The following is a 57,671-nucleotide window of genomic DNA, read 5'->3' on the forward strand; positions in this document are numbered from 1 at the left end:
GACGCCCCGATTACCGGGAACACTTTCCCTGTGCATACCGCGGGGGAAAATCCACAGATTAGTCCCGGCGGGTTTTGACCAGTCCATTGACCGTGCGGTCATATGCAGATCATTTTCACCGTGATACACAAACCGGGTACAGGCATCAGCGGTGTGCGGCGCGATCAGGGCAGCGGCCATGACTGCCGGGATAAAAACGGATTTCACAGATCTTTTCATCATTATTTCTCCATGCGGGGAGCTCTGAGCCTGACCGGAAGTGGTTACTGAATAAATATCAATTTTTAGCCCGGGAGATTAAAAACACAGAAGGGGCGCAGGACGTTTATTTCCGGTATAATTCGCAGATTCGTTACTTAACAGGACAATCATGATGTCTGATACTTTTTCCTGTGCCGATAAAACACTCGACACACTCGGGCTGCGCTGCCCGGAGCCGGTGATGCTGGTGCGTAAAACCATCCGCGGGATGAATACCGGTGACGTTTTGCTGGTGGTGGCGGATGATCCGGCGACCACGCGGGACATTCCCGGGTTCTGCCGTTTTATGGAGCATGAGCTGGTGGCTCAGGACGCTGAAACCGCGCCGTACCGCTATCTGATCCGCAAAAAAGAGAGTGCGCTGTAATCCATCCTTCAGGGACTGAACCATGCTTGACCGCTTTGATACCTTTCTGCTGGCACAGAAACACTCGTCTCTGACCGGCTGGCGCCGGTTTATCCTTGAATTCTGGTTTTTCGGTCTGAAAGAGGCACGGGCGTGTCTGTTTGCCGCCTTCTTTTTTCTCGCCCTGTTTCTGGTGCCTGCCGCCGGTGTTGCCGGGATCCCCCGTTATGATTTTCTGCTGATCCTGGCGGTACTGTTTCAGGCCGCGATGGTGTGGAAAAAGCTGGAAACCACGGATGAACTGAAAGCCATCTGTATTTTCCTCGTGGTCGGTTTTGTCATGGAGCTGTTTAAAACCTCATCCGCCATCGGCTCGTGGAACTACCCTGATGCAGCGTATACCAAATTATGGAATGTACCGTTATTCACCGGGTTTATGTATGCGGCGGTCGGCAGTTATGTGATTCAGGCGTGGCGTTTCCTGAATGTCAGAATTGAAAACTTCCCGCCGTACTGGCTGGCAACCCTGATTGCGCTGGCGATTTATGTGAATTTCTTTGCCCATCATTTTATCGGCGATTACCGCTGGTATCTCACCGCTTTTATTCTCGGGTTGTATGCGCGGACCATGGTTTACTACACGCCGTATGATAAAGAGCGCAAAATGCCGTTATTACTGAGTTTTGTGCTGATCGGCTTTTTTATCTGGCTGGCAGAAAACTTCGGCACCTTTTTCGGCGTCTGGCAGTATCCGAACCAGATAGGGGCGTGGGCGACTGTGCATGCCGGAAAATGGGCGTCCTGGTCGCTGCTGGTGATTGTCACCTTCACGATTGTGGCCTATCTCAAACACATTAAAGCCACGATCCTGGTGGTGAGATAAAAAAAGGGATGCTTCAGCATCCCTTTTCAGTCAGTAACCCGTGGTTATTTTTTCATGACCCGCAGCAGGCGGACAGCGTTGGCGGTCACCAGCGCGGTCGCACCGGAGTCAGCCAGAACCGCAACCCACAGGCCGGTCAGCCCCATCAGGGTGGTGACCAGAAACACCGCTTTCAGACCCAGCGCGATAGTAATGTTCTCGCGGATGATCTTACGGGTGGCCCGTGACAGCGTGATCACTTCGGCAATACCGCTCAGGCGGTTGTGAGTCAGTGCAGCATCGGCAGTTTCCAGTGCCACATCGGTCCCGCTGCCCATGGCAACCCCGATACTGGCAGCTTTCATTGCCGGGGCATCATTGATACCGTCGCCGACCATCATGGTGTGATGCTCATTATTCAGCGCCATCACCGCTTTGACTTTATCTTCCGGCATCAGTCCGGCACGGAAATCCATGCCGATGGTGCCGGCGATAGCAGCGGCTGCACGCGGGTTATCCCCGGTCAGCATCACGGCGCTGACACCCATCGCTTTCAGCTGGCCGATGGCTTCAATGGCATCACTGCGCAGCGTATCCTGCATGGCGATAAGTCCGGTCAGCTGGTTGCCTGCAACCACAGCAACGACAGTTTTCCCTTCATTTTCCAGTCGTGTGACATCTGCCGCAGCGGCATCGGTCAGCAGGCCGTCAGCCAGTTTACCCGGTGCGCTGACCAGGATGGTCACACCGTTAAGATCCCCGTCAACCCCTTTACCGGCATGGGCTTTGCGATTTTCCGCTTCGGTGATGGTCAGTCCCTGAGCTTCAGTACGCTCCAGAATCGCTTTGGCCAACGGGTGATGTGACCCGCTTTCCACGGCAGAGGCAAAGGTCAGCACATCCGCATCACTGTGGTTATTCAGGGCAACAATATCAGTCACCTGTGGTTTACCCTCTGTCAGCGTACCGGTTTTATCCAGCGCGACAGTGGTCACGGTACCCAGCTGCTCCAGTGCGGCACCGCCTTTGATCAGCGCACCACGGCGGGTGGCGGCGGCCAGCGCGGAGGTGATAGCCGCCGGGGTGGAGATAACCAGCGCACACGGACAACCAATCAGCAGCAGTGTCAGACCACGGTAGATCCACGGATACCATTCCTGGCCCATAAACAGCGGCGGAATGACAATCACCAGAGCAGAGAACAGCATAATCATCGGCGTATAGTAACGGCTGAAGCGGTCGATAAAGCGCTCGATTGGCGCACGGCGCTCTTCCGCTTCCTCAATCAGTGTCAGAATACGGTCGATGGCGTTCTGACCCTGTTCGGAGACCACTTTCATCTGTACTGCGCGATCCACTGACAGCGAACCGGCAGCGACTTTTTCACCCTGTGCCCGCTCAACCGGTACGGATTCTCCGGTCAGAGCGCTTTCGTCAAAGCTCGCAAACTCACTGAGCAGCTCAGCATCTGTCGGCAGGCGTCCGCCCGGTGCGATTTCAATAATGTCGCCGGGACGCAGTTGTGCAACCGGTACGGACACTTTCTGTCCGTCCTTAATCACCACAGCATCTTCCGGTACCAGTGCCATCAGCGCGCTGACACCCCGCCGTGCGCGGCCTGCCGCATAGGATTCCAGCATTTCGCCCAGCAGGAACAGCAGGATAACCATGGCTGCTTCTTCAGTGGCACCGATAATAATCGCGCCGACAGCCGCGACCGTCATCAGTGTTTCAATCGCAAACGGAGTACCGGAGCGGATAAGACGCAGCGAGCTTTTGGCGATCGGGAACAGCCCGATCAGCGTTGAAGCGATAAAGGCGTATTTACCCAGCACCGGATTTACAAACTCCAGCGCATAGCTGAGGGCAATCAGCACCGCCAGAATCAGCATCGGCGTTGCCTGTTTCAGCAGGCCCTGCTCTTCTTTTTTCTTCGGTGCGGCACTGCCGCCGTTCAGATCCCAGAGGACAAATCCGGCCTGCTGCACGGCACTGGTCACATCCGCGCGGACATCTCCGGCAGCATCCACCACCAGTTTTTCGGTGGCAAACATCACTTTTGCCTGGGTGACCGCCGCAATTTTCAGAACGGCAGTTTCAATCTTGCGCGCACAGCTCGGGCAGTCCATCCCTTCCACCTGCCAGTTGTAACGCTGGCTGCCGCTTAATTCAGGCGGCGCGGTATCATCGGTGGCGGCGTGATCGTCTGAACAGCAACTGCCGCGTGCGTGTTCATGGTCGTGTTCAGAATGCGCATGATCGTGCGGGGCATGACCATGCGCACGGGACTCATCGTCGTCGTGTTCCGGATGTTCATGCTCACTGTGATCGTGTGCGGTATGGTCGTGTGGCTGATGAGCCTGTGACTCACTTTTTCCGCCGGTGGTGCAGGCAGATTTGCTGCCGCAGCAGCTGCTGTTGTGAGTATGCTCATGAAGTTCTTTGTCCGGGTGCATAAACACCTCCCTGTTCAACGGTGAGTTGATGTTAATTTTTCTCATTAACAGGAAGTGTACACATTGGAGTCTACTCCAGAGTCAACAACAGGGGCGCATAATTATTGGCAAATTGTGCGCTCCTGTTGTCAGAAGCAGAATTACATCAGCGTGATAGCGCGGACAATCAGGAAATGCCCGAGGAAATAGAAGGTGGAATAGACCGCTTTGGCCAGTTTAAAGGTAAACAGGAAGCGGTTGATCAGCCAGAGGATCAGGTTCAGCACCAGACAGAATGCCCCGATCATCAGGGAGAAGTTATAATCGGTCCCCAGCCCGAAGAACTGCTCTCCGGCAAGCCAGCCCATCACCAGCGCACTGAGCAGCGCGGTCAGCACCGGTACTTTATGATCGCCGAGTTTGTACCAGAGCAGCGCAAGTACCGCGATGGCAATCACCGGCACGGCAATCATCAGCGGAATATAGAAGGTGAAATTATTGAGCAGGGCGAAGCTCAGGGCATAGAGCAGATAAAACACGGCACTGGTATACAGCGACAGGTCTATTTTATTATCAGCAACCAGGCGGATGGTATCGGAGACAATGGCCACTAACAGCCCGACACACACCAGATATCCGGAGATATCCAGCCCGTAATCCCCGCTCCACGCCCACAGCAGCAACAGCAGCAGGGTGACGGGACGGAAAACCCAGCGCTGCCAGTTTGGTCCCCGGTAGGCGGCGTCGATATAGAGCCAGCCGGAAAAAAGTACAGCAATAAATGGCCAATTCATAGGGTGTCCTTGAGGTATGTTGATGGCGATTAACACCTGAATATTTGATAATATCCCGTATTTACAGAACACGATCAACCAGATTGCAGGAAAACAACCATACTCATGAACAAATTCGGTTTGTTAGGTTTTATTGTCGCCGCGTTGATTATTATCCTGGCGACCCGCCGCTTCTTTGAACAGCGCAAACAAAATGAGATAAATGACCACTCTGCGGTGGCAACATATCAGGTCACAGTGACGGAGAAAAAGGATTATCCGTATCCGAATATGCGCTCCCGTGAGCGGGATGTGGTTTTCCCGGAAACCTTCCGTTATGAGGTGCATTTCACGCCGCTGTCGGGGAAAACCATTGTGGTGTACATCAAAGAGGATGAGTATAAGGAGATTGCCCTGCATTCACGGGGAACGCTGTCAATGCAGGGGACGCGGTTTATCCGTTATGAGCCGCTGCGCTGATCAGGGTTTATCCTGATCTTTCAGTTCTGCCTGCTGGCGGCGCAGCAGGGCGAGCAGTTCAAACACACCGAATAAAAAGACACGCACTTTACCGGCGGCTGACAGTTTCTTATCCTGCGGCTGACCGGCATTGAACAGCGACATCAGCAGCCCGTGCATCACCACCATAAAAAAGGTGGCGATATGCATAAAGATATTCAGCGGTTTCGGGAACGGATGCACCAGGCTGAAAATCAGAAAACCCCAGACGGCCAGCATCAGTATGCGGCCAATATTAATCAGGAACATACGGACTCCTGTTCAGTCGTCTGCGTCTGACGCAGATAAAGACGATACGCAACCTGGCCGGCCACCTTCTCCCGGTGGCACACCCAGTTACCCGGAACAACCAGTGTGTCTGATTCCGCCTCGGCTTCAATGTAGATCATTGCCTCCGGGCTGAGCCAGTTATTCTGCTCCAGTAAATCAACGGTTTCCTGAAGCAGCCCTTTACGGAACGGCGGGTCGAGAAACACCACATCAAACGGCGTTCCCGGCTGCGCCAGAAACTGCAGGGCGCTCTGATTAACGACAGTGGCCTGTTCACATTTGAGCAGACGGGCATTGGCGCTGATCTGAGCCGCTACGGCGCGGTTGAGTTCTGTAAATGTCACGGCGGAGGCATAGCGGGAAAGTGCCTCAAAACCGAGTGCGCCGCTGCCTGCGAACGCATCAAGACAGCGCGCGCCGTTAATCACCGGCATCAGCCAGTTAAACAGGGTTTCGCGCACGCGATCAGTGGTCGGGCGCAGGCCGTCATGTGTCAGAACCGGCAGTTTACGTCCGCGCCAGAGACCGGCGATAATGCGGATCTGCCCTTGTGGTGCGGTTTGAGCTTTTTTAACCATAACCTTCGTAACTTATTAATTCTGAAATTATTAATTCAGAAATATGAATAACAGACAGGAAAACAGCGGAATATTATACGCAGGTTTTGTAAAAATTCGTTTAAATTTAATATGAAATTACGGAAAGCCGATGCGCAACCATCCTGTGAAATGATAGACTGCGTCTGATTTGCAATTAATAATGATAAAGACGCCATATCTGCTCAGGATTTTCCGGACATACCGTGCCGGAAGGTGACGGGTGGCAGTATGCAAGGAGTATAGTGGCTGTGGCAAAAGAGAAGAAAAAAGGTTTTTTTTCCTGGCTGGGTTTTGGCCGTAAAGAAGATGAACAGGCGCAGCAGGAACAGGCGGCTCAGGAAGAACAGGCGCGTTTAGCCGAAGAACAGGCTCGTCGTGATGAAGAAGCGGCTGAGCAGGCACGTCTGGCAGAAGAACAGGCCCGTCGTGATGAAGAAGCGGCTGAGCAGGCACGTCTGGCAGAAGAGCAGGCCCGCCGTGATGCGGAAGCGGCTGAACAGGCACGTCTGGCAGAAGAGCAGGCCCGCCGTGATGCAGAGGCGGCTGAACAGGCACGTTTAGCCGAAGAACAGGCCCGTCGTGATGCGGAAGCTGCGGAACAGCAGCGCTTTGCACAGGAGCAGGCGCGTCGCAATGCTGAAATCACCGAACAGCAGCGTCTGGCAGAAGAAAAACGTCTGGCGGAAGAACAGGCGGCTGAGCAGCAGCGTGCGGAAGAAGAACAGCGCCGTCTGAAAGAGCAGGCACTGCGTGATGCGGAAGCAGCTAAACAGCAGCGTCTGGCAGAAGAAAAACGTCAGGCGGAAGCGCAGGCTGCAGAGCAGCAGCGCGCAGAAGAAGAACTGCGTCAGCAGAAAGAGCAGGCACTGCGCGATGCGGAGACCGCGAAACAGCAGCGTATCGCGGAAGAAAAACGTCTGGCCGAAGAACAGGCCGCAGAGCAGCAGCGCGCGGAAGAAGAACAGCGCCGCGCGCAGGAGCAGGCACTGCGTGATGCGGAAGCGGCAAAACAGCAGCGTATCGCCGAAGATAAACGCCGTGCGGAAGAACAGGCTGCAGAGCAACAGCGTTTAGCGGAAGAACAGAAACAGCGTGACGCCGAAGCGGCTGAACAGGCGCGTCTGGCGGAAGAGCAGCGCCTTGCGCAAGAGGAAGAAGCCCGCCGTCTCGCGGAAGCCGAAGCGGAAGCACAGGACGCGGCACTGGTTGAAAATAAATCGCCTGCCCCGGCGGACACGCAGGAAAGACCGGCAAAAGAAGGGTTCTTTGCCCGGCTGAAACGCAGCCTGGTACGCACCCGTGAGAATATCGGTTCCGGTTTCTTCGGGATCTTCCGTGGTAAAAAGATCGATGACGATCTGTTTGAAGAACTGGAAGAACAATTGCTGGTGGCGGATGTCGGTGTGGAAACCACCCGCAAAATCATCACCAGTCTGACTCAGCATGCCAGCCGCCGTGATCTGAAAGATGCGGAAGCCTTATTCGTTAAACTGCGCGAAGAAATGGGCGAAATCCTGGCAACAGTCGATAAGCCGCTGGAAATTGAAGATAAAAAGCCGTATGTGATCCTGATGGTCGGCGTCAACGGCGTCGGTAAAACCACCACTATCGGTAAAATGGCGCGTCAGTATCAGGCTCAGGGTAAATCTGTCATGCTGGCCGCCGGAGATACCTTCCGTGCAGCTGCGGTGGAACAGCTTCAGGTCTGGGGCGAGCGCAACAATATCCCGGTCGTGGCACAGCACACCGGCGCGGATCCGGCTTCGGTGATTTTTGATGCCATCCAGTCCGCCAAAGCCAAAGGAGTGGATGTGCTGATTGCGGACACCGCAGGGCGTCTGCAGAATAAAGCGCACCTGATGGAAGAACTCAAGAAAATCGTGCGGGTGATGAAGAAACTTGATGAAGATGCCCCGCATGAGATTATGCTGACCTTAGATGCCAGCACCGGACAGAACGCTGTCAGCCAGGCGCGTCTCTTTAATGAAGCGGTCGGTCTGACCGGGCTGACTCTGACCAAACTTGACGGAACGGCGAAAGGCGGTGTGATCTTTGCCATCGCAGACCAGTTCGGTATTCCTATCCGGTATATCGGGGTGGGTGAAGGTATTGAAGATCTGCGTCCTTTCAAAGCCGGTGATTTTATTGAGGCACTTTTTGCCCGGGAGGATTAATCATCCATGATTCGCTTTGAACACGTCAGTAAAGCCTATTTAGGCGGTCGTCAGGCACTCCAGGGGGTGGATTTTCATATCCGCCCGGCGGAGATGGTCTTCCTGACCGGCCATTCCGGCGCAGGGAAGAGTACCCTGCTGAAACTGATTTGTGGGATTGAGCGACCCAGTGACGGCACCATTTTATTTGACGGCCACAACATCAGCCGTCTGAAAAATCGTGAAGTGCCTTTCCTGCGCCGCCAAATCGGCATGATTTTTCAGGATCACCATCTGCTGCTGGATCGCACGGTATATGACAATGTGGCGATGCCGCTGATCATTGCCGGTGCCAGCCCGGAAGATATCCGCCGCCGCGTCAGTGCCGCGCTGGATAAAGTCGGCCTGCTGGATAAGGCCCGTAACTTCCCGGTACAGCTCTCCGGCGGTGAACAGCAGCGTGTGGGCATTGCCCGTGCGGTGGTGAACAAACCGATGGTGCTGCTGGCGGATGAACCGACCGGTAACCTTGACAGTGAGCTGTCTGAAGGCATTTTACGGCTGTTTGAAGAGTTTAACCGTGTGGGTGTCACCGTTCTGATGGCAACACACGATATCATGCTGATTGAACGGCGCAATTACCGCGTGCTGACGCTGAGTCAGGGACGCATGGCGGGAGGTCATCATGGCTAAACAACCGCGTAAACCGGTAAAAAAAATGCCGTCCAAAGCCAAAGCCCTGAAAGGCGGCTGGCGGGAACAGTGGCGGCATGCGTGGGTAAACACGCTGGGCGATATGCTGCGCCAGCCGCTGTCAACACTGCTGACAGTGATGGTGATTGCGATTTCCCTGACGCTGCCGAGTGTCTTTTATATCGTCTGGAAAAACGTCAGCCATGCGGCGGAACAGTGGTATCCGACCCCGCAGCTGACGGTTTATCTGGATAAAGGTCTGGATGAACAGGGCGGGCAGAAACTGGCGGACGAGCTGAAAGCGCTCGACGGCGTGGAGAGTGTCAATTATCTCTCCCGCGACCAGGCGATAACGGAGTTCCGTGCCTGGTCCGGCTTCAGTACCGCGCTGGATATGCTGGAAGAAAACCCGCTTCCGGCGGTGGCTATCGTCACCCCGAAAGTGGATATGCAGAGCAGCGACACCCTCTCCACCCTGCGTGATCGCGTTACGGCACTGTCCGGGATTGATGAGGTGCGGATGGATGACAGCTGGTTTGCCCGGCTGGCGGCACTGACCGGCCTGGTGGGGCAGATTGCCTCGCTGATTGGTGTGCTGATGGTTGTGGCGCTGTTCCTGGTGATCGGCAACAGTGTGCGGCTCAATATTTTCAGCCGCCGCGAAACCATCAATGTGATGAAACTGATCGGCGCGACAGACGGTTTTATTCTGCGTCCGTTCCTCAACGGCGGTATGCTGCTCGGGGCATTCGGCGCAATACTGTCACTGGTGTTATCCTCTCTTCTGGTCTGGAAACTGGGTGATGTTGTGACCGATGTGTCCAAAATTTTCGGCACCACATTTGCACTGACCGGCCTGGACTGGGACGAAGCACTGCTGATTGTGCTGGTGTCCGGTATGATTGGCTGGGTTGCCGCCTGGCTGGCAACGGTCCGCCATTTACGGAATTTTATGCCGCAGTAACTGTCTCATTACCCGGCGGGCATTATCCCGCCGGGTATCCCGCATCACCGGTTTACATTCAACCAAATGACAACGCCGGCACTAAGTGATAGGCGTAACTCTGTCCTGTGTTGTACACTATTCATCATTACCGTCTGCCGACGTCATTTTTATTTGTACTGAGGACTGAATGACTAAAGATACGCAATTCCCTGTTTTAGTTCCGCAAGGGAGCATTGAGGCCTATATCCGGGCAGCTAACCAGTATCCGATGCTGACAGCCGAAGAAGAAAAAGAGCTGGCTGAGCGTCTGTATTATGACGGCGACCTTGAGGCCGCGAAAAAACTTATCATGTCGCATCTGCGGTTTGTTATCCATGTCGCCCGCAGTTATTCAGGTTATGGCCTGCCTCAGGCGGATCTTATCCAGGAAGGCAACATCGGGCTGATGAAAGCCGTGCGCCGCTTTAACCCGGAAATGGGTGTGCGCCTGGTGTCGTTTGCGGTTCACTGGATCAAAGCTGAAATTCATGAGTATGTGCTGCGTAACTGGCGCATCGTTAAAATCGCCACCACTAAAGCACAGCGCAAACTGTTCTTTAATCTGCGCAAATCCAAAAAACGCCTCGGCTGGTTTAACCAGGACGAAGTGGAAATGGTGGCGAAAGAGCTGGGGGTGACCAGCAAAGATGTGCTGGAGATGGAATCCCGTATGGCGGCGCAGGACATGGCATTTGATATGTCCGATGACGACGACGGTGATCACCCTGTGGTGGCACCGGCACTGTTCCTGGAAGATAAATCCTCTGATTTTGCTGATGAAATTGAGGAAGATAACTGGGACAACCACGCCACGGACAAACTCACCCTGGCGATTGATTCACTGGATGAGCGCAGCCGTGACATTATCCGTGCCCGCTGGCTGGATGATGACAGCAAAACTACCCTCCAGGAACTGGCGGATAAATACGGCGTTTCCGCAGAGCGCGTTCGTCAGCTGGAAAAAAATGCCATGAAAAAACTGCGCGAGGCGATTGAGGGCTGATAACAATGCTCCCGTTTCCGCCGCAATCTGTTATGGTAGCCATAGTATTTTCTGATAATCACTGACGGGGATATTATGGCTTTTTCGTCTGAAGACAAGGCAGTGTTACTGGCGGTAAAGGGCGTGGGTGCGAAAGTTATCGAACGCCTTGAGCAGATGGGTTTTTCTGACCTTAACCAGCTTGCCGCGGCAGATGCCCAATCTCTGCTGGGTGCCGGTGCGGCACTTACCGGCTCTACCTGCTGGCGCAACAGTCCGCTGGCCAGAAAAGCCATTGAGTCTGCCATTGCGGCAGCACGCCAGGCACAGAATCTGTCCTGATATGACACCGGTTCAGCTCGATCAGCGTACCGCCCGGCTGATTGTTCAGCGGGCGATGCAAATCCTCAGTTACTCCGTGAATGTGATGAATGCACAGGGAGTGATTATTGCGTCCGGTGACCCGCAGCGGGTCAATCAGCGTCATGAAGGCGCGGTGCTGGCGCTGACGGAAAACCGGATTGTGGAAATTGATGAAGCCACCGCGGCCACGCTGAAAGGGGTGAAACCGGGCATTAATCTGCCGGTGATTTTCCGCGACACCATGGTGGGTGTGGTCGGGATTTCCGGCAGACCGGATGAAGTGCGCAACTACGCCGAGCTGGTGCGCATGGCAGCGGAACTGGTGCTGGAACAGGCCGATTTGCTGGAGAAATCCCAGTGGGATCGCCGTTACCGCGATGAGCTGGTCAGCCAGCTGATAAGCCCGGAGCAGCAGCCGCAGTCGGTAAAGTCGATCGCTGCCTATCTCGGGATCTCCCCCGATAAACCCCGCATAGCCCTGATCCTCGCACTGCCTGCGCCGGATCATGAGCGGTTTCACCGTCTGGTGGACTATATTGATAATCTTAAAATGGATCTGCTGGTCAGTATCCGGGGAATAAATTCTCTCGTGGTGCTGAAACCGGTGGCCTGTGATGCGGATTTTCAGCCTGTCTCTCCGGTGCAGAAGCAGTTACAGGCACTGCGCCGGCAGCTGCCGGATCTGCTGATGTATGTCGGTGGTTTCTTTTACGGACACAATGGTCTGCACCGCTCCTGGCAGAGTGCCTGCGCTGTGCAGCAACTGGGGCAGACCCCGGCGTACAGCCGCCAGAAAACCATTTTTTATGATGAAGTCAAATTACCCGCGCTGTTACAGGGATTTCAGGAGAGCTGGCAGGCCGCTGAACTGGCCTCCGCCTGGCAGAAACTGAAAGCGGCGGACAGCCGCCGTGTGTTGTGTCATACCCTGAAGACCTATTTTGATCAGAATTGTGATCTGTCTCAAACCACAAAAACGCTGCATATTCACACAAATACCCTCCGTTACCGCCTTCAGCGTGTTGAATCGATTACTGGCTTAAATATCAATAGATTGGAATCAATGATTCAGCTTTATTTTGGTATGCTGACCGATCTGTAATTTGTGCATTTGTACAAAATACGCGGTTTCAGCCCGTTCTTTTTTGTCGGAACCTCTCAAGCTTAACCTGATAGCTGTCGCCATAATGCATCCTGTTCTGTCCGAATAATCATAACTACAGCAGGAGTCTGCACATGGTGACTGTTTCAGCTTTGGGCGCAATGGTTGCGCTGGTCGTGGCGATAGGGTTAATACTGAAAAAAGTACCGCCGGTATACGGGATGATGGCGGGGGCGCTGGCCGGAGGATTGGTCGGCGGTGCGGATCTGGTGCAGACGGTGACACTGATGGTCACCGGTGCTCAGGGGATCACCAACGCGGTACTGCGTATTCTGGCAGCGGGTGTGCTGGCCGGGGTACTGATTGAATCCGGTGCGGCGAATACCATTGCGGAAACCATTGTCCGCAAAGTGGGTGAAAAGCGGGCGCTGCTGGCGCTGGCGGTGGCAACCCTGTTACTGACAGCGGTCGGTGTGTTTATCGACGTGGCAGTTATTACAGTTTCACCGATTGCGCTGGCGATTGCGCACCGCGCGGACTTGTCCAAAATGGCAATTCTGCTGGCGATGATCGGTGGCGGTAAAGCGGGTAACGTGATGTCTCCGAACCCGAATACTATTGCGGCGGCGGATAACTTTAACGTGCCGCTGACCTCACTGATGGCGGCGGGGATTATCCCGGGCATTTTCGGGCTGATCGTGGCGTATTTTCTGGCGAAGCGTCTGGTTCACCGTGGTTCAAAAGTCACGCAGGAAGAGCTGATTGCGGCGCATCATGATGGTAAGTTACCGGGATTCTGGGCGGCAATGAGTGCCCCGCTGGTAGCGATTTTCCTGCTGTCACTGCGTCCGGTGGCCGGTATCAGCATTGACCCGCTGATCGCGCTGCCGGTCGGCGGCCTGGCCGGTGCGCTGATTATGGGGCGTATCCGTCAGTCCAATCACTTTATTACCTCCGGACTGAGCCGGATGGCACCGGTGGCGATTATGCTGCTGGGAACCGGAACCCTGGCGGGAATTATCGCCAACTCCGGTCTGAAAGATGTGTTAATTAACGGCCTGACGGCGTCCGGCCTGCCATCCTATCTGCTGGCACCGATTTCCGGGGCACTGATGTCCATGGCAACCGCGTCCACCACAGCGGGTACGGCGGTGGCATCTGCGGTATTCAGCTCAACGCTGCTTGATCTGGGCGTGAGTGCGCTGGCCGGGGCGGCAATGATCCACGCCGGTGCGGTGGTGCTCGATCAGATGCCGCACGGCAGCTTCTTCCATGCAACCGGCGGCAGTGTCAATATGCAGGTTCATGAGCGTCTGAAATTACTGCCTTACGAAACGATGGTGGGTCTGGTGATTGCGATTGTATCCACTCTGATTTTTGGTGTCTTCGGGTTTGGCGGGTAAAAGGAATTAAGTATGAAAATAGTGATTGCTCCGGATTCATTTAAAGAGAGTCTGACCGCCCTTCAGGTCGCCGATGCGGTGGAAGCGGGATTCAGAACCATTTTCCCTGATGCGCAGTACATCAAACTGCCGATGGCGGATGGCGGCGAGGGCACAGTTGTCTCTATTATTGAAGCCACACAGGGAACACTGAAAGAAACCGAAGTCACGGCTCCGCTGGGGAATAAAGTGACCGGGTTTTACGGGCTGTCCGGAGACGGTAAAACCGCCATTATTGAGATGGCCGCAGCTTCCGGGTTACATCTGGTGCCGCCTGCACAGCGCGATCCGCGTGTGACCACGACGTTCGGTACCGGGGAGCTTATCCTCGCGGCGCTGGATGACGGCGCGGAAAAAATTATCCTCGGGATCGGCGGCAGTGCCACTAATGACGGTGGTGCCGGTATGATGCAGGCACTGGGGGTGGTATTCCGTGATGAACAGGGGAATTCACTGCCGTTCGGCGGCAGTGCGCTGGCAGAACTGGCTTCCGTGGATTTATCCGGACTGGATCTGCGTCTGGCGAAGACAGAGTTTGTGGTGGCCTGTGATGTGAATAATCCGCTGTGCGGACCGAAAGGGGCATCTGCCACCTTCGGGCCGCAGAAAGGTGCAACACCGGCGATAGTCAGCGAGCTGGATGCGGCGCTGCGTCACTACGGGGAGGTTATTGAATCCCTGACCGGTAAGTCACTGAGTGATGTCGCCGGTGCCGGAGCGGCAGGCGGTATGGGCGTTCCGCTGATGGCATGGCTTGATGCCCGGATGCAGCCGGGAATTGAGATGGTGATCGAAACACTGGATCTGAACTCGGTGGTCAAAGATGCTGATCTGGTGATCACCGGGGAAGGACGGATGGACAGCCAGACGATTCAGGGAAAAACCCCGGCGGGTGTGGCGAAAGCTGCAAAAGCGCGGGGAATCCCGGTGATTGCGCTGGCAGGCGGGATGAGTGACGACTATGCCGTCGTGCATGAGCACGGCATTGATGCCGTGTTCTCCGTGATCCCGCGGATTTGCTCTCTGGATGAGGCATTGGCACAGGCGGCGGTTAATATTGAAGTAGCCGCCCGCAATATCGCTGCGGTACTGGCGATGAAAATAGTATAAAAAAGAAAACGACTGAGAAATAACAGCCGGGGCACCGCCCCGGCTTTTTTATCAGTAATATTCGTAACGGGATTCCAGCGTGATCCCGCTGCTCTGAATGGCGGCGGATCCTTCTAACTGAATAGCCTTGATCATGGTCTGTAATTCACAGTTTCCGTACGGATCCCATTTATAGCAGGTGTAGGCATAGGCGCTTTTTCCCCAGAATGTCGGCAGTTTTTGTGTGACGCTGACGACCTGATTCTGTTCGTTATAGGTATATTCCTGCGTCATCACATTCGGCTGTTCAATATCAGTCAGCAGCCCGTCAGCGTCATAATGATAAACCGTCACCCGTGTTTCACCGTTCTCTGTCTCTTTCTCCGAAACCAGGCGGTTATTCTGATAGCGGTAGCGGGTTTCTGACTGCCAGGATTGGTTGTCCGGTATTGTTTTATAGGATTCTGTCAGGCTGACGATCCGGTTTTCCGCATTGCGGGTGTATTGCTGATCAATCTGTGTGCTCAGTACAGTGTCACCCGGGAGCACGTTACTGACAGTTATAGATGCCTGATCCGGTTTTTCCGGCACGATCTGCGTGGTTTGCGTAATCGGCACCTGACCTTCTTCTATCGCCATTTCCCGGTATTCATAATCATATTGTGTCAGATCGCTGCACGGACCGAAGTGCAGTTTTTCTTTCACCCACAGGATAAGCCCCATCGAGCGGTAAGACGTGATAGTGATTGATTTTACCGGCCCGTAATATTTCGCGCCGGTAATAATAAATGTATTTTGCCGGTTAATATCCTGTGCCGCATCATCACAGCTGCCGGGGGGGGCGGCCACAGCGGTCAGCGGCAGCGCAAAAGTGAGCAGGAGCATGCCCGTTAGTTTATTCATGTCGCGGACCATTCCATCAGTCATAGTGAACAGAAAACCCGGATCCGGATAAATCAATCAGTAAACTGAATCAGATCCCGGGTTATTACGTCGCCGGATGAATCTAATAACAAAGAGAGATAATTGCTATCGGAATAGTGGGGAAAACTATTTTTCCGGTGATGAATTTCCGCATTAAGTTATCCTTAACGAATCATTAACCAGTTTATAACACTGTTTTTTGCCGAAAAAACACCCGATCTTAACCGGATATTATCCTGTTAATGATGCAATAATCTCCTTTTCTGATTTGCTTTTCAGAATAAAAATCCTGTTTAATGAACTGAAAATAAAGCATTAATTAATGTAATGCGACTCATTATAACGGAACTTAAAAAAATACCGCACATGCTGACCGTCCGGTCACTGCAAAGCTAACCGATGGGGATGTTCTGATGAAAAAAACAATGAAAATGGCAATCATTGCCGGGGCTGTATCCTGTGCATTAAGTGCAGCGGCGTATGCTGAAGATATTAAAGTCGCGGTGGTGGGCGCAATGTCCGGACCGGTCGCACAATACGGTGATATGGAGTTTACCGGTGCCCGCCAGGCGATTGAGGACATCAATGCCAAAGGCGGGATTAACGGCAATAAACTGGTGATCACCGAATACGATGACGCCTGTGACCCGAAACAGGCGGTGGCGGTTGCCAACAAAGTGATTAATGACGGCATGCGTTATGTGATCGGGCACCTCTGCTCCTCCTCCACACAACCTGCGTCAGATATTTATGAGGACGAAGGGATCCTGATGATCACCCCGGCTGCAACCAATGCGGATTTAACCACGCGCGGTTACAGCCTGATCATGCGCACCACCGGCCTGGATTCTGACCAGGGCCCGACCGCCGCAAAATATATTCTCGAAAAAGTGAAACCGCAGCGCATTGCCGTGGTGCATGACAAACAGCAGTACGGTGAAGGCCTGGCGCGTTCCGTGAAAGACAATCTGAACAAAGCCGGGGTGAAAGAAGTGCTGTTTGAAGGGGTCACGGCGGGTGATAAGGATTTCTCCGCGCTGGTCGCGCGTCTGAAGAAAGAGAATGTGGATTTTGTCTATTTCGGCGGTTACTACCCGGAAATGGGACAGATTTTACGCCAGGCAAAACAGGCGGGGCTGAATATCCGCTTTATGGGACCGGAAGGCGTGGGTAACTCCTCACTCTCCAACATTGCCGGTGACGCATCTGAAGGCATGCTGGTGACGCTGCCGAAACGCTATGACCAGGTTCCGGCCAACAAACCGGTGGTGGATGCGCTGGCAGCGAAAAAACTGGATGCGACCGGGCCGTTCGTCTGGACAACCTATGCGGCATTACAGTCTCTGACCACCGCTATGCAGCGCAGTGGCAGCATGGAGCCGGCGGATCTGGCGGCTGACCTGAAAGGTAAGCCGGTTGACACCGTGATGGGCGAACTGAGCTGGACACCAAACGGGGATCTGAAAGGTTTCGAGTTCGGCGTATTTGAATGGCACAAAGACGGAACCTCATCACCGCTGAACTGATCCGCAGCGGTGACTGATGCGGGCAGTGTGTTTCAGGGGAGTGCGCTATGTCAGAACAATTATTATATTTTACGCAGCAATTGCTGAACGGATTAACGCTGGGAAGCACCTATGCCCTGATCGCCATCGGTTACACCATGGTGTACGGCATTATCGGTATGATTAACTTTGCCCACGGCGAAGTATATATGATCGGCAGTTACGTCTCGTTTATTGTGATTGCCGGGCTGATGATGTTGGGGATTGATGTCGGCTGGCTGTTAATTACCGCTGCATTTATTACAGCGATAATTATTGCCAGTGCCTATGGCTGGAGTATCGAACGGGTCGCCTACCGGCCCGTCCGTCATTCAAAACGGCTGATTGCCCTGATTTCGGCGATCGGGATGTCCATTTTTCTGCAAAACTTTGTCAGTCTTTCTCAGGGCTCCCGCGATCTTGCACTGCCCGGGCTGATTAACGGCCGCTGGACCTTCGGGGAGAGCGGCGGTTTCTCAGCCACGGTTTCCGCTATGCAGATCACCATCTGGGTGGTGACGGTACTGGCGATGCTGGCGCTGACCCTTTTTATCCGTTACTCGCGGATGGGCCGCGCCTGCCGGGCCTGTGCGGAAGATCTGAAAATGGCCGGTTTACTCGGGATCAACACCGATCGTGTGATTGCACTGACCTTTGTGATCGGTGCGGCGATGGCGGCGGTAGCCGGGGTGCTGCTGGGGCAGTTTTACGGCGTGATCAACCCGTATATCGGCTTTATGGCCGGGATGAAAGCCTTTACCGCCGCGGTTCTCGGCGGGATCGGCAGTATTCCGGGGGCGATGATCGGCGGGGTGATCCTCGGCGTATCAGAAGCCATGACCTCCGCCTATTTCAGTACGGAATATAAAGACGTGGTTTCATTCGGCTTGCTTATCCTTGTGTTACTGGTGATGCCGACCGGGATCCTCGGGCGTCCGGAGGTTGAAAAGGTATGACAAAATCTCACTGGATCAACGCCATTGTCGCCACTGCAACGCTGTTTGTGCTGGCCTCCGTGATGATGGGGCTGCAATTGTCCCTCGACGGTACACGTCTGATAGTCCGTAACGCCGATGCCGTCCGCTGGGAGTGGATCGGCACCGGCTGTGTGATTGTCTTTATCTTTCAGCTGGTGCGCCCGTCACTGAAAAAACTGACGGCGCGCCTGCCGAAAAGCAGCTGTTCCCTGCCGGGTTTTGACGGCTCCACCAACACGCAGAAAATTATTGCCGGGCTGATTATTATCGCAGCCATTATCTGGCCGTTTATGGTGTCGCGCGGCAGTGTGGATATCGCCACCTTAACCCTTATCTATGTGATGCTCGGCCTCGGGTTGAATGTGGTGGTCGGGTTATCCGGCCTGCTGGTGCTGGGCTACGCCGGGTTCTACGCCATCGGTGCATACACTTACGGGCTGATGAACCACTATTTCGGCTGGGGATTCTGGCAGAGCCTGCCGCTGGCCGGTATTGCCGCGGCGCTGTCCGGGCTGCTGCTCGGCTTCCCGGTGCTGCGGCTGCGGGGGGATTATCTGGCGATTGTGACGCTCGGCTTCGGGGAAATTGTCCGTATTCTGCTGCTGAATAATACGGAGTTTACCGGCGGGCCAAACGGTATCAGTCAGATCCCGAAACCGACTTTATTCGGGCTGGAATTCAGCCGGACCGCCAAAGAGGGCGGCTGGGATACCTTCCATAATTTCTTCGGCCTGGCGTATGACCCGGGCGATCGTATTATCTTCCTGTATCTGGTCGCGCTGCTGCTGGTACTGGCAACACTGTTTATTATCAGCCGGTTACTGAGAATGCCGTTGGGCCGGGCGTGGGAAGCACTGCGTGAGGATGAAATCGCCTGCCGCTCGCTGGGGCTCAGTCCGACACGTATCAAACTGACGGCATTTACCATCAGTGCGGCCTTTGCCGGGGTGGCGGGTACGTTATTTGCCGCCCGTCAGGGTTTTATCAGCCCGGAATCCTTTACCTTCACAGAATCGGCTTTTGTGCTGGCAGTGGTGGTGCTGGGCGGTATGGGCTCACAAACCTCGGTGATTCTGGCAGCCGTTATCCTGGTGGTTTCCCGTGAAATGATGCGTGATCTGAACGCTTACAGCATGCTGTTGCTCGGGGCGCTGATGGTGCTGATGATGGTCTGGCGGCCGCAGGGATTACTGCCGGTGTCGCGTCCGCACCTGAAGGTCAGCACAACGGATACGGAAAAAACCGGAGGTGCGCAATGACTGATACCTTATTGCAGGTCTCCGGCCTGACCATGCGTTTCGGTGGCTTGCTGGCGGTAAACAATGTGTCGCTGGAGCTGAACCGGGGCGAGATAGTCTCTCTGATCGGTCCCAACGGCGCGGGAAAAACCACGATCTTCAACTGCCTGACCGGCTTCTACAAACCGGCAGACGGGCAGATCCTGCTGCGCGGAAAACCGGTGCAGGGATTATCCGGACAGGCAATCGCCCGGCTCGGCATGATCCGCACCTTCCAGCATGTGCGTTTATTCCGGGAAATGACGGTGATTGAAAACCTGCTGGTGGCGCAGCATCAGCATCATAAAAGCGGATTACTCGCCGGGCTGCTGACACTGCCCTCATTCCGCCGTGATCAGCGTGAAGCCACGGAACGTGCAGTGATGTGGCTGGACAGAATCGGGCTGACGGCACTGGCAAACCGGCAGGCAGGTAACCTGGCGTATGGTCAGCAGCGGCGGCTGGAAATCGCCCGCTGTATGGTGACCCGGCCGGATATTCTGATGCTGGATGAACCGGCGGCCGGGCTGAACCCGAAAGAAACGGACGATCTGGATGCACTGATCGCGGAACTGCGGACGGAGCACGGCGTGTCTGTCCTGCTGATCGAACATGATATGAAACTGGTGATGGGAATTTCAGACCGGATCTATGTGGTGAACCAGGGAACGCCGCTGGCAAGCGGCACCCCGGCGGCGATCCGCAACCATCCGGACGTGATCCGCGCGTATTTGGGGGAGGCATACTGATGCTGGAATTTAATAATGTCTCCGCGCAGTACGGCAAAATTCAGGCACTGCATGAAGTCAGCCTGTCGGTGCACAAAGGGGAAATTGTCACTCTGATCGGCGCGAACGGTGCGGGGAAAACCACACTGCTCAGCACACTGTGCGGGGAACCGCGGGCGACGACCGGGGAGATCCGTTACCTCGGGGAGAACATCACGGCACTGCCGACGGCGCAGATCATGCGTAAAGACATTGCTCTGGTACCGGAGGGGCGGCGGGTATTCGGGCGGATGACGGTGGAAGAGAATCTGGCCATGGGCGGATTTTTTGCATCCAAAACGCAGTATCAGGCACGGATTGCTCAGGTATATGAGCTTTTCCCGAGGCTTCAGGAGCGCCGCCATCAGCGGGCGGGAACAATGTCCGGTGGTGAGCAGCAGATGCTGGCTATCGGCCGTGCGCTGATGAGCAGCCCTCAGTTGTTACTGCTGGACGAACCGTCCCTCGGGCTGGCGCCGATTATCATCATGCAGATTTTCGATACCATCCGTGAACTGCGCGATGCGGGTATGACTATCTTCCTGGTCGAACAGAATGCCAATCAGGCGCTGAAATTGGCGGACAGAGGTTATGTGCTTGAAAACGGGCGGGTCGTGCTGGAGGATACCGGTCAGGCGCTGCTGGTGAATGAAGCGGTCAGAAGTGCCTATCTGGGCGGCTGATCAGATGACGGTTTTCCGGAAAAAATCTGACGGAATTTGTCCTCATTTTCTGTCAGATTTCTGACCCACGGGCAGGCTTCCGGCTCACCGTTATCACAGGAGGTTTTCATCAGTGCCACACCTTTTTCGTAATCCTGCGCCACGCCGTGTCCCTGGAGATACATCATCGCGAGGTAAAACAGAGCGGAGCCGTGTGAATGTACCGCCGCTCTCTCATAAAAATTCCGGGCAATAACGCAATCACCGCGTTCACAGCCTTTGCCGCGATAATACATCACACCCAGCTGATAAAGCGCGTCCGGCTGACCCTGTGATGCGGCTTTCTCGAACCAGGTTCTGGCTTTGCTGATATCCTGCTCCGCACCTTCGGCATATAAAAACATCATCCCCAGCTGATACTGGGCAACCGCCATATTCTGCCTGGCGGCCTGTTCAAACCAGTAATGTGCCAGCACCATCTCTTTGCTGTCACGGTTATTTAAATCGGCCAGATGAAGATACACATTGGCCAGATTCACCTGTCCCGGCGCGTATTTCTGCACCGCCGCTTTTTCAAACCAGACTTTGGCTTCCTGTAATGATGTCACGGACTGATCGCTGAGCAGGATCAGTTTTCCCAGCTCATTCTGGGCATAAGGATTGTTCTGTTCCGCCGCTTTCCGGTACCAGTATTTGGCCTGCACAATATCCTGCTTTGCGCGGAAGGTATCGGCCAGTGTTATCTGCGCGGTAATATTGCCGCTCAGTGCTCTGGCTTCGGTCTGTTGTATTGCTGCCTGTTTTGCCTGAAGCGGGGCGGCGGTAAACAGTACGGCAAACAGGAGTCCTGTAGTGATGACGGTTTTCATTACACATCCTGTTATTGATTTTCCGGCGGATATCACGCTCTGAACATGACCAGTGTAAAAGGCGGATAAGTCCGGGTAAATCAGCCGGGGACTACGTATTTATGGGCGGATGCCCTCTGATGGTGCACTGCAATGGTGCAAAACGGTATTTTTTGCAGCGGAAACCAGCGGATCCGGCGGGCTGCAAAAGCGGAATGATTATTGCAGCGATGATAACCGACAGCCGGGGCTTTCCCGTTTGCAGCGATAAGAGGCTCTGATGACTGAATATGATTTTGTAATAAAAGCGGATGATTTATCTTCACCGCAAACCGGTGCACTGATTGCCCTGCATTTACAGGGAATGGCACAGAATACGCCGCAGGAACATGTTTATGCTCTCGGTAAAAGCGGTCTGCGGGCGGATAACATCCGCGTCTGGAGTGTCTGGGCCGGTGACCGTATCGCGGCTGCCGGGGCGCTGAAACAGATTTCTGCCGCACAGGGCGAGATAAAATCGATGCGGGCTCACCCGGATTTTCGCGGCAAAGGGGCGGGTAAATTACTGCTGCTGCATATTATTGCGCAGGCAAAGCAGTGCGGCATGATCCGCCTGAGCCTGGAGACCGGCTGCCATCCGGATTTTGAACCGGCACTGGCGCTGTACCGCCGCTGCGGTTTTCAGCCCGGAGCGGCGTTTGGTGATTATCAGGCCGGTGAACATAATCAGTTTTTCCATCTGGATTTGTGATAACAGGGCGGGTTTACGGAAACCCGCATTTTTATACTTTTTTTATACCTTTCCCGCTGAATTTTGCGACATCTTTGCACCCGCTTTTCTAGACTCAATGATGAATACCTCACACATGTAAGGACAAGTTATGAGTCTGGCTCTTATTGCAGGCATCGCCGGTACATTACTGCTGCTGGCATACCTCCTTTATGCCCTGATTAATGCGGAGAAATTCTGATGGCCGCGAATGCCTTTTTACTTATCGCCGGGTTTCTGATTGTTTTGCTGATTGCGGCAAAACTGCTCAGTAACCTGCTGGTCTGCTTTATTGACGGTACACCGCTGCCGGTTTTGCGCCGTGTGGAAGGTGTGCTGTGGCGCTTTGCGGGGATTGGCCGCGATGAGATGCGCTGGCAGGGATATCTGACGGCGCTGCTGCTGTTTAATGCGCTGGGACTGATATTCCTGACGGCGATCCTGATGCTGCAGGCAGATTTACCGCTCAACCCGCGTCACTTCCCGGGGATGTCATGGGATCTGGCACTGAACACAGCGGTCAGTTTTGTCACCAATACCAACTGGCAGTCTTACAGCGGGGAATCCACTGTCAGCTATTTCAGCCAGATGGCCGGGCTGACCGTACAGAACTTCCTGTCCGCCGCCACCGGCATTGCCGTGGCGTTTGCTCTGATCCGCGCCCTGTGCCGCCGCTCTGTGCAGACACTCGGTAATGCGTGGGCGGATCTGACCCGCATCACGCTGTGGCTGCTGCTGCCGCTCTCCGTAATTATTGCGCTGTTCTTTATTTCGCAGGGCGTGATCCAGAACTTCCATGACTACCAGACCATCATCACGCCGGAAGGCGCGCAGCAGGTGCTGCCGATGGGGCCGGTGGCTTCCCAGGAAGCGATTAAACTGCTCGGTACCAACGGCGGCGGCTTCTTCGGTGCCAACTCGGCGCACCCGTTTGAAAACCCGACGGCGCTGACCAACTTTGTGCAGATGCTGGCGATTTTCCTGATCCCGGCGGCACTCTGTTTTGCGTTCGGGCGCTGCGCCGGTAATCCGGGCCAGGGTCGTGCACTGCTGGCTGCAATGACGATTGTGTTTGTTGCTGCGGCTGCTGCTGTGATGTGGAGCGAAACCCACGGTAACCCGGCCTTTGCGGGTATGGGAATCGACAGCGCGATCAATATGGAAGGGAAGGAGAGCCGCTTTGGTATTCTTGCCACCGGGCTGTTTGTGGCCGTGACCACAGCCGCCTCCTGCGGCGCGGTGAACAGCATGCATGACTCCCTGACACCGCTGGGTGGCCTGGTACCGCTGTGGCTGATGCAGATCGGTGAAGTGATCTTCGGCGGCGTGGGCGCCGGTTTCTACGGCATGATGCTGTTTGTTTTCCTCGCCGTTTTTATCGCCGGACTGATGATTGGCCGCACGCCGGAATACCTCAGCAAAAAAATTGAGGTACGGGAGATGAAATTGACCGCGCTGGCGATTCTGGTCACCCCGGCACTGGTTCTCGGCGGCACGGCACTGGCGATGATGACAGAGGCCGGACGCGGCGCGATGCTCAATCCGGGCGCTCACGGCTTCAGTGAAGTGCTGTATGCCCTCTCATCCGCTTCAAACAATAACGGCAGTGCCTTTGCCGGGCTGAGCACCAACACCCCGTTCTGGAACCTGCTGCTGGCATTCTGCATGCTCGCGGGCCGCTTCGTGGTGATTGCGCTGGTGATGATGCTGGCAGGTTCGCTGGTCAGCAAAACTATCCGGACAGCCGGCGCAGGCACCTTGCCGACAACCGGGCCGCTGTTTACCGGGCTGCTGATCGCCGCAATATTACTGATCGGCGCACTGACCTTTGTTCCTGCACTGGCACTGGGGCCGGTGGCGGAATTTCTTGATTTACTTAAGTGATTGACGGGAGAACACCATGAGTCGTCAGACACAGCGATTATTTGAACCCGCACTGGTGCGCCGCGCACTGCCGGATGCATTCCGTAAGCTCTCGCCGGTGGTGCAGTGGCAGAATCCGGTGATGTTTATTGTCTGGTGCGGCAGCCTGCTGACCACACTGCTGGCCACCGGGATGTTAAGCGGATTTATCAGCGGTAACGGCGGATTTACCCTCACCATCGCCCTGTGGCTGTGGTTTACCGTGCTGTTTGCCAACTTCGCCGAAGCGCTGGCGGAAGGGCGCAGCAAAGCGCAGGCCGACAGCCTGAAAGGGATGAAAAAAACCAGCCGCGCTCGTCGTCTGCATGCGGCACAGCGCGACAGCGGTTTCGATATGGTTTCTGCTGATACCCTGCGCAAAGGGGATTTGGTACTGGTGGAAGCGGGGGATCTGATCCCGTGTGACGGTACCGTACTGGAAGGCGGCGCATCTGTGGATGAGAGCGCCATTACCGGTGAATCCGCCCCGGTGATCCGCGAATCCGGCGGCGATTTTGCTTCCGTTACCGGCGGTACCCGGATTCTGTCTGACTGGCTGATTATTGAGTGCAGTGCAAACCCGGGTGACAGCTTCCTTGACCGCATGATCAGCATGGTCGAAGGCGCGAAACGCAGCAAAACGCCGAACGAGATTGCTCTGACCATCCTGCTGGCCGCGCTGAGTATTGTGTTCCTGCTGGCAGTGGCCACACTCTGGCCGTTTACCGCCTATACCGGCAATCCGGTCACTCTGACGGTAATGGTCGCACTGCTGGTCTGCCTGATCCCGACCACCATCAGCGGCCTGCTTTCCGCCATTGGTGTGGCAGGGATGAGCCGCATGCTGGCGGCCAACGTGATCGCCACCAGCGGCCGTGCGGTGGAAGCTGCCGGGGATGTGGACGTGCTGCTGCTGGACAAAACCGGCACCATCACGCTGGGTAACCGCCAGGCCTCTGCATTCCTGGCCGCACCCGGCGTGGATGAAAGAACGCTGGCGGATGCGGCACAGCTGTCATCCCTGGCGGATGAAACCCCGGAAGGGCGCAGTATCGTGGTGCTGGCAAAACAACGCTTCAGCCTGCGGGCTCGGGAGCTGGAAAGCCTGAATGCGACCTTTATTCCGTTTACCGCCCAGACCCGTATGAGCGGCATCAATGTGGACGGACGTACTATCCGTAAAGGCTCGGTGGATGCTATCCGCCGCTATATTGAGGCCAACCACGGTCACTTCCCGGCACAGGTCGACAAACTGGTGGAAGAGGTAGCACGCAGCGGCGGAACCCCGCTGGTAGTGGCCGAAGAGCATCGTGTGCTCGGGGTGATCGCCCTGAAAGATATCGTGAAAGGCGGGATCCGCGAACGCTTTGCGCAACTGCGTCAGATGGGGATCAAAACCGTGATGATCACGGGGGATAACCGGCTGACCGCTGCGGCGATTGCTGCCGAAGCCGGGGTGGATGATTTCCTGGCGGAAGCGACCCCGGAAGCCAAACTGGCGCTGATCCGTCAGTATCAGAAAGAAGGGCGGCTGGTGGCAATGACCGGCGACGGTACCAATGATGCCCCGGCGCTGGCACAGGCGGATGTTGCGGTGGCGATGAACTCGGGCACCCAGGCGGCGAAAGAGGCGGGGAATATGGTCGATCTGGACTCCAACCCGACCAAACTGATTGAGGTGGTGCATATCGGTAAACAGATGCTGATGACACGCGGTTCGCTGACCACATTCAGTATCTCCAATGATATCGCCAAATATTTCGCGATTATCCCGGCGGCGTTTGCCGTGACCTATCCGCAGCTGGATGCGCTTAATATCATGCGCCTGCACTCACCGGATTCGGCCATGTTAAGTGCGGTTATCTTCAACGCCCTGATTATTGTCTTTCTGATCCCGCTGGCGCTGAAAGGGGTACCGTATCACGCCCTGAGTGCCGCGCAGATGTTACGCCGTAATCTGTGGATCTACGGACTGGGTGGCCTGGTTGTGCCGTTTATCGGTATAAAATTGATAGATATGTTACTGACCCTGACAGGGTTAGTATAAGGATAAACAATGAGTCAGATACGTCCCGCAATCATAATATTTCTGGTTCTGGCACTGGTAACAGGGGTATTTTATCCTCTGCTGACCACCTCACTCGGGGAGTGGTGGTTTGCCCGTCAGGCCAACGGCTCACTGATTGAAGTGAATAACGAAGTCAAAGGCTCGGCGCTGATCGGCCAGCAGTTCACACAGCCCGGTTATTTTCACGGACGTCCGTCAGAAACGGCGGAGCATCCGTATAATGCACTGAGCTCCGGCGGCAGCAACCTGAGCACCGGCAACCCGGAACTGTTACAGCGGGTGGCGCAGCGGGCAGAGGCATTAAGGGCGGAAAACCCGGACGCGTCCCGTCCGGTGCCGGTTGACCTGGTGACCGCCTCTGCCAGCGGGCTGGATCCGGATATCTCCCCGGAGGCCGCTTACTGGCAGGCACCACGTGTTGCCAAAGCGCGTAATATGACACCGGCGGAGGTGGAGAAACTGATCCGCGAACATATCACTACCCCGGTGCCTGCGTTTACCGGTATGCCGGTCGTGAATGTGCTGGCACTGAACCTGGCGCTGGATGCACATGCGGCGGACAAAACCAGCCTGAACTAACGGAAGGACAGCATTATGTATGATGAGCCACTGCGTCCCGATCCTGACCAGTTACTGGCACAGGTCACAGAGCGCCCGCGCGGGAAACTGAAGATCTTCTTCGGTGCCTGTGCGGGGGTCGGGAAAACCTACGCCATGCTGAAAGAGGCGCAGCGGCTGCGTGAGCAGGGCATTGATGTGCTGGCCGGGGTGGTGGAAACCCATGGCCGCAGTGAAACCGCTGCCTTGCTGGAAGGGCTGCGTATCCTGCCGCTGAAAAAGCACAACTACCGGGGACGGCAGGTGGCAGGGTTTGATCTCGACCGCGCGCTGGCGATCCATCCGGCGGTGATCCTGATGGACGAACTGGCGCACACCAACATCCCCGGCGCCCGCCACCCGAAACGCTGGCAGGATGTGGAAGAGCTGCTCAATGCCGGGATCGATGTCCTCACCACCATCAATGTGCAGCACCTGGAAAGCCTGAATGATATTGTCGGTGGCGTGACCGGTGTTCGTGTGCGGGAAACCGTGCCGGACCCGGTGTTTGATGCCGCAGATGAAATCGTGCTGGTGGATTTAACCCCGGATGACCTGCTCGACAGGCTGCGCGAGGGTAAAGTGTATCTCCCGGCTCAGGCAGAGCGGGCGATCGAGCACTTTTTCCGCAAAGGCAATCTGCTGGCACTGCGTGAACTGGCGCTGCGGCGGACCACCGACCGTGTCGATGAACAAATGCGCGCCTGGCGGGAACGGAAAGGTCAGGAGAAAGTCTGGCACACCCGGGATGCGATTCTGGTCTGTCTGCGTCCGGACGGCGGTAATGAAAAACTGGTGCGTGCCGCAGCCCGGCTGGCGGCACGGCTCGGCAGTGACTGGCATGCGATTTTTGTCGAAACTCCCGCACGGCATAAGCTGCCGTCACCGCAGCGGCGTACTATCCTCACCACCCTGTCGCTGGCGCAGCAACTGGGGGCCACCACGGCAACGCTGGCAGAGCCGGAAGAGAGCAGAGCGGTGATCCGCTATGCGCGGGAAAATAACCTCGGCAAAATTATGATTGTCCGCCATGAGCGGACATCCTGGTGGCGTCGCGACAAATTACAGGAACAACTCAGCCGCAGTGCCGCTGATCTGGATGTGGTGATGATCGCCCCGCAGGACAGACAGCCGGAAAACCGCGAAAAATTCAGCGATAACCGGCCGTTTCTGGATAAACACAAAACCGATTTGCAGGGCTGTGTGGTTGCGGCACTGATTTGTGCCGTCACCACCCTGATGGCGCACCACTGGCTGATGGCCTTTGATAATGCCAACCTGGTGATGCTCTATATCCTGGGTGTGGTAGTGGTGGCGCGGTTTTACGGGCGCTGGCCCTCTGTGTTTGCCACCATTATTAACGTTATCAGCTTTGATATCTTTCTTATCAACCCGAAAGGCACGCTGGCTGTCTCGGATATGCAGTATCTGCTCACCTTCGCCGTGATGATGACGGTCGGGCTGGTGATCGGAAGCCTGACCGCCGGTGTCCGTTATCAGGCGCGGGTGGCGCGTTACCGCGAACAGCGTACCTGGCATTTGTATGAAATGTCGAAAGCCCTGGCGGTGGCGCGGGAATCTGATGATATTGCCTCGGTCAGTTGCCACTTTATCAGCCACAGCCTGCATGCCCGCTGTGAAATGCTGTTGCCGGATGAACAGGGTAACCTGATCCCGGCCGGCGGCGGCACAGGCGATAACGGCCGTGACGATGCCATCATCCGCTGGAGTTACGACAAAGGCCAGCCCGCCGGGTTCGGTACCGGCACACTGCCCGGTGTGCCGTATCAGATCCTGCCGGTCTGCACGACAGAAAAAGTCTACGGCGTGGTGATTGTGGAGCCGTATAACCGCCGTCAGCTGCTGATCCCCGAACAGCAGCGGCTGCTGGAAACCCTGATCCTGCTGGCAGCGGGGGCACTGGAGCGCCGCACCCTGACAGAACGCGAGGCGCAATCACGGCTGGTCAGTGAACGTGAGCAGGTGCGCAACTCGCTGCTGGCGGCGCTGTCTCATGATCTGCGCACACCGCTGACTGTGCTGTTTGGTCAGGCAGAAATTCTGACACTGGATCTGACCAGCGAAGGCTCGCCGTATGCCGCGCAGGCCAATGAGATCCGCCAGCACATCCTCAGCACCACGCGGCTGGTCAATAACCTGCTGGATATGGCGCGGATCCAGTCCGGCGGCTTTAATCTCAATAAAGAGTGGCTGCCGCTGGAAGAGGTGATCGGCAGTGCCCTGCAAATGCTGAAACCGCGCTTTGACACAGATTCGGTGCAGATTGACCTCAATGACCCGATGCAGCTGATTTGTGCTGACGGCCCGCTGTTTGAACGGGTGTTGATCAATCTGCTGGAAAACGCGATAAAATACGCCGGGCCGCAGGCGCAGATTGGCATCCGCTCGCGGTTGTCGGACAATATGATTGATATTGAAGTGTGGGACAACGGCCCGGGTATCCCGGCCGGACAGGAAGCACAGATATTTGAGAAATTTTCGCGCGGCCAGAAAGAATCCGCCATTCCGGGGATCGGCCTCGGGCTGGCTATCTGCCGGGCGATTGCCGAAGTGCACGGTGGCACTATTTTAGCCGGAAACCGTGACGGGGGTGGCGCAAGCTTCCATATCCGTCTACCCTGTGAAGATCCGCCCGTAATTGATGAAGATGATAACCCGCTGTGACCACTGTACTGATTGTTGAAGATGAAAAAGGGATCCGCCGCCTTCTGCGCACTGCGCTGGAAGGGGATTCCGTGCGTGTGTTTGAAGCGGAGGACCTGGCGCGCGGTCTGGTGGAAGCGGCGACCCGCAAACCGGATCTGGTGATCCTCGACCTCGGTCTGCCGGACGGTGACGGCATCACCTTTGTGCAGGAGTTCCGTCAGTGGAGTTCCGTGCCGGTGCTGGTGCTTTCCGCCCGTGACAGTGAGCATGACAAAATTGCCGCCCTGGATGCCGGGGCGGATGACTACATGACCAAACCCTTTGGTGTCGGGGAGTTACAGGCGCGGCTGCGGGTGCTGATGCGCCGCTATCCCGGCAGTGAAAAGAACGATCCCGTCTATGCGTTCGGGGATATCTGTGTGGATATTGCCGCGCGCCAGGTCAGTAAAGGCGGGGAGGAAGTGCATCTCACGCCGATTGAATTCCGCCTGCTGACTATTCTTATCGGCCACAGCGGCAAAGTGCTGACCCAGCGGCAGCTGCTCAATGAAGTGTGGGGGCCGAACGCCGTCGAACACGCCCACTACCTGCGTATTTACATGGGACATCTGCGCCAGAAGCTGGAAACGGATCCGGCCCGTCCTCAGCATTTCATCACCGAAACCGGCATCGGTTACCGGTTTGTCTCCGTTCCCTGAATACCCCTCCGGTTGTTTTTTTTACCTCCGTCACTGTTATAGAAAAACTGTTATGTTTTCCGGCCGTTTTTATTGTTTACATCAAAAAATTGTTATTTTGTGCGCTTTATAGTGAAACCAGGTGATACAGACCCACGGATTTTTAAGTACCTAAAAGGAGTTAGTTATGGATTTTGCTATCCAGCTTGTCGTGGTATTGATCTGTCTGTTTTACGGGGCGCGTAAAGGCGGGATTGCCCTGGGGTTGCTGGGCGGGATAGGCCTGGTGCTGCTGGTTTTTGTCTTCCACTTAAAGCCCGGAAAGCCGCCGGTGGATGTGATGCTGGTGATTATTGCGGTTGTGGCGGCATCGGCTACTCTGCAGGCTTCCGGGGGACTGGATGTGATGCTGCAGATAGCAGAGCGTCTGCTGCGGCGTAATCCGAAATATGTCTCGATTGTGGCACCATTTGTGACCTGTCTGCTGACTATTCTGTGCGGCACCGGTCATGTCGTCTACACTATCTTACCTATCATCTATGATGTCGCGATTAAAAATAATATCCGCCCGGAAAGGCCGATGGCAGCCAGTACTATAGGCTCCCAGATGGGGATAATCGCCAGCCCGGTGTCGGTTGCGGTGGTCTCCCTGGTCGCCATGCTGGGAGATGTGACCATCAACGGCAAACATCTGGGCTTTGTTGACCTGCTGGCGATCACCATTCCGTCCACCCTGATCGGGATACTGTGTATCGGTATCTTCAGCTGGTATCGCGGCAAAGATCTGGATAAGGATCCGGAATTTCAGTCGTTTATCGCAAAACCGGAAAACCGGAAATACGTCTACGGCGATACCGCCACGCTGCTCAATAAAAAATTACCCGCCAGTAACTGGCTGGCAATGTGGATCTTTCTGGCCTCTATCGCGGTCGTGGCATCACTGGGGGCCTTTCCGTGGCTGAGGCCGGTTTTTGACGGCAAGCCGCTGTCGATGGTTCTGGTGATTCAGATCTTTATGCTGCTGGCCGGGGCATTAATTATCATCTTTACCGATACCAAGCCGGCATCTATTTCGAAAAATGAAGTGTTCCGCTCGGGGATGATCGCGATTGTGGCGGTTTACGGTATCGCGTGGATGGCGGAAACCATGTTCGGTGCTCACCTTGAGCAGATTGAGAGTGTGCTGGGATCGCTGGTCAAAGAATATCCGTGGGCGTATGCCGTGGTGCTGCTGCTGGTGTCCAAGTTTGTTAACTCGCAGGCGGCGGCTCTGGCGGCGGTGGTTCCGCTGGCGCTGGCTATCGGGGTGAATCCGGCCTATATCGTGGCATCCGCACCGGCCTGTTACGGTTACTATATTCTGCCGACCTACCCGAGTGACCTGGCTGCTATCCAGTTCGACCGCTCAGGTACCACAAAAATCGGGCGCTTTGTAATTAACCACAGCTTTATTGCGCCGGGACTGATCGGTGTCGGGGTTTCCTGCGTGTGCGGCTGGTTCTTTTCCGCGATGTACGGTTTTCTCTGACAGCCGTCCGGAACAGTGATAACGGGCAGTGATGCCCGTTATCTGTCTGCGCATTATTAAGACGGTGTTCCGGCAAGCTGAAAGACACCAACCATCTCATTGAGTGTACCGGCCTGCTCATTCAGGGAGGAGGCGGCGGCAACGGACTGTTCCACCAGGGTGGCATTCTGCTGGGTGGCAGAGTCTATCAGCCCGATAGCGCTGTTGATCTGGGTGATGCCGTCAGTCTGTTCATGGCTGGCGTGGCCTATTTCATGCAGTAAATCATCCATCTGGCTGACGTTGCTGATAATACCGCGCAGTGATTCAGCCGCTTCTTCCACCAGTTGTAATCCCTCGCGGGTCTGACCGGCAGAGTTTTCAATCAGCGTGCGGATCTCACTGGCGGAATCGGCGCTGCGCTGTGCCAGCAGGCGGACTTCGCCGGCGACCACCGCAAAACCGCGCCCGTGCTCACCGGCTCTGGCGGCCTCCACGGCGGCATTCAGCGCCAGAATGTTGGTCTGGAACGCAATAGAATCAATCAGATTGATAATGTCTGACATCTGGGTGGCGGTGGTGTTGATCGTGCGGATTTTATCCGTCACCTGCTCCATCATCTCGCCGTTGTGTTTCACCACCCCGGCGGTATCTGCCGACAGCGCGGTCGCTTTAAGGGTATTGGTGGCGGTGTTTTTCACGGTTGCGGTGATCTGCTCCATTGAGGCGGCAGTTTCCTCCACAGATGCGGCCTGTTCTTCCGTGCGGGCGGCCAGGTTCTGGTTACCGGCAACAATCTGCTCTGCGGTGGCAGACAGGCTGACCGCGCCGTTTTTCACCTCAGTCACGATATCCTGCAAATGCACCTGCATTTCGGCCAGCGCATTGAGCAGCACGCCGGTTTCATCATGATGCGTGACATTGATCTGCTGTGTCAGATCCCCCTGTGCAATGGCGCGGGCAAGCGTCACGGCTTTATCCAGCGGACGGGTGATACTGCGTACAATAATCTGTGCCAGTACGGCACTGATGATGGCACTGATGATGGTCAGGGTGATCAGAAGGAGGCGGTTGGTTTTAAAATTACTTTCCACCTGATTTCCCGCTTCTTTCATATGCGCATCCTGAATGGCGATTAACTGCATCACATTGTCGCGGTAAGCGCGCTGAATACCGGCGGTGGTATTCACCATCTCATTGATTGCGGCGGCTTCATCTCCGTTTTGCGAGAACTGAACCATGCGGCGCTGAGAAGTGAGGTATTGCTGACGGACAGTGCGGATCTCTTTCAGGATGTTCTGAGATACCTCATCCTTCAGCGTCTCATTAAATTCATCCAGAATCAGGGTGATTTTTTTACTGGTTTCGGAGGCACCGGCGGCCAGCTGACGAATCTGAGGGTTCTTATCATCCAGCAGTAAAAGCTGTTGAATACCGACAAAATCATGAAAGTAATCAATCAGTAAGTTTGCTTTTACCGTGACAGGATAGCCCTCGTCCAGGATATCGCGGATGCCGTCATTGGCGTTGTTCAGACTGACAACGGACAGAGTGGCACTGATAATCATCAGCAGAATGGAAAAGCCAAAAGCCACGAAAAGTTTCGTACTGATTTTAATGCTGCGCAGAAACATCATTCCTCCGGATACTCAGTAAATGACTGGTTATCGGAAACTATAGGGAAAACTTTATGAATTAATTAAATTAATTCATAAGCATCTGCAGATAACTGCTGAAATAACAATTAATTGTCAGGACTATTTTTCTTCAGAGGTGACCTTTCGCAGCGATAATCTCAGTGCTTAAGACCTTTGTTTTACACTTTGTTGATGTTTTGTGCTGAGTTTTTATGAGATAGAGACATAAAAAATGAGGCAAAAAAGTACGGATTTCTCATTTTTGCCTGTCAGAAATCACGGGATATTTTGCTGAAAAATAAGAATTATTTTCTTTTTTATTCCGGCACGGGGAATAAACGTCCCCTTTTCCCGGAAAATAAGATGGATTTTATGCTGCCGATTTACAGGTTGATTTTATAATCAGATTGTAATGTACTTGTAAGTACATTTTTATGTCAACCAGAGAGGCAAGCATGGAAAACAATAAAAAAATCATTCGCGGCGGCACAATCATCACAATGGATGATGCCACCGGCGATATTATCAACGGCGCGATGCTGATCGAAGGTAACCGGATCAGTGCAATCAGTGCGGATATACAGGCATTTGATCACCACACCGATGCGCAGGTGATTGATGCACAAGGGGCGATTGTTACCCCCGGTATGATCGATGCACACCGTCATAACTGGATGGCGCTGTTCCGTGGTGTCTCGGCGGAAGAGTCGTTACCGGCATTTCTCATCAATACCTTCCATGCATTCGGCGCAATGATGACGGCAGACAATATGTATGCCGCTGTTCTGAACGGCAATATCAGCGCCCTGAATGCCGGTACCACAACGGTTTATGAAGTGAATGACTGCGTTAACTCACCGGAACATGCCGCCAATGCGGTTGCGGCGATGAAAGCCAGCGGTATCCGGGGTGTCTACGGCTACGGTATGCAGGTCTATGATTTTAAACCCGCCGGATTTGCGTCCATGGATGCACGGCGTGACTGTGCCCGTGAGATTTCCGAAACGTTGTTCCGCGACCAGGATCGGCTGGCGGCCGGGATGCTGATTTCCGATCCCGGTACGGTACCGTTTGCCGAATCGGCAAAACAAATCCGTCTGGCGGATAAACTCGGTCTGAAACATGCTTCCCATACAGGTGCAGCCAAAACCTCGGTTCTGCTGCGCGGTCTGCGTGAGCTGGACGACCACGGCCTGTTACTGCCGGGACATATCCACGCTCACAGTAACGGACTGACCGGCGAAGACTGGAAGCTGATCGCCAAAAGCGGCGGTCACGTGGCGAGCACACCGTCCAGCGAGTTACAGATGGGGATGGGTTTTCTGCCTTATCAGCCGTGTGCGGAGTTCGGTATTCCGTTTGCACTGGGGACCGATTTCATCGGTGTGACAACGGATGACCTGTTTACCCAGATGAATATGGCGCTGCAGATTGAACGTGCGCTGGCGAATGAAAAAGTACATCAGCGCGATACCATGCCGTTTGAAATTACCCCGACCATCCGTGAAGCCCTGCACTGGGCAACCCTCGGTGCGGCACAGGTGCTGGGACTGGAAAACGAGATCGGTTCTCTGGCAGCCGGGAAAAAAGCAGACATCATTATTATCCGCCACAGAGACGGTTTTGTGGCGCCGGTCCACGCCGCAGGCAGTGTGGTACAGATGACGCACGCCGGTGATGTCGATACCGTGCTGGCCGATGGTGTGATCCGCAAACAAAACGGTGTGCTGACCGGTTTTGATCTTGCTGAGGTAACCCGCTTATCCCATAACGCTCTGGCTGAGCTGGAAACACGCATCCGTGACCGGAAAATCCTCAATGCACAGGAAGTGGAAGCCTTCTTCCGCCTGGCGGAGCGGATGGCATCCTTCCATTTCGCACAGGCGTACAGTGATGAATTCTTTGTTCAGGCCATGAAACAGTCCTGATTTGCAGTGCGCTGCGGCGGGCAGCGGTCTCTCTTAGTGATCCCGCCTTTTCGGGGATTCCGGTTCAATCCGGAATCCCTTTTTTTATGTCTTTTACCAGTGAAGGGTCAGTGTGGTGGTTATCTGACGGTCATTGCCCCAGCTGCATGCCGCATCCGTAAAGCAGGCGGATACATAATGCTTATTGAACAGGTTATTGATATTCAGCGCGATTTCCGCATCCTCAAGGGCAGGGAGGTTATCAAGCCGGTAGCTCAGCATCATATCCGCCACGGTATAAGCCGGAACGGTGAAGCTGTTGGCATCATCCCCCTGTGTTTTGCCGTTATAACGCACACCGCCGCCGACGGTCAGGCCGCTGAGCGGTGTGCTGTCAAAGGTGTAATCTGTCCACAGTGAGGCAGTGTGCGCCGGTACCATGGCGGGGTGATGATTGGCATTCTCCTCCTGCTGACGGAAACGGGTATCGGTATAGGCATAGCCGGCGATCAGGTTCCAGTTGTAGGTCAGCGCTGCTTTGGTTTCCAGCTCAATCCCCCGCGAACGGATTTTTCCGCCCTGAACACTGAAAAACGGGTTCTGTGGATCGCGGTGCAGATTGTTGTCTTTGGTCAGTTCATAAACAGCGAGTGTGGCGGACAGCGCGGCATTATCCGGCAGGTATTTCAGCCCGGCTTCGTACTGTTTGCCCCGCGACGGATCCAGCGGTTTGCCGCTGACCGTGGCGGCAGTGCTCGGCTCAAAGGATTCGCTGTAGCTGAAATACGGGGCGAAACCATAAGGCAACTGATAATTCACCCCGCCGCGCCAGGTGAATTCCCTGTCTGTCTGGTGATGTGCGCTGTCTGCGCCACTGAGGTTATCGTGGCTGCGGGATTTGCTGGTGTTTTCGTCATAGCGGCCGCCGAGAGTGAATGTCCAGTCCTTCAGAAAAAGCTGATCCTGAGCGTAGATCCCGGTCTGGTGATTTTTATTAACAGTACCGCTGTCTGCCAGGGGCATTGTTGTCAGATTACCGTATTGCGGGGATTGCAGATCCAGCGGAGCGGCAACGCCCATCTCATTGGTCATCCGGTTACGCAGTTGTGAGTAGTCCACACCCGTCATCAGGGTATTGCGCCAGCCGTGGCCGCTGATGTTGTGGATGACATGGGTATCAGTGACCAGGCCGGACAGCCGTTCGTCATTACGGATATGGCTGCGGGAGAGTGTGGATGAGAGATCCTGCTGCGGCACGCCGTAACAGGCTGCCGGATTGCTGCTGCATAATCCGCTGCCGTAAATGGTGCGCCAGTTAGTGCTGATGTGCTGATAACGTAATCCCTGATGCAGCGACCAGTTATCATTGAATGTATGATCAAACTGCCAGCCGATCAGCCGCTGCTGCCGTTCAAAGCGGTTATAGCCCGGCTCGCCTTCGTTGAAACCGGCCGGCAATTTCCCGGCAGCGCCGCTGTCCACTGTTCCTTCACGCGGCAGCCAGCCGTAATAGCCGTTGCGCGGGGCATTCATGGCCTGGGCGGTAAGCAGTAAAGAAGTGGCATCATCCGGCTGCCAGAGGTAAGAGCCCTGCAATGCATAATACCGTTCCCGTTCTCCCTGTTGCTGCTGATGCTGGTCATGCAGTGTGCCCGTCAGGCGGTAAGCTTGTGTCCCCTCATCATTCAGGGCATCACTGAGATCAAACCCGGTCTGCCACAGGTGGTGATTCCCGGCCTGTAAGCGGATTTCCCGCAGCGGATTCATCTGCGGACGTTTGGAGGTCATGGTGACCACGCCGCCCGGGTTGGATTGCCCGTAAAGCACAGAGGCCGGGCCTTTCAGCACATCAATCCGCTGCATAAATTCCGGCAGCATCCGGCTCTCCGCATACATATCCCCCTGTACCTTTAATCCGTCCAGATAGATATTCTGGCTGACATTATAGAAGCCGCGCATCATCACACTGTCGAAAACGGACGAACTGCCTGATGTACCGGTCACCACGCCGGGGGTATATCCCAGCGCCTGTTTCAGTGTGGCAGGATTGCGGGCGGTGATTTCCTCCTCACTGATCACTGAAACTGAAGAAGGAACTTTGTTCAGCGGCGTGGCGGTTTTGGTGGCGCTGTCGCTGTGTGTGGCGCGGTATGTGCCGTTGCTGTCCAGCGGGCTGACCGCAGGTGGCGCGGCGGTGACCACGATTTCATCTTCAGCGGCGTGGCAGACACCGGCAACCAGTAAAGCTGCCAGCGAAAGCCGGAACAGGGAAGTGCTGTATAGTGCAGTCATACATCCTATCTCATTGAATGATAATTATTACCGTCATCAGTGACATGTGTGCGGATGACGGCTGTGATAAATAATGAAAAAGGCTGCCGGAGCAGCCATCAGAGTTAATTCAGGTGATTACGCCGCATCAGCGTGCGGGCGCGGTTTTTTCATGAAGAAGGCGAAAACCAGTGATAACAGGCTGAGCAGCAGGCTCAGCCAGAATACGGCATGGATCCCCGATGCCAGTGCGGCGGTTGCTGTCTGCTGTGCTGCCGCCGCGTCACGGTAAAAAGACATCAGAGAGATGGCTGAAGCGGTACCAACGGCACCGGCTACCTGATAAAAGGTATTCCAGACGGCAGAGCCATCAGCATATAACCGGGCGGGCAGGGCACTCATGGCAGTGGTCTGCGCGGGCATGATCACACAGGTGACACCCAGGCACAGGAGCATAAAGGCGGTGACAATCTGCCACACCGGCGCATTTTCACCGATGGCATACAGGAACAACGCCGCACTCATCAGCATAAACAGAGAGCCGCAGACCACAAACGGGCGTGAATCAAACCGGTTATACAGAAAGCCGATCAGCGGTGAGAACACCACATTGATAATATTGCCCGGCAGCAGCAGGATCCCGGCCAGTGCCGCACTCAGCATCAGCACATCTTTCAGGAACACCGGCAGAATAATCGCGGCGGAGAGCACACTCATCATGCTCAGGATCATCATGATCAGACCAATAATAAACAGCGGATTACGGAACACATCCGGGTGGATCATCGGCATCGCCATGTGTGTCTGACGGCGGGCGAATACACCGAGGCAGAGAACCCCCGCCAGCAGGGAGCCCCAGACAGCGGGATCACGCAGGCTGTGTTCCGCCAGGATAGCCAGCCCGTAGATGATGCCGCTGAATCCGGCGGAGGAAAGCAGAAGTGAAACGATATCAATACGCGGCCGCGTGATGTCACCAATCGGTGCGATGGATTTTACGGCAAGCAAAATGATGGCGGCATAGGCCAGCGTACTGAGCCAGAAAATAGCATGCCAGCTGAACAGGGTGATAATAAAGCCGGAGATTGTCGGCCCCAGTGCCGGTGCCAGGGTAATCGCAATACCTATCATTCCCATCACCACCCCGCGCTGATAGACCGGAAAAATGAGTAATGCCGCACTCATCATCACCGGTAATATCACCCCGGTACCGATTGCCTGGATAACCCGTCCGAGCAGCAGCACCGCAAAACCGGGGGCCAGTGCGGCAATCAGACAACCGGCGAGGGAGACACACAGCGCGGTGAGGATCAGCACCCTGGTATTAAACCAGCGCACCAGAAACGCCGATACCGGCACGAACACCGCCAGGGTCAGCAGATAGCCGGTCACCAGCCATTGCGCCTGACCGGCGGAGAGAGAGAACTGGCTCATCAGATTGGTGAGCGCCATATTTAATGCGGTTTCCCCGAACAGGCCGGTAAATGTCCCGGCCATCAGTACGCTCAGCATCATTTTCGGATAGCGTACCTGTATTGTTGCTTTTGTTGTCACATTCTTATCCTATTATTTCATCAACCAGGTTGACGAAAAAGAAAGTAACGCACTTTGCGATAATGGTCAACTTAGTTGACCAAATGTTTTTGGTATACTGCACAAAAAGGAAAGGGGGTGAGCGCGTGAAAATTGCATTGAATGACCTGGATTTTATCGACCTTATCAGTGAGCGGCACACACTGCTCCGTGAACGGATTGATGCACTCTGGAATGTCCGGAGCGACATTCACATGAGTAATTCGGAGTGGTACATTTTATCGAGGGTGTATGACCAGCCGGTATCCATTGCCGATATTTCCGCGACAGTGACCATCTCCCGCCAGGCGATTCATAAATTCATCCGCCAGATGGAAGAGAAGGGATTGATCACCATTTTTGATGTTCAGGGCAGCAAAAAGCTCAAGGGTGTAAAAATGACACCGTTCGGGCAGCAATGTTATGACGCCTATGAAGCCATCAAAACCGGATTGTGTGATGACATTGCTGCTGCTGTCGGACAGGAAAATCTCGCACTGATCATCCGGTTATTTCAGCAGCCCTGGTTTGATGAAAAACAGTAACGCCTTTTCCGCTGCCCGGAAAAGGTGTTTTTGTTCAGGTATGGTCTGTGGCAGAGAGGCGGGTGAACAGCCAGCGGAGTAATACATCGGTCAGTGCGGCATCATCTGCGGCGGTCAGTTCTGCGGCATTTTGCCGGAAATGCTGCCATAAAATCCCGTTCTGAGCCGGAATTTGCCGGTGCAGGCGTTGTACAGCCGCCAGCTTGCCGCTGATATCCTGAGGTTCAGGAAAGCGCGGCAGCGGATTGCCGTACAGGCACTGCAGGTCATCCTGCAATTGCGGAATTTGTGATGGTATAAAATTGAGTAATTGTCCGCTTTGTACCAGTGACGGGAAATTCGCGGTCTGAACGGTCTGTAATGACCGGTGTAATACCTGTTGCAGTGTGTCCATTTTTTCTCTCCTGATAATCCGGGCTGCTGTGCCGGGGATAATAGCGGACAGAAAAATCAATGCTTCGCTGTCCGGCGAAATATCTGCGCTTATCATGGAAGAGGAAAAGAAACGGAACACTCCGGTTATTGCTTTTTAATAGTGCTTATCCATATATAACTCCCTTTATATTCTGAATTGTGGTGAATATAAAGTCCTGTCTGCTGCGCAAGCCGTTACAGCATTATTAAACACAGCGGGAAGAGGAAAAACAATGAGGCAGAATTACTTATGATAAGAGCAACAAAAAAGCCCTTTCAGTTATCCTGAAAAGGCTTTTTTATTCAATGCATTATACGTTATGAATTAATTCATGCCGTATTTTTTCAGTTTTTTACGCAGAGTACCGCGGTTGATACCCATCATCAGGGCAGCGCGGGTCTGGTTACCACGGGTGTATTGCATCACCATGTCCAACAATGGCTGTTCAACTTCAGCCAGTACCAGCTCATACAGTTCATTAACATCCTGACCGTTTAATTGAGCAAAATAGTTCTTCAGTGCTTGCTTAACTGAGTCACGTAACGGCTTTTGAGTTACCTGATCTTGTGAATTTACAGTAGCAACGGTTAGTACGTCAGAATTTACGCGTTGTTCGAACATAGTTCTGTCAGCTCTTTTCTTTATTTACGCAAAAAATTTTCAAAATATGCCTCCAACGCCTCCAGCTGTTCGCCGGCATCCTCAATGGCGTTGAATGTGCGCCGAAACTGAACATCAGGTGCATGTTCCTGCATATACCAGGAAACGTGCTTGCGGGCTATGCGGGCTCCCTTGCTTTGACCGTAAAAGTCGTGCAATTCCCGCACATGCTCGCACATTATGCGTTTCACCTCTGCACCGGGCAGGGGCGGCAACAGTTCGCCTGTGTCCAGATAGTGCTGGATTTCCCGGAAGATCCAGGGTCTTCCCTGAGCAGCACGACCAATCATCAGCGCGTCTGCGCCGGTGTAGTCCAGTACTGCCCTGGCTTTAAGCGGGTCAGTAATGTCGCCATTGGCAATAACCGGGATGGCAACAGTCTGCTTAACTGTCCGGATGTTGTCGTATTCGGCTTCACCATTAAACAGACAGGCGCGGGTCCTGCCATGGATCGTAAGAGCCTGAATACCACAACGCTCGGCCAATTGGGCAATCGTGACACAGTTCCGTTCTTCCGGTGACCAGCCGGTGCGAATTTTCAGTGTGACGGGCACGTCCACCGCATTAACCACCGCTTTCAGAATCTCTTCCACCAGCGCCGGATAACGCAGCAGGGCGGAGCCTGCCAGCTTACGGTTCACTTTTTTTGCCGGACACCCCATATTGATATCGATGATCTGCGCACCACCGGCAACATTAATCTTTGCCGCAGCCGCCATTTCACCGGGATCATTACCGGCTATCTGCACAGAACGGATACCTGGCTCATCACTGTGTACCATGCGTAATCTCGATTTGTCCGTCTTCCAGACCTGAGGGTTGGAAGAGAGCATCTCTGAGACGGCCATACCCGCGCCCATTTCATAGCACAACGACCGGAAAGGCCGATCGGTGATGCCTGCCATAGGGGCCGCGATAAGGCGGTTTTTCAACTGGTATTGTCCGATACGCATAGACGAAGAAGTGTGGCCATACTGTGACTGCAAGGGCGCGTATATTACGCATTTTTTCAAAGATATGAAAGGACAAACTTTGAGCAAATCGACCTTTACGGCGAAATTTTTTTTATTGCTTTTTCCAGATTTTATTAATTAATGTTTTGTAACAATAAGTTAGCGTAAAATAGCATACAGTGCGGTTTTCTGATTTAATTTTCAGAATAAAATGCGTTTGCGTGAAACTGCTTAAAATCTATTCACTGAATCACGCAAATGCACGATTTATATACCAAAAAGTAAGAATATCAGCCGCGTTTTGTGGCGGTGATCCGGCACCATTCTTCTTTTTCGGCAATCTCATCAATCTCAAAGACGTCACGGTAAGCATCTGCCACACCTTCCGCCTGGGTCGCGAGCACACCGGATAATCCGAGTAATCCGCCGGCCTGCGGCAGTGCACCGATCACCGGCGCCAGTTCACGCAGCGGACCGGCCAGGATATTGGCCACCACAACGTCCGCAGAGAGCGTCTGAGGCTTTTTGTCAGAGAGGTAAAGGGTCAGCCTGTCTGAAACGCCGTTGCGCTCTGCGTTGTCCCTGCTGGCCTGAATCGCCTGCGGGTCGATATCGATGCCGATAGCTTCTTTCGCACCCAGTTTCAGGGCGGCGATCGCCAGGATCCCGGAGCCGCAGCCGAAATCGATCACGGTTTTACCGTTAAGATCCAGCCCGTCGAGCCATTCCAGGCACAGAGAGGTGGTCGGGTGGGTACCGGTGCCGAATGCCAGGCCCGGATCGAGCATCACATTGACTGCATCCGGGTCAGGGATTTCACGCCAGCTCGGACAGATCCACAGGCGCTGACCGAAACGCATCGGGTGGAAGTTATCCATCCACTCACGTTCCCAGTCTTTGTCTTCAATCTGTTCGATTTTATGGACAAAGTGTTCGCCGAGCAGCGGGTGCTGCTGTAATTGCGCAACAACGGCTTTCATGTCCGTTTCGGCGTCATACAGGCCGATCACGTCGGTATCGCCCCACAGGCGGGTTTCCCCCGGCAGCGGTTCAAAAATCGGGGTATCGTGGCTGTCCTGAAAGGTGACGGAGACGGCACCGGTTTCAGTCAGTTCATCACCGATAACTTCGGCATCAGCGCCGGTGGAATTTAATCGTATTTGGATCCAGGGCATAACATACTCTTTATAAAAAAGCCCCTGTTTGACAGGGGCCTGAGAAAGAAAAGCGACAGAAAATCAGACCTCGTGCAGGCCGAGTTTCTTCTCCAGATAATGGATGTTGGTGCCGCCTTTGCAGAAGTTCTCATCATTCATAATCAGCTGGTGCAGCTCGATATTGGTTTTGATACCGTCGATAATCAGTTCCGCCAGCGCATTCTTCATACGGGCGATAGCAATTTCGCGGGTTTCACCATAGGTGATGAGCTTACCGATCATTGAATCATAATACGGCGGTACAGTATAACCGGCGTAAATATGAGACTCCCAGCGGACACCGAAACCACCCGGAGAGTGGAAGCGGGTAATTTTGCCCGGGCTCGGTAAGAAGGTGTGCGGATCCTCAGCGTTGATACGGCATTCGATCGCGTGACCTTTTACTTTGATATCTTCCTGTTTTACAGAGAGCGGCAGGCCGGATGCGACACGCAGCTGCTCTTTGATCAGGTCAACACCGGTGATCATTTCAGTGACCGGGTGCTCTACCTGAATACGGGTGTTCATTTCGATGAAATAGAACTCGCCGTTTTCAAACAGGAACTCAAAGGTACCGGCACCACGGTAGCCGATATCGATACAGGCTTTGGCACAGCGTTCGCCGATGCTTTTGCGCAGCGCCGGGGTGATACCCGGTGCAGGGGCTTCTTCCACCACTTTCTGGTGACGGCGCTGCATGGAGCAGTCGCGTTCCGCCAGATAGATGGCGTTGCCCTGACCATCTGCCATCACCTGGATTTCAACGTGACGCGGGTTCTCAAGGAATTTTTCCATGTAAACCATGTCGTTGTTGAAAGCCGCTTTGGCTTCGGCTTTGGTCATTGCAATCGCTTCTTCCAGATCTTCATCATTGCGGACAACGCGCATACCGCGTCCGCCGCCGCCGCCGGAGGCTTTGATGATGACCGGGAAACCGATACGTTTGGCAATGGTGTGGTTCAGCGGCATATCGTCGCTGAGCGGGCCGTCAGAGCCCGGTACACACGGAACGCCGGTTTCTTTCATCGCGCGGATAGCAGACACTTTGTCGCCCATCAGGCGGATGGTTTCAGCTTTCGGGCCGATAAAAGTAAAGCCGGAACGTTCAACCTGCTCGGCAAAATCAGCGTTTTCAGATAAGAATCCGTACCCCGGATGGATGGCCTGTGCGCCGGAAATTTCAGCAGCAGAGATAATGGCCGGGATATTCAGATAACTTTTTGCAGAGGCTGCAGGACCGATACAGATGGTCTCGTCAGCCAGCAGAACGTGTTTTAAATCACGATCCGCGGAAGAGTGAACAGCGACCGCTTTGATCCCGAGCTCTTTACAGGCCCGCAGGATCCGCAGTGCAATTTCACCCCGGTTGGCAATAAGAATTTTTTCCAGCATGATTCGCCCCGTTATTCGATGACGACCAGTGGCTCGTCAAATTCGACAGCATCGCCGTCTTTTAACAGAATTGCTTTAACCACACCGGCTTTGTCAGCTTCGATCTGGTTCATCATTTTCATGGCTTCGACGATACACAGGGTGTCACCGACGTTGACCTGTTTACCGACTTCAATAAAGGCTTTCGCATCCGGGCTTGGTGAACGGTAGAACGTACCGACCATCGGAGAGCGGACCACATGACCGGCGATCTCTTTTTCCGGTGCCGGATCAGCCAGACCTGCGGATGGTGCGACAGCGGCTGCCAGAGCAGGCTGCTGAACAGGTGCGCTGTATTGCTGTGGTACGGCCATAGCCTGAACCGGTAAAGCGCGGCTGATGCGTACTGACTCTTCGCCTTCAGAAATTTCCAGCTCAGAAATACCGGACTCTTCGACCAGCTCGATCAGTTTTTTTATTTTACGAATATCCATGAGATGATTCCGTACTCTTAGTGTTGAGTTAATTGTGACAGACGGTGAACCGCTGCCTGTAAAGCATAACGGTAGCCTTCCGCACCCAGCCCGCAGATAACGCCGGTGGCGATATCAGAGAGATAAGAGTGGTGACGGAACGGCTCCCGTGCGTGTACATTCGACAGATGGATCTCGATAAACGGGATGCTGACGGCCAGCAGGGCATCACGCAGAGCCACACTGGTGTGAGTGAATGCGGCCGGGTTTATCAGAATAAAATCGGTGTTTCCCCGTGCAGCATGAATTCTGTCGATGAGTTCGTGCTCGGCGTTGGATTGCAGGTGGCTTAGTGTAACGCCACACTGACCGGCATCGCGGGTCAGCGTTGTAACGATATCCGCGAGAGTGAGCGTCCCGTATTTATCGGGTTCCCGCGTGCCCAGCAGGTTAAGATTCGGGCCGTTCAGTAACAAAATATGATAACTTTCGGTCATCCTGCTGCCATCTCCTGCAATCTAACGTAAACGCACAAGATAACGCGATGTTAATGCGTTGTCACCTTTTTCTCACCGCAGGCAATATTAATTTTTACAGAGGAAGGGCGACATTATAAACATTTCATTGCAGTTCGCAGCAAAATACTGGTCTGAACAGACCGGAACCGGCACAAGGCTGACCAGTTAATCATACGTATTATCTGAATACCCGGGGGAAATAACCGCCGTCTGCATCCGTTTGCTGATAGTAGTCTGCCTGCCGGTTTTTTAACAGGCACGCCCGGACATCAGGGTGTTTTTCTGCCGGTGTGCTCACATAACCGGCATTCCGGAGGCGGATATTACGTAAGATGAACAGCGCAGAAATAAGCCGTTGTGAATAGTTGTCTGCCGTTGATGGTGCGTTATAGTGCATCCGCGCCGGGAAATTGGCAAGTTCCGCAGATATTACGGCGGTCAACACGGACTGAGCGGGATATAACGGGACTGTATCCGGGATACGGCTATTTATATTTACGGATATTTTGAGATTATTCTCAGTCAGTCGTGTTGCTTATCCATCATAATCCGGCGAATAACCCGGTGTTTTTGTCGTCTTATCGGGGATTAAGCCGCTTGTTTTAATGCGAGGATAGAAACAACGGGCGTCAGGCCGATTGTAAGATTGCGTATATTATATAGAATCCGGTTGAACTTGATGCATAGTTACAGGTCAACTGTTCGGAAGTTTGCAGGAATTAATGAAAAAAACGGGCAACTGCCGGATTTTTTACATTAATTTTAATCTGCCTGTGCGTATTTCATCAAATATGTGAAAAAGTCTGCGTTTTTATGCAGCTTTATACTGCGCAGTATATAAAAATTATCTAGAATAGACCGCTCCCTGATGTGATGTGGACACGCTGTTGGCAAGGTGCAATCTGTGGCTTGTCGCAAAGAAACGTGGTTGGTAAAGTAGACGGGTTTTTCCCCGTCCCCGGCTTGCAGGATTATCCTTTTGTATGTTTAAAAAAATTCGTGGCATGTTTTCCAACGACCTGTCGATTGACCTGGGTACAGCCAATACCCTGATTTATGTCAAAGGACAAGGCATTGTTCTGGATGAACCGTCTGTCGTGGCTATCCGCCAGGATCGTCCGGGTTCAACCAAAAGTGTTGCTGCTGTTGGTCATGAGGCCAAACGCATGCTGGGTCGTACCCCCGGCAATATCGCAGCAATCCGTCCGATGAAAGACGGTGTTATCGCTGACTTTTTTGTGACCGAAAAAATGCTCCAGCATTTTATCAAACAGGTTCACAGTAACAGTTTTATGCGCCCGAGCCCGCGTGTTCTGGTGTGTGTGCCGGTCGGTGCAACCCAGGTTGAACGTCGTGCCATCCGTGAATCCGCGCTCAGCGCCGGTGCACGTGAAGTTTATCTGATTGAAGAGCCGGTTTCGGCGGCTATCGGTGCCGGTTTACCGGTATCAGAAGCGACCGGTTCCATGGTGGTGGATATCGGCGGCGGTACTACCGAAGTGGCCGTTATCTCCCTGAACGGTGTGGTTTATTCCTCCTCTGTCCGTATCGGCGGGGATCGTTTCGACGAAGCGATCATTAACTATGTGCGCCGTAACTACGGTTCACTGATTGGTGAAGCAACCGCAGAACGCATCAAACACGAAATCGGTTCGGCTTATCCGACTGACGAAGTGCTTGAGATTGAAGTCCGCGGCCGTAACCTGGCTGAAGGGGTTCCGCGCGGTTTCACCCTGAACTCCAACGAAATTCTGGAAGCCCTCCAGGAGCCGCTGACCGGTATTGTCAGTGCAGTCATGCTGGCGCTGGAACAGTGCCCGCCGGAGCTGGCATCCGATATTTCCGAACGCGGAATGGTGCTGACCGGCGGCGGTGCTCTGCTGCGTAACCTGGATCGCCTGCTGATGGAAGAAACCGGGATTCCGGTGATCGTCGCGGAAGATCCGCTGACCTGTGTCGCCCGCGGCGGCGGCAAAGCACTTGAGATGATCGACATGCACGGCAGCGATCTTCTCAGTGAAGAGTAAGCGGACTCCCGTCCGTTCAATACTGCAGGCCGGGGGAGTCCGCTCCCCCAGCTCGCCGGATACACACTCTGTCTTCCCGGACGGAATTACTGTAGTACCTGATATCGCATCCTATGAAGCCGATTTTTAGCCGGGGGCCTTCCCTTCAGATTCGCATTATTGTTGCGGTTATTTTTGCCATCGGACTGATTGTGGTTGATAACCGGATTGATGCTTTTACCAAAATCCGTAACTATCTGGATACGGCGGTCAGCCCGTTCTATTTTTTAGCCAACGGCCCGCGTCAGCTACTGGACGGTATCTCTGATAACTTTGCCACCCGCGAGCAGCTGGAATTTGAAAACCGCGCTCTGCGCCAGGAATTGCTGGTTAAAAGCAGTCAGAATCAGCTGCTTGAACAGTTTAAGCAGGAAAATGCCCGGCTGCGGGAACTGCTCGGTTCACCGCTGCGTCAGGATGAGCACATGATGGTCACTCAGGTGATGGCGGGGGCCAACACCCCGTACCGTGACCAGGTGGTGATCGACAAAGGCAGCCGTGACGGCGTGTATGACGGCCAGCCGGTGATCAGTGATAAAGGCGTGGTGGGGCAGGTGATTGCCGTGTCTCAGTTAACCAGCCGCGTTCTGCTGATCTGCGATACCACTCACGCACTGCCGATTCAGGTGTTGCGTAACGACATTCGCGTCATTGCATCCGGCACCGGATGTGCTGACGATTTACAGCTTGAACCACTGCCGAACAATATCGATATCCGCGTAGGGGATGTGCTGGTCACATCCGGCCTCGGCGGGCGTTTCCCGGAAGGTTACCCGGTCGGGATTGTCTCTTCGGTGAAAGTGGATAATCAGCGCGCTTATACCATTATCAGTGCCAAACCGACGGCTGATCTTCAGCGTCTGCGTTATCTGCTCTTGTTATGGGGCGGAGACAGCAATCCGCGTGAGCCTTCCGGCCCGTCTGAGGTGTACCGTGCGGCCAACGAACGTATCATGCAGGTTATGCCGCAGGTGATCCAGACAGTTCCGGCACCGGAAACTGACCCGGCTGCGTTAGCGCCGGACGCACCTTCTGCCGGTACGACACCGCCGAAACCGGCCGGATCTAAGCCTGCACAGCCAAAGCCGGCAGACAGCCCGGCGACTGCCGCACCGGCCGCTCAGGATCCGGCGGCTGATACCGCACCGGCCCGGCCGCTGAGGATGAGGCCGCAACAATGAATACCTACCGGGGACAAAACCGGATTATTGTCTGGCTCTCCTTTCTGATAGCACTGGTACTGCAAATCATGCCCTGGCCGGAGCAGATTCAGTTTTACCGTCCGTCATGGGCGATGCTGTTTCTTATCTACTGGGTGATGGCGCTGCCGCACCGGGTCAGTGTCGGATCCGCTTTCTTTCTCGGCATGATCATTGACCTGATTGAAGGTTCCACACTCGGCGTACATGCCCTGAGCCTGTCTATCGTCACCTATCTGGTCTCATTCAGACATCAGCTGCTGCGCAATATGGCGCTGTGGCAGCAGTCGCTGGTCATTATGGTGCTGTCAGTGCTGATGCAGTTCTTTGTTTTCTGGTCAGAATTTTTATTGTCCGATATTGTGTTTCATCCGGAAGTCTTCTGGAACAGTCTGGTCAATGGTATCTTATGGCCATGGATTTTTTTATTACTGCGTAAGACCCGCCGTCACTTTTCTGTTCATTAATCAGGGAACGGCGGCGTGATACGTTAACAAAACGTCAGGACCCCTGAATGCTGCCGATTTACCTTGCTTCAACCTCTCCCCGCCGCCGGGAACTTATCCGGCTGCTGAATGTTCAGTGTGACACACTCTCCCCCTGTATTGATGAGATCCGCCGTGACGGTGAACCCGCTGCGGATTACGTGGTACGTCTGGCGCGGGAGAAAGCACAGGCCGGGGTGGCGCAGGCAGCGAAAGACCGTCCGGTTATCGGCTCTGATACCATTGTGGTGCTCGGCGGTGATATCCTGGAGAAGCCCCGCGATGCGGCACATGCCTTTGCTATGCTCAGTGCACTGTCCGGCTGTACACATCAGGTGATGACAGCGGTCGCGGTTTCTGATCGTTTCCGGACACTGAGTACATTGATTGTGACGGATGTGACATTCCGCCGGTTATCAGATGACGAAATAAACGAGTATATTCAGACAGGTGAGCCGATGGACAAAGCCGGTGCTTACGGCATCCAGGGCCTGGGCGGGCGCTATGTCCGCAAAATTAACGGTAGCTATCATGCTGTGGTGGGATTACCGTTAGTAGAGACCGAAGAATTAATTAAACGGTACACGGATACCCTGAACGGGGTTGTACCGGAACATATTGACGGGAAAGAAATACCATGACAGCCGAGCTTTTAGTCAACGTGACCCCGTCTGAAACACGGGTCGCTTATATTACCGGCGGGATCCTTCAGGAAATTCATATTGAGCGTGAGGCTAAACGCGGAATCGTCGGCAATATCTATAAAGGGCGTGTGAGCCGGGTGCTGCCCGGTATGCAGGCGGCCTTTATCGATATTGGCCTGGATAAAGCAGCCTTTCTGCATGCCTCGGATATTATGCCGCACACGGAATGTATTTCCGGGGATGAAAAAGAGAAATTCCGCACCCGGGATATTTCGGAGCTGGTCCATCAGGGGCAGGATATTATTGTGCAGGTGGTCAAAGATCCGCTGGGCACCAAAGGCGCGCGTCTGACCACCGATATCACGCTGCCTTCCCGCTACCTGGTGTTTATGCCGGGCGCGTCTCACGTGGGGGTTTCCCAGCGCATTGAGAGCGAAGAAGAGCGCGAGCGCCTGAAAAACATTGTGGCGGGTTATTGTGATGAGGACGGCGGTTTTATTATCCGCACGGCAGCGGAAGGGGTCGGAGAAGAAGAACTGACTTCTGATGCCGCGTTCCTGCGCCGGTTATGGACCAAAGTTATCCAGCGCAAAAAACGCAATACCACCCGCACCAAAATCTACGGTGAACTGGCGCTGGCACACCGTATTCTGCGGGATTTTGCCGGTGAGTCACTGGATCGCATCCGGATCGACTCCCGCCTGAGTTTTAAAGAGTTACAGGAATTTGTGGATGATTACATCCCGGAAATGACCGCTAAACTGGAACTGTACCAGGGCAGTCAGCCGATTTTTGATCTTTATGATACCGAAAATGAAATCCAGCGGGCGATGGAGCGCAAGGTCGAAATGAAATCAGGCGGATACCTGATTATCGACCAGACCGAGGCGATGACCACCATCGATATCAACACCGGCGCGTTTGTCGGGCACCGCAATCTGGAAGAAACTATTTTCAATACCAATATCGAGGCCACACAGGCGATTGCGCGGCAGTTACGTCTGCGCAACCTCGGTGGTATCATTATCATTGATTTCATTGATATGACCGATGAAGATCACCGCCGCCGGGTGCTCAGTTCACTGGAGCTGGCGCTGGCCAAAGATCGCGTGAAGACCACTATCAACGGTTTTTCACAGCTCGGGCTGGTGGAGATGACCCGCAAACGCACGCGGGAGAGCCTCGAACATGTCCTGTGCGAGAAATGCCCGACCTGTCAGGGGCGCGGCAGTGTCCGCTCGGTGGAAACGGTCTGCTATGAAATTCTGCGCGAGATTGTCCGCGTGCACCATCTGCTGGATGTTGATCGCTTCCTCGTCTACGCCTCACCGGCAGTGACTGAGGCATTGCAGGGGGATGAATCCCATGCACTGGCAGAGGTGGAGATTTTTGTCGGTAAACAGGTTCAGGTTCGCGCCGAACCGCTCTACAGCCAGGAACATTTTGATGTCGTCATGATGTAATTCATTGGCGGTACACTGCCGGATATAAGCGGATATCCGGTTCCGCCGGCCTTGACAGCTGCAGGAGAAGGAGAGCCAGTGAGGCGACTGCCCGGGATTTTACTGACATGTGTGATTGTAATCGTGATTGCTGCGGCACTGGTGCTCGGCGGTCTGCGCTATCTGTTGCCTCAGATTAATGAATACCGCCCGCAGATCGAACAAAAACTCTCGCAGATGACCGGTGCCACGGTCAGAATCGGGGAAATCAGCGGCCGCTGGCAGGGATTCGGCCCGGCGCTGACACTCCGTGATCTGACGGTTACCGCCCCGGATGCAGACATTTCAGCTGAAAAAATCGACCTCTCCCTCGATATCTGGCGGACACTGTTCCGTTTTCAGGTCAGTTTCCGTGATCTGACGTTCTGGCATATGACGCTGGACTACAAACAGCCGCTGAGCAGTGACGGCAGCAGCATTGAAACCGATGATGCTATGTCCGGTCTCTGGCTGGAGCGCTTTGATAATTTTGATCTGCGCGACAGTGAAATCCGTTTTCTCACGCCGTCCGGCGATCCCGCCACTTTGCTGGTTTCCCGTCTGTCATGGCTCAATCAGAGCAAACGCCACCGCGCCCAGGGGGAGATCAGTCTCTCCTCGGTGAATAACCCGCGCGGCTGGCTGCAGGTGCGTCTGGATCTGCGTGATGTCAATGGTCTGCTGGATGAGGGAACGGTCTATCTCCAGGCGGATGATATTGATATGACACCGTGGTTCAGCCGCTGGCTGCGCGATAATACCGGGCTGAACAAGGCCGGTTTCAGTCTGGCAGGCTGGATGACGGTGGAGAAGGGGGCGATAACCCGGGGCCTGGTCAGACTGAACTCCGGCGAGGCGGACTGGCTGGTCGGTAAGGACACGCACACCCTGGAAGTTCAGGATCTGCTGGTGCAGATGCGCCGTCAGGGGGAAGGCTGGCTGTTTAATATCCCGGATCTGCTGAACCTGAAAACTGACGGGCAGCAGTGGCCGGAGGGCAGTCTGTCACTGCTTTATATCCCGCCGTCGGCCAAATACGGCGGTAATCCGCATCTGCGTATCCGTGCCAATGATATTGAGCTGGCGCGTCTGAGCAGTATTGTGCCGACATTCTCTTTCCTCACCAATGATATTGTCAAAGCCTGGCAGGAGCGCGAGCCGTCAGGTCTTATCCGTGATTTTGCCCTTGATATCACCCCGGCCGCCCCGGAAAACCTCGAACTGGATGTTTCCTGGCAGGATGTCAGCTGGAAAGCCCTGGAGGAATTACCGTCGGTATCTCATTTCAGCGGCGTATTACGCGGCGGACAGGCACGCGGCATTCTGCGTTTTGCCCTTGAGAACAGTGTGCTGGACTACCGCCCGATGTTTACCGCACCGCTGGCGGTATCAGAAAGCCGCGGACAGGTGCAGTGGAATAATACCGGCGGCAACTTCAGCCTCTGGAGTGATAATTTAGATCTGCAATCCGGTGCACTGCGGGCGAACGGTAATTTCCGCTATCAGCATGATAAGGACAGGCCGCCGTCACTCGGGATCCTCGGTGGCGTAACCCTGACAGATGCCGGGGAAGCCTGGCGCTATTTCCCTGTGCCGCTGATGGGGGAATTCCTGAGCGAATATCTGACACAGGCATTGATTGCCGGGAAAGCGGAAAATGCCACGGTAATATTTCAGGGTAACCCGGCAGACTTCCCGTTCCGCAAAAACGAAGGGCAGTTCCAGATTTGGGTACCGCTGCGTGACGCTACCTTTAAATATGATCAGGAATGGCCTGCTCTGATAAACATGGATGCAGATCTGAACTTCCATAACCAGGGTCTGTGGATCAGTGCGCAGGAAGCAAAACTGGGCGAGGCTACCGCCCGTAATCTGAAAGCGGATATCCCGGATTTTACCGTTGAGCGCCTTTATATTCAGTCCGATATTGAAGGTAGAGGCGAATCACTGGGTAAATATTTTGATCAGACACCGATGAAAAGCTCTATCGGCAATACCCTGGAGCAGCTGAAAATCGGTGGTGAGGTTAAGGGTGATCTAAAGCTGGAAATCCCGCTTAACTTCAATGAGATGGTGCGGGCGACCGGACATGTTAATCTGAAAAATAATGATATTGATGTGGTGCCGCTCGGCAGCACACTCAAAGGTGTCAGCGGGCAATTCCGCTTTGATAACGGCGACCTGGAAAGTGACCGCATCACGGCGCACTGGTTCGGGCAGCCGCTGAATATCCGCTTTACCACCAAAGAAAATCCGTCTGATTTTGCCGTCAATATCGCTCTGGACGGCAACTGGCAGATGAAGGGTATCGACGGCGTACCGGCGGCGATAAAACAGCACGTAACCGGCTCGTTCCCGTGGACAGGAGAGGTGAATATTGCCCTGCCGCAGAAAGGGGAAATGAGCTACACCGTGGATCTGGAAGGTCAGACCGGCAAACTGACCAGCAGCACCTTACCGGCTGTCCGGCGCTGGGCAGCGGAGAGCGGCACACTGAATGTGCATGCCTCAGGGACAGAACACACCCTGAAAGCCGGGGGAACCGTCGGTAAATCGTTCAGCGTCATGACGGACTGGCGCCTCGGCGATATCCTCACGCTTAATGGTGCGGCAATCGTTCCGGGCACAAAAGTGCCGGAGAAAGTCACGCCGGATGTTATCAGCATTGCCCTGCCGCCGATCAGCGGTGAAGAGTGGGTCGGTGCGCTGGCCGTTGCCGGTCAGAATCATCAGCAGCCTGCCTCACTGAAGCTGCCGGGCAATATTGATATTTCCGCCCCGTATGCGGATTTTGCCGGACAGCGCTGGAATCAGGTGAAACTGCGCATTCATCCGCAGGAAAACGGCTGGCTGCTCAGTTCGGACAGTCAGGAGCTGCGCGGGGATATCCGCATCCCGGCTTCCGGATCGTGGCAGGCAAGTATTGATTATCTCTACTATAATCCGGAGTCGATTCAGAATGCCCTGCCGGAATCGCAGCGCAGTCAAACCACCAAAACAGATTACCGCGTCGGCAGCTGGCCTGCGGTCACCCTGCGCTGTGAAGCCTGCTGGGTGAGCGGACTGAATATCGGTACGGTGAATGCGAAAGTCTGGCCGGAAAAAAACTCACTGGTGCTGGATGCGGCAACAGTCAAAAACAGTGCCAGTGAACTGACACTCAGCGGTCGCTGGGATGCCGGCCCGGAGCCGCTGTCGCACTTTAAAGGTCAGTTTAAGGGGCCGGTCTTTGATAATATGGCCGCGTATTTCGGGGTGCTGGTGCCTATCACCGGCTCACCGTTCACCGTGGATTTTGACCTGAGCTGGCGGGATGTTCCCTGGTCGCCGGATGTGGCAACCCTGAACGGTATTATCAGCACGTCGCTCGGTAAAGGGGCGATTGAGCGGATGGGCGGCGGTAACGCCGGTAAACTGCTGCGGCTCGTCAGTTTTGATGCATTACTGCGCAAATTACAGCTCGATTTCACGGATACTTTCAGTAATGACTTCGTTTTTGACAGCATACGCGGTAAAGGCGTGATAAAAGATGGTATTTTAAATACAACCGATACCCGTGTGGACGGATTAATGGCGGATATCAGCTTTAGCGGTTCAGTTTATCTTGTGGAGCGTCGTATTGATATGTCGGTGGTTGTCACACCGGAACTCTCTGCGACGGTCGGGGTGGCGACAGCCTTTGTGGTTAACCCGATAGCCGGAGCGGCAGTCTTTGTGGCCAGTAAGGTGCTCGGCCCGCTCTGGAGTAAAATTTCGGTGATACGGTATCACCTGAGCGGCAGTTTAGAAGAGCCGAAGATAGATGAAGTTTTGCGTCAGTTAAAGGAGACCCGGGAATGAAAAACGCAAATGTGGCTTTATTGCAGCTGTGCAGCGGCACAAATATTAAACACAATTTGGCGCAAATCGAACAACAGATCAAACAACTGCCTGATAATATCAAACTGGTGATGACACCGGAAAATGCGCTGATTTTTGCATCAGGCAACACCTATCAGAAGTATGCGGAAGTGCAGGGCGAAGGCCCGCTGCAGTCAGCGGTGGCTGATATGGCGCGCCGCTACGGGGTGTGGATCCTGGTCGGCTCGATGCCGCTGATCAGCCGCGAAGACCCGGCGCGTATCACCAGCAGCAGTCTGCTGTTTGATGATAAAGGGGAAATCAAAGCCCGTTACGACAAAATTCACATGTTTGACGTGAATATCGATGATGAGCAGGGTTCATACAATGAATCAAAAATCTTCCAGCGCGGCGAGCACATCACCGTGGTGGATACCCCGGTAGGCCGTCTCGGCATGACCATCTGTTATGATCTGCGTTTCCCGGGCCTGTTCCAGGCACTGCGTGAGCAGGGCGCGGAGATTATCTCTGTTCCGGCGGCCTTTACCCGGCTGACCGGCAAATCCCACTGGGAGCCGCTGCTGCGCGCCCGTGCGATTGAAAACCAGTGCATCATCCTGGCACCGGCACAGGTCGGTGTACACGGTACCCGCCGCACATGGGGACACACCATGGCCGTTGACGGCTGGGGCAAAGTGATGAAGAAAAATACGGATGCGGTGGCCGCTATCGGTGTGGATATCCGTCCGGACAGCTTAACTTCAATGCGTGAGCAGATCCGCGTGGTGAAACATAACCGTTTCCGCCCGCAGCTGACCTCACTGATTGAGAAAAACACCACAGGTAAAGAGTAAATTATGAGTTTTTCAACTGTCAGCAATCATCTGCTGACCGCCCATGATCTTGATGAACAGGATCTCTTTTCTGTCCTCACACAGTTAGCGGATCGCCATATTGATTATGGCGACCTGTACTTCCAGAGCAGTTTTCATGAAGCCTGGGTGCTGGAAGATAAAATTATCAAAAACGGCTCTTACAATATTGATCAGGGTGTCGGGATCCGCGCCGTCAGCGGCGAGAAAACCGGCTTTGCCTATGCGGATCAGATAAGCCTGACCGCATTGCAGCAGAGTGCCTCCGCCGCCCGCAGTATTGTCCGTGAGCAGGGTAACGGACAGGTGCAGAGCCTGCACCGTGTCAATAACACGGCTCTCTATGCCGCGCTCGATCCGCTGCGTGCAATGCCGCGCGAGGAAAAAATCGCGCTGCTGCACCGCCTTGACCGTGTGGCACGGGCGGAAGATCCGCGTGTGCAGGAAGTGAATGCCAGCCTGACCGGTGTCTATGAAGAAGTGCTGGTGGCTGCCACTGACGGCACGCTGGCGACGGATATCCGTCCGCTGGTGCGTCTGTCTGTCAGTGTGCTGGTGGAAGAGGACGGTAAACGCGAACACGGCGGCAGCGGCGGCGGTGGCCGTTTCGGTTATGAATATTTCCTCGGTACGGAAGACGGTGAGATCCGCGCAGACCATTTTGCCCGCGAAGCGGTGCGCATGGCGCTGGTGAATCTCTCTGCCGTTGCGGCACCGGCCGGATCAATGCCGGTTGTGCTGGGCGCAGGCTGGCCGGGCGTGTTACTGCATGAAGCGGTCGGTCATGGCCTGGAAGGGGATTTCAACCGCCGTGGTGCATCGGTATTCAGCGGAAAAATCGGTCAGCAGGTCACATCATCACTCTGTACCATTGTTGATGACGGTACTATCGGTGATCGCCGCGGGTCACTGGCAATTGATGACGAAGGTGTGCCGGGACAGTATAACGTCCTGATCGAGAACGGCATTCTGAAAGGTTATATGCAGGATAAACTCAACGCCCGTCTGATGGGGGTTGACCCGACCGGTAACGGCCGCCGTGAATCCTATGCCCATCTGCCGATGCCGCGCATGACCAACACCTATATGCTGGCGGGGGAATCGTCGCCGGAAGAGATTATCGCCAGTGTGAAAAATGGCCTGTATGCCCCGAATTTCGGCGGCGGTCAGGTGGATATCACCTCCGGTAAGTTTGTGTTCTCGACATCCGAAGCGTATCTCATTGAAAACGGTAAAATTACCAAACCAGTGAAAGGCGCGACACTGATTGGCTCCGGTATTGAGGCCATGCAGCAGGTATCGATGGTCGGTAATGACCTGAAACTGGATAAAGGTGTCGGTGTCTGCGGTAAAGAAGGCCAGAGCGTGCCGGTGGGTGTCGGTCAGCCGACCCTGAAACTGGACAGCATTACTGTCGGCGGAACGGCCTGATGATGCAGAAATACGGCACACTGGTGATTGTTCTGATTGTGGCGGTCTCCGCCTGGCTGGCGGGGTTACCGGGGC

The 57,671-nt window shown here is 54.5% G+C and carries 52 protein-coding genes (2 of these 52 only partly in view); 35 read left to right on the forward strand and 17 right to left on the reverse strand.

Features of this window, described 5'->3' with window-relative positions:
- Nucleotides 1–222, reverse strand: partial view of a linear amide C-N hydrolase gene (locus tag AB7038_RS04710; protein WP_369452850.1) — the 5' portion only. It extends 897 nt beyond the left edge of the window; 222 of the gene's 1,119 nt are visible here — the first part of the coding sequence; it begins with the start codon at nucleotides 220–222; its stop codon lies off the left edge, out of view.
- Nucleotides 223–373: 151 nt separating this feature from the next.
- Between AB7038_RS04710 and tusA the strand changes: the two genes are divergently transcribed.
- Together tusA and AB7038_RS04720 are read left to right on the forward strand one after the other, a co-directional pair.
- The gene (gene tusA / locus AB7038_RS04715) at nucleotides 374–628 is read left to right on the forward strand and encodes a sulfurtransferase TusA (RefSeq protein ID WP_072869193.1); all 255 of its coding nucleotides are present in this window, start codon (nucleotides 374–376) and stop codon (nucleotides 626–628) included.
- 22 nt (nucleotides 629–650) lie between these two features.
- Entirely contained in the window at nucleotides 651–1,490 is an 840-nt protein-coding gene (locus tag AB7038_RS04720) for a DUF817 domain-containing protein (RefSeq protein ID WP_369452851.1), read from the forward strand.
- A 44-nt stretch (nucleotides 1,491–1,534) separates the two neighbouring features.
- Here AB7038_RS04720 and AB7038_RS04725 read toward each other — a convergent pair whose 3' ends face one another.
- Nucleotides 1,535–3,925, reverse strand: coding sequence for a zinc/cadmium/mercury/lead-transporting ATPase (locus tag AB7038_RS04725; protein ID WP_369452852.1), 2,391 nt, complete (start codon nucleotides 3,923–3,925; stop codon nucleotides 1,535–1,537).
- A 140-nt stretch (nucleotides 3,926–4,065) separates the two neighbouring features.
- The gene (locus AB7038_RS04730; protein ID WP_004236242.1) at nucleotides 4,066–4,698 is read right to left on the reverse strand and encodes a lysoplasmalogenase; all 633 of its coding nucleotides are present in this window, start codon (nucleotides 4,696–4,698) and stop codon (nucleotides 4,066–4,068) included.
- Nucleotides 4,699–4,803: 105 nt separating this feature from the next.
- Between AB7038_RS04730 and AB7038_RS04735 the strand changes: the two genes are divergently transcribed.
- Nucleotides 4,804–5,157, forward strand: coding sequence for a DUF2500 domain-containing protein (locus AB7038_RS04735; protein WP_024474476.1), 354 nt, complete (start codon nucleotides 4,804–4,806; stop codon nucleotides 5,155–5,157).
- Here the strand turns inward: AB7038_RS04735 and AB7038_RS04740 are convergent, their stop codons facing one another.
- Both AB7038_RS04740 and rsmD read right to left on the reverse strand, forming a co-directional pair.
- The gene (locus AB7038_RS04740; protein ID WP_072869200.1) at nucleotides 5,158–5,445 is read right to left on the reverse strand and encodes a DUF1145 family protein; all 288 of its coding nucleotides are present in this window, start codon (nucleotides 5,443–5,445) and stop codon (nucleotides 5,158–5,160) included. It lies immediately after the preceding gene.
- Entirely contained in the window at nucleotides 5,436–6,044 is a 609-nt protein-coding gene (rsmD, locus tag AB7038_RS04745) for a 16S rRNA (guanine(966)-N(2))-methyltransferase (protein WP_004236246.1), read from the reverse strand. The genes AB7038_RS04740 and rsmD overlap by 10 nt, the downstream gene beginning before the upstream one ends.
- Nucleotides 6,045–6,313: 269 nt before the next feature.
- Here rsmD and ftsY point away from each other — a divergent pair, with 269 nt between their 5' ends.
- The 8 genes from ftsY to AB7038_RS04785 all read left to right on the forward strand — a co-directional run bounded on the left by ftsY (nucleotide 6,314) and on the right by AB7038_RS04785 (nucleotide 14,895).
- Nucleotides 6,314–8,239, forward strand: coding sequence for a signal recognition particle-docking protein FtsY (gene ftsY / locus AB7038_RS04750; protein WP_369452942.1), 1,926 nt, complete (start codon nucleotides 6,314–6,316; stop codon nucleotides 8,237–8,239).
- 6 nt (nucleotides 8,240–8,245) lie between these two features.
- Complete coding sequence (ftsE, locus tag AB7038_RS04755; protein WP_004236250.1) at nucleotides 8,246–8,911, forward strand: cell division ATP-binding protein FtsE; 666 nt, start codon at nucleotides 8,246–8,248, stop codon at nucleotides 8,909–8,911.
- Nucleotides 8,904–9,875, forward strand: a complete 972-nt coding sequence (ftsX, locus tag AB7038_RS04760; RefSeq protein ID WP_108656167.1) for a permease-like cell division protein FtsX — start codon at nucleotides 8,904–8,906, stop codon at nucleotides 9,873–9,875. The genes ftsE and ftsX overlap by 8 nt, the downstream gene beginning before the upstream one ends.
- Before the next feature lie 169 nt (nucleotides 9,876–10,044).
- Nucleotides 10,045–10,899: an RNA polymerase sigma factor RpoH gene (gene rpoH, locus AB7038_RS04765; RefSeq protein WP_004236252.1), complete on the forward strand. Its 855-nt coding sequence runs from the start codon at nucleotides 10,045–10,047 to the stop codon at nucleotides 10,897–10,899.
- Nucleotides 10,900–10,974: 75 nt separating this feature from the next.
- Nucleotides 10,975–11,220: a helix-hairpin-helix domain-containing protein gene (locus tag AB7038_RS04770; protein WP_368889457.1), complete on the forward strand. Its 246-nt coding sequence runs from the start codon at nucleotides 10,975–10,977 to the stop codon at nucleotides 11,218–11,220.
- Between the two features lies 1 nt (nucleotide 11,221).
- Nucleotides 11,222–12,343 (forward strand): sugar diacid recognition domain-containing protein, encoded by a 1,122-nt coding sequence (locus AB7038_RS04775; RefSeq protein ID WP_368889456.1) that lies wholly within the window; start codon nucleotides 11,222–11,224, stop codon nucleotides 12,341–12,343.
- 134 nt (nucleotides 12,344–12,477) lie between these two features.
- Nucleotides 12,478–13,746, forward strand: coding sequence for a GntP family permease (locus AB7038_RS04780; protein WP_108656170.1), 1,269 nt, complete (start codon nucleotides 12,478–12,480; stop codon nucleotides 13,744–13,746).
- A 12-nt stretch (nucleotides 13,747–13,758) separates the two neighbouring features.
- Nucleotides 13,759–14,895: a glycerate kinase gene (locus AB7038_RS04785; RefSeq protein WP_368889455.1), complete on the forward strand. Its 1,137-nt coding sequence runs from the start codon at nucleotides 13,759–13,761 to the stop codon at nucleotides 14,893–14,895.
- A 51-nt stretch (nucleotides 14,896–14,946) separates the two neighbouring features.
- Here AB7038_RS04785 and AB7038_RS04790 read toward each other — a convergent pair whose 3' ends face one another.
- On the reverse strand, nucleotides 14,947–15,777 hold the full coding sequence (locus tag AB7038_RS04790; RefSeq protein ID WP_369452853.1) for a hypothetical protein: 831 nt from the start codon (nucleotides 15,775–15,777) through the stop codon (nucleotides 14,947–14,949).
- Between the two features lie 434 nt (nucleotides 15,778–16,211).
- On the opposite strand from AB7038_RS04790, the gene AB7038_RS04795 reads away from it, so the two are divergent.
- Genes AB7038_RS04795 through livF form a run of 5 tightly spaced genes read left to right on the forward strand, consistent with a single transcriptional unit; the run spans nucleotide 16,212 to nucleotide 21,046 of the window.
- On the forward strand, nucleotides 16,212–17,324 hold the full coding sequence (locus AB7038_RS04795; RefSeq protein ID WP_072869212.1) for a branched-chain amino acid ABC transporter substrate-binding protein: 1,113 nt from the start codon (nucleotides 16,212–16,214) through the stop codon (nucleotides 17,322–17,324).
- 47 nt (nucleotides 17,325–17,371) lie between these two features.
- Nucleotides 17,372–18,298 carry a high-affinity branched-chain amino acid ABC transporter permease LivH gene (livH, locus tag AB7038_RS04800; protein ID WP_004236259.1) on the forward strand — a complete coding sequence of 309 codons (927 nt, stop codon included), beginning with the start codon at nucleotides 17,372–17,374 and terminating at the stop codon, nucleotides 18,296–18,298.
- Nucleotides 18,295–19,578, forward strand: coding sequence for a high-affinity branched-chain amino acid ABC transporter permease LivM (locus tag AB7038_RS04805; RefSeq protein WP_368889453.1), 1,284 nt, complete (start codon nucleotides 18,295–18,297; stop codon nucleotides 19,576–19,578). The genes livH and AB7038_RS04805 overlap by 4 nt, the downstream gene beginning before the upstream one ends.
- Complete coding sequence (gene livG / locus AB7038_RS04810) at nucleotides 19,575–20,345, forward strand: high-affinity branched-chain amino acid ABC transporter ATP-binding protein LivG (RefSeq protein ID WP_072869217.1); 771 nt, start codon at nucleotides 19,575–19,577, stop codon at nucleotides 20,343–20,345. Before AB7038_RS04805 ends, livG begins: the two co-directional genes overlap by 4 nt.
- Nucleotides 20,345–21,046 (forward strand): high-affinity branched-chain amino acid ABC transporter ATP-binding protein LivF, encoded by a 702-nt coding sequence (gene livF / locus AB7038_RS04815; RefSeq protein WP_072869219.1) that lies wholly within the window; start codon nucleotides 20,345–20,347, stop codon nucleotides 21,044–21,046. Before livG ends, livF begins: the two co-directional genes overlap by 1 nt.
- Here the strand turns inward: livF and AB7038_RS04820 are convergent.
- The gene (locus tag AB7038_RS04820; protein WP_369452854.1) at nucleotides 21,031–21,894 is read right to left on the reverse strand and encodes a tetratricopeptide repeat protein; all 864 of its coding nucleotides are present in this window, start codon (nucleotides 21,892–21,894) and stop codon (nucleotides 21,031–21,033) included. The genes livF and AB7038_RS04820 overlap by 16 nt on opposite strands.
- A 259-nt stretch (nucleotides 21,895–22,153) precedes the next feature.
- Here AB7038_RS04820 and AB7038_RS04825 point away from each other — a divergent pair, with 259 nt between their 5' ends.
- The 8 genes from AB7038_RS04825 to AB7038_RS04860 all read left to right on the forward strand — a co-directional run bounded on the left by AB7038_RS04825 (nucleotide 22,154) and on the right by AB7038_RS04860 (nucleotide 32,081).
- The gene (locus AB7038_RS04825) at nucleotides 22,154–22,624 is read left to right on the forward strand and encodes a GNAT family N-acetyltransferase (RefSeq protein WP_368889450.1); all 471 of its coding nucleotides are present in this window, start codon (nucleotides 22,154–22,156) and stop codon (nucleotides 22,622–22,624) included.
- Nucleotides 22,625–22,754: 130 nt separating this feature from the next.
- Entirely contained in the window at nucleotides 22,755–22,844 is a 90-nt protein-coding gene (gene kdpF / locus AB7038_RS04830) for a K(+)-transporting ATPase subunit F (RefSeq protein ID WP_015422983.1), read from the forward strand.
- A complete protein-coding gene (gene kdpA / locus AB7038_RS04835) occupies nucleotides 22,844–24,526 on the forward strand; it encodes a potassium-transporting ATPase subunit KdpA (protein WP_368889449.1) in 1,683 nt (560 codons plus the stop codon). Before kdpF ends, kdpA begins: the two co-directional genes overlap by 1 nt.
- 16 nt (nucleotides 24,527–24,542) lie before the next feature.
- A complete protein-coding gene (kdpB, locus tag AB7038_RS04840; RefSeq protein WP_369452855.1) occupies nucleotides 24,543–26,591 on the forward strand; it encodes a potassium-transporting ATPase subunit KdpB in 2,049 nt (682 codons plus the stop codon).
- Between the two features lie 9 nt (nucleotides 26,592–26,600).
- Entirely contained in the window at nucleotides 26,601–27,191 is a 591-nt protein-coding gene (kdpC, locus tag AB7038_RS04845; protein ID WP_072869228.1) for a potassium-transporting ATPase subunit KdpC, read from the forward strand.
- A 15-nt stretch (nucleotides 27,192–27,206) separates the two neighbouring features.
- On the forward strand, nucleotides 27,207–29,894 hold the full coding sequence (gene kdpD / locus AB7038_RS04850) for a two-component system sensor histidine kinase KdpD (RefSeq protein ID WP_369452856.1): 2,688 nt from the start codon (nucleotides 27,207–27,209) through the stop codon (nucleotides 29,892–29,894).
- Nucleotides 29,891–30,574, forward strand: a complete 684-nt coding sequence (kdpE, locus tag AB7038_RS04855) for a two-component system response regulator KdpE (RefSeq protein ID WP_045139142.1) — start codon at nucleotides 29,891–29,893, stop codon at nucleotides 30,572–30,574. The genes kdpD and kdpE overlap by 4 nt, the downstream gene beginning before the upstream one ends.
- Nucleotides 30,575–30,740: 166 nt before the next feature.
- Entirely contained in the window at nucleotides 30,741–32,081 is a 1,341-nt protein-coding gene (locus tag AB7038_RS04860) for an anaerobic C4-dicarboxylate transporter (RefSeq protein ID WP_108656185.1), read from the forward strand.
- A gap of 56 nt (nucleotides 32,082–32,137) precedes the next feature.
- On the opposite strand, the gene AB7038_RS04865 is transcribed toward AB7038_RS04860, so the two are convergent.
- Nucleotides 32,138–33,694: a methyl-accepting chemotaxis protein gene (locus AB7038_RS04865; protein ID WP_369452943.1), complete on the reverse strand. Its 1,557-nt coding sequence runs from the start codon at nucleotides 33,692–33,694 to the stop codon at nucleotides 32,138–32,140.
- Nucleotides 33,695–34,152: 458 nt separating this feature from the next.
- Here AB7038_RS04865 and AB7038_RS04870 point away from each other — a divergent pair, with 458 nt between their 5' ends.
- Nucleotides 34,153–35,625, forward strand: a complete 1,473-nt coding sequence (locus tag AB7038_RS04870; RefSeq protein WP_368889446.1) for an amidohydrolase family protein — start codon at nucleotides 34,153–34,155, stop codon at nucleotides 35,623–35,625.
- A gap of 93 nt (nucleotides 35,626–35,718) precedes the next feature.
- Here AB7038_RS04870 and fhuA read toward each other — a convergent pair whose 3' ends face one another.
- On the reverse strand, nucleotides 35,719–37,896 hold the full coding sequence (fhuA, locus tag AB7038_RS04875) for a ferrichrome porin FhuA (protein WP_369452857.1): 2,178 nt from the start codon (nucleotides 37,894–37,896) through the stop codon (nucleotides 35,719–35,721).
- A 117-nt stretch (nucleotides 37,897–38,013) separates the two neighbouring features.
- The gene (locus AB7038_RS04880) at nucleotides 38,014–39,429 is read right to left on the reverse strand and encodes a DHA2 family efflux MFS transporter permease subunit (protein WP_369452858.1); all 1,416 of its coding nucleotides are present in this window, start codon (nucleotides 39,427–39,429) and stop codon (nucleotides 38,014–38,016) included.
- Nucleotides 39,430–39,554: 125 nt separating this feature from the next.
- Here AB7038_RS04880 and AB7038_RS04885 point away from each other — a divergent pair, with 125 nt between their 5' ends.
- Nucleotides 39,555–39,992, forward strand: a complete 438-nt coding sequence (locus AB7038_RS04885; RefSeq protein WP_369452859.1) for a MarR family winged helix-turn-helix transcriptional regulator — start codon at nucleotides 39,555–39,557, stop codon at nucleotides 39,990–39,992.
- Between the two features lie 34 nt (nucleotides 39,993–40,026).
- Here the strand turns inward: AB7038_RS04885 and AB7038_RS04890 are convergent, their stop codons facing one another.
- The 7 genes from AB7038_RS04890 to aroQ all read right to left on the reverse strand — a co-directional run bounded on the left by AB7038_RS04890 (nucleotide 40,027) and on the right by aroQ (nucleotide 45,557).
- Complete coding sequence (locus AB7038_RS04890; RefSeq protein ID WP_368889442.1) at nucleotides 40,027–40,386, reverse strand: hypothetical protein; 360 nt, start codon at nucleotides 40,384–40,386, stop codon at nucleotides 40,027–40,029.
- 345 nt (nucleotides 40,387–40,731) lie between these two features.
- The gene (fis, locus tag AB7038_RS04895) at nucleotides 40,732–41,028 is read right to left on the reverse strand and encodes a DNA-binding transcriptional regulator Fis (RefSeq protein WP_004240545.1); all 297 of its coding nucleotides are present in this window, start codon (nucleotides 41,026–41,028) and stop codon (nucleotides 40,732–40,734) included.
- Between the two features lie 20 nt (nucleotides 41,029–41,048).
- Nucleotides 41,049–42,020, reverse strand: a complete 972-nt coding sequence (gene dusB / locus AB7038_RS04900; protein WP_368889441.1) for a tRNA dihydrouridine synthase DusB — start codon at nucleotides 42,018–42,020, stop codon at nucleotides 41,049–41,051.
- Nucleotides 42,021–42,310: 290 nt separating this feature from the next.
- Nucleotides 42,311–43,195 (reverse strand): 50S ribosomal protein L11 methyltransferase, encoded by an 885-nt coding sequence (gene prmA, locus AB7038_RS04905; RefSeq protein WP_072869251.1) that lies wholly within the window; start codon nucleotides 43,193–43,195, stop codon nucleotides 42,311–42,313.
- A gap of 63 nt (nucleotides 43,196–43,258) precedes the next feature.
- A complete protein-coding gene (accC, locus tag AB7038_RS04910) occupies nucleotides 43,259–44,608 on the reverse strand; it encodes an acetyl-CoA carboxylase biotin carboxylase subunit (RefSeq protein WP_072869254.1) in 1,350 nt (449 codons plus the stop codon).
- A gap of 11 nt (nucleotides 44,609–44,619) precedes the next feature.
- Nucleotides 44,620–45,081 (reverse strand): acetyl-CoA carboxylase biotin carboxyl carrier protein, encoded by a 462-nt coding sequence (accB, locus tag AB7038_RS04915; RefSeq protein ID WP_004236288.1) that lies wholly within the window; start codon nucleotides 45,079–45,081, stop codon nucleotides 44,620–44,622.
- Nucleotides 45,082–45,098: 17 nt separating this feature from the next.
- Nucleotides 45,099–45,557: a type II 3-dehydroquinate dehydratase gene (aroQ, locus tag AB7038_RS04920; protein WP_004236289.1), complete on the reverse strand. Its 459-nt coding sequence runs from the start codon at nucleotides 45,555–45,557 to the stop codon at nucleotides 45,099–45,101.
- A 1,004-nt stretch (nucleotides 45,558–46,561) separates the two neighbouring features.
- Here aroQ and mreB point away from each other — a divergent pair.
- From mreB to AB7038_RS04965, 9 genes are all read left to right on the forward strand, one after another.
- Nucleotides 46,562–47,605: a rod shape-determining protein MreB gene (gene mreB, locus AB7038_RS04925; RefSeq protein ID WP_004236290.1), complete on the forward strand. Its 1,044-nt coding sequence runs from the start codon at nucleotides 46,562–46,564 to the stop codon at nucleotides 47,603–47,605.
- A 113-nt stretch (nucleotides 47,606–47,718) separates the two neighbouring features.
- Entirely contained in the window at nucleotides 47,719–48,825 is a 1,107-nt protein-coding gene (mreC, locus tag AB7038_RS04930; RefSeq protein ID WP_369452860.1) for a rod shape-determining protein MreC, read from the forward strand.
- A complete protein-coding gene (gene mreD, locus AB7038_RS04935; protein WP_004236292.1) occupies nucleotides 48,822–49,310 on the forward strand; it encodes a rod shape-determining protein MreD in 489 nt (162 codons plus the stop codon). Before mreC ends, mreD begins: the two co-directional genes overlap by 4 nt.
- A gap of 47 nt (nucleotides 49,311–49,357) precedes the next feature.
- Nucleotides 49,358–49,969 (forward strand): nucleoside triphosphate pyrophosphatase, encoded by a 612-nt coding sequence (locus AB7038_RS04940; RefSeq protein ID WP_368889439.1) that lies wholly within the window; start codon nucleotides 49,358–49,360, stop codon nucleotides 49,967–49,969.
- On the forward strand, nucleotides 49,966–51,435 hold the full coding sequence (gene rng, locus AB7038_RS04945; RefSeq protein WP_368889438.1) for a ribonuclease G: 1,470 nt from the start codon (nucleotides 49,966–49,968) through the stop codon (nucleotides 51,433–51,435). Before AB7038_RS04940 ends, rng begins: the two co-directional genes overlap by 4 nt.
- A gap of 78 nt (nucleotides 51,436–51,513) precedes the next feature.
- Nucleotides 51,514–55,293 carry an AsmA2 domain-containing protein YhdP gene (gene yhdP, locus AB7038_RS04950; RefSeq protein ID WP_369452861.1) on the forward strand — a complete coding sequence of 1,260 codons (3,780 nt, stop codon included), beginning with the start codon at nucleotides 51,514–51,516 and terminating at the stop codon, nucleotides 55,291–55,293.
- Nucleotides 55,290–56,147 carry a deaminated glutathione amidase gene (gene nit1, locus AB7038_RS04955; RefSeq protein WP_025151854.1) on the forward strand — a complete coding sequence of 286 codons (858 nt, stop codon included), beginning with the start codon at nucleotides 55,290–55,292 and terminating at the stop codon, nucleotides 56,145–56,147. The genes yhdP and nit1 overlap by 4 nt, the downstream gene beginning before the upstream one ends.
- Before the next feature lie 3 nt (nucleotides 56,148–56,150).
- Nucleotides 56,151–57,596, forward strand: coding sequence for a metalloprotease TldD (gene tldD / locus AB7038_RS04960; RefSeq protein ID WP_054424131.1), 1,446 nt, complete (start codon nucleotides 56,151–56,153; stop codon nucleotides 57,594–57,596).
- On the forward strand, nucleotides 57,596–57,671 hold the 5' portion of the coding sequence (locus AB7038_RS04965) for a ribonuclease domain-containing protein (RefSeq protein WP_108656196.1). Its footprint extends 392 nt past the window's final position; the window shows 76 of its 468 coding nt (coding positions 1–76); its start codon is at nucleotides 57,596–57,598; its stop codon lies beyond the right edge, outside the window. Before tldD ends, AB7038_RS04965 begins: the two co-directional genes overlap by 1 nt.

Origin of the sequence: Morganella morganii (assembly GCF_041099235.1) — a bacterium.
In the GTDB taxonomy this organism is placed as follows: Bacteria; Pseudomonadota; Gammaproteobacteria; order Enterobacterales; family Enterobacteriaceae; genus Morganella; species Morganella morganii_E.

Bases quoted from the DNA above. Each gene is read 5' to 3' on its own strand.
- accB (WP_004236288.1), bottom strand. From the start codon at position 45,081: ATGGATATTCGTAAAATAAAAAAACTGATCGAGCTGGTCGAAGAGTCC.
- AB7038_RS04770 (WP_368889457.1), top strand. From the start codon at position 10,975: ATGGCTTTTTCGTCTGAAGACAAGGCAGTGTTACTGGCGGTAAAGGGC.
- kdpA (WP_368889449.1), top strand. From the start codon at position 22,844: ATGGCCGCGAATGCCTTTTTACTTATCGCCGGGTTTCTGATTGTTTTG.
- accC (WP_072869254.1), bottom strand. From the start codon at position 44,608: ATGCTGGAAAAAATTCTTATTGCCAACCGGGGTGAAATTGCACTGCGG.
- livF (WP_072869219.1), top strand. From the start codon at position 20,345: ATGCTGGAATTTAATAATGTCTCCGCGCAGTACGGCAAAATTCAGGCA.
- AB7038_RS04740 (WP_072869200.1), bottom strand. From the start codon at position 5,445: ATGTTCCTGATTAATATTGGCCGCATACTGATGCTGGCCGTCTGGGGT.
- AB7038_RS04940 (WP_368889439.1), top strand. From the start codon at position 49,358: ATGCTGCCGATTTACCTTGCTTCAACCTCTCCCCGCCGCCGGGAACTT.
- mreD (WP_004236292.1), top strand. From the start codon at position 48,822: ATGAATACCTACCGGGGACAAAACCGGATTATTGTCTGGCTCTCCTTT.
- AB7038_RS04870 (WP_368889446.1), top strand. From the start codon at position 34,153: ATGGAAAACAATAAAAAAATCATTCGCGGCGGCACAATCATCACAATG.
- tldD (WP_054424131.1), top strand. From the start codon at position 56,151: ATGAGTTTTTCAACTGTCAGCAATCATCTGCTGACCGCCCATGATCTT.
- fhuA (WP_369452857.1), bottom strand. From the start codon at position 37,896: ATGACTGCACTATACAGCACTTCCCTGTTCCGGCTTTCGCTGGCAGCT.
- AB7038_RS04890 (WP_368889442.1), bottom strand. From the start codon at position 40,386: ATGGACACACTGCAACAGGTATTACACCGGTCATTACAGACCGTTCAG.
- rpoH (WP_004236252.1), top strand. From the start codon at position 10,045: ATGACTAAAGATACGCAATTCCCTGTTTTAGTTCCGCAAGGGAGCATT.
- AB7038_RS04825 (WP_368889450.1), top strand. From the start codon at position 22,154: ATGACTGAATATGATTTTGTAATAAAAGCGGATGATTTATCTTCACCG.
- aroQ (WP_004236289.1), bottom strand. From the start codon at position 45,557: ATGACCGAAAGTTATCATATTTTGTTACTGAACGGCCCGAATCTTAAC.
- kdpF (WP_015422983.1), top strand. From the start codon at position 22,755: ATGAGTCTGGCTCTTATTGCAGGCATCGCCGGTACATTACTGCTGCTG.
- kdpB (WP_369452855.1), top strand. From the start codon at position 24,543: ATGAGTCGTCAGACACAGCGATTATTTGAACCCGCACTGGTGCGCCGC.
- ftsE (WP_004236250.1), top strand. From the start codon at position 8,246: ATGATTCGCTTTGAACACGTCAGTAAAGCCTATTTAGGCGGTCGTCAG.
- AB7038_RS04730 (WP_004236242.1), bottom strand. From the start codon at position 4,698: ATGAATTGGCCATTTATTGCTGTACTTTTTTCCGGCTGGCTCTATATC.
- livG (WP_072869217.1), top strand. From the start codon at position 19,575: ATGACTGATACCTTATTGCAGGTCTCCGGCCTGACCATGCGTTTCGGT.
- AB7038_RS04720 (WP_369452851.1), top strand. From the start codon at position 651: ATGCTTGACCGCTTTGATACCTTTCTGCTGGCACAGAAACACTCGTCT.
- AB7038_RS04725 (WP_369452852.1), bottom strand. From the start codon at position 3,925: ATGCACCCGGACAAAGAACTTCATGAGCATACTCACAACAGCAGCTGC.
- mreB (WP_004236290.1), top strand. From the start codon at position 46,562: ATGTTTAAAAAAATTCGTGGCATGTTTTCCAACGACCTGTCGATTGAC.
- ftsX (WP_108656167.1), top strand. From the start codon at position 8,904: ATGGCTAAACAACCGCGTAAACCGGTAAAAAAAATGCCGTCCAAAGCC.
- AB7038_RS04735 (WP_024474476.1), top strand. From the start codon at position 4,804: ATGAACAAATTCGGTTTGTTAGGTTTTATTGTCGCCGCGTTGATTATT.
- nit1 (WP_025151854.1), top strand. From the start codon at position 55,290: ATGAAAAACGCAAATGTGGCTTTATTGCAGCTGTGCAGCGGCACAAAT.
- rng (WP_368889438.1), top strand. From the start codon at position 49,966: ATGACAGCCGAGCTTTTAGTCAACGTGACCCCGTCTGAAACACGGGTC.
- rsmD (WP_004236246.1), bottom strand. From the start codon at position 6,044: ATGGTTAAAAAAGCTCAAACCGCACCACAAGGGCAGATCCGCATTATC.
- tusA (WP_072869193.1), top strand. From the start codon at position 374: ATGTCTGATACTTTTTCCTGTGCCGATAAAACACTCGACACACTCGGG.
- mreC (WP_369452860.1), top strand. From the start codon at position 47,719: ATGAAGCCGATTTTTAGCCGGGGGCCTTCCCTTCAGATTCGCATTATT.
- AB7038_RS04775 (WP_368889456.1), top strand. From the start codon at position 11,222: ATGACACCGGTTCAGCTCGATCAGCGTACCGCCCGGCTGATTGTTCAG.
- AB7038_RS04795 (WP_072869212.1), top strand. From the start codon at position 16,212: ATGAAAAAAACAATGAAAATGGCAATCATTGCCGGGGCTGTATCCTGT.
- AB7038_RS04805 (WP_368889453.1), top strand. From the start codon at position 18,295: ATGACAAAATCTCACTGGATCAACGCCATTGTCGCCACTGCAACGCTG.
- AB7038_RS04780 (WP_108656170.1), top strand. From the start codon at position 12,478: ATGGTGACTGTTTCAGCTTTGGGCGCAATGGTTGCGCTGGTCGTGGCG.
- fis (WP_004240545.1), bottom strand. From the start codon at position 41,028: ATGTTCGAACAACGCGTAAATTCTGACGTACTAACCGTTGCTACTGTA.
- kdpD (WP_369452856.1), top strand. From the start codon at position 27,207: ATGTATGATGAGCCACTGCGTCCCGATCCTGACCAGTTACTGGCACAG.
- AB7038_RS04790 (WP_369452853.1), bottom strand. From the start codon at position 15,777: ATGAATAAACTAACGGGCATGCTCCTGCTCACTTTTGCGCTGCCGCTG.
- AB7038_RS04865 (WP_369452943.1), bottom strand. From the start codon at position 33,694: ATGTTTCTGCGCAGCATTAAAATCAGTACGAAACTTTTCGTGGCTTTT.
- dusB (WP_368889441.1), bottom strand. From the start codon at position 42,020: ATGCGTATCGGACAATACCAGTTGAAAAACCGCCTTATCGCGGCCCCT.
- livH (WP_004236259.1), top strand. From the start codon at position 17,372: ATGTCAGAACAATTATTATATTTTACGCAGCAATTGCTGAACGGATTA.
- AB7038_RS04820 (WP_369452854.1), bottom strand. From the start codon at position 21,894: ATGAAAACCGTCATCACTACAGGACTCCTGTTTGCCGTACTGTTTACC.
- kdpC (WP_072869228.1), top strand. From the start codon at position 26,601: ATGAGTCAGATACGTCCCGCAATCATAATATTTCTGGTTCTGGCACTG.
- prmA (WP_072869251.1), bottom strand. From the start codon at position 43,195: ATGCCCTGGATCCAAATACGATTAAATTCCACCGGCGCTGATGCCGAA.
- AB7038_RS04860 (WP_108656185.1), top strand. From the start codon at position 30,741: ATGGATTTTGCTATCCAGCTTGTCGTGGTATTGATCTGTCTGTTTTAC.
- AB7038_RS04785 (WP_368889455.1), top strand. From the start codon at position 13,759: ATGAAAATAGTGATTGCTCCGGATTCATTTAAAGAGAGTCTGACCGCC.